The following is a 56,218-nucleotide window of genomic DNA, read 5'->3' as shown; positions in this document are numbered from 1 at the left end:
CAAGGCGCTGATCGCCGGCACGCAGAAGCTGACGGACGAGCCGTGGGTCGAGCCGTTCCGCGTGCTGGCCAAGTGGAAGGACTATCTCGGCGACGGCTTCGAGGCGCAGACCTATCCGGACAGCCAGAACCTCTTCACGCTCGGCAGGGCCGCGATCTACCCGGCCGGCTCGTGGGAGATCGGCCTCTTCAACACGCAGGCGCAGTTCAAGATGGGCGCCTTCCCGCCGCCGGTGAAGAATGCCGGCGACACCTGCTACATCTCGGACCACAACGACATCGGCATCGGCCTCAACGCCAAGAGCGCCAACGCCGAAGCCGCCAGGAAATTCCTGAGCTTCGTCGCTTCGCCGGAATTCGCCGACATCTACGCCAACTCGCTGCCGGGCTTCTTCAGCCTGAACTCGACGGCCGTGAAGATGAACGATCCGCTGGCGCAGGAATTCGTCTCCTGGCGCGAGAAGTGCCAGCCGACGATCCGCTCGACCTACCAGATCCTGTCGCGCGGCACGCCGAACCTCGAAAACGAGACCTGGACGGAATCGGCCAACGTCATCAACGGCACCGACACGCCGGAAGTCGCCGCCGAGAAGCTCCAGAAGGGCCTCGACAGCTGGTACAAGCCGGCGAAGTAAGCCTTTCTTCCGGCTGCTGAACTCTGCTTGAGGGACGGCTCCGGCCGTCCCGGTCCTCTCCCCGCCTGCGCGGGGAGGGGTTTCCGGCGGCGCGGCTCGAAACGACAGGCGCCGGCCGTTTCCTCTCGTCCCGGTGGACAGAGGATGCCGAAGGGCAAATTCGGGGCGCGGCCCCGCCGCTAATGTGTATGCTGAAATCGTCATGTGCGGCAGGCTTGCCGCGCACGGCATCCGCACATGCGGACTATTGGGACAACAACCGGACGGGGCAGGCTGGGCCATGAGCGACACACCTTCCATCCACGATGAAGCGCCGCCGATCAAGCGGCCGACGCGCTGGCATATCGGCGTCTTCCTGCTGCCGGCCTTCGTCGTCTACTCGGCGGTGATGATCCTGCCGCTCATCGAGACGCTGCGCCTGTCGCTGTTCAACACGGTGGACGGCCAGTCGGCCTTCGTGGGCCTGAACAACTTCAAGGTGCTGTTCGGCGACCAGCGCTGGGCGGCGGATTTCTGGAACGCGCTGAAGAACAACTTCATCTTCTTCGCCATCCACATGCTGGTGCAGAACCCGATCGGGGTGGCGCTCGCCGCCATGCTGTCGCTGCCGAAGCTGCGCTTCGCGGCCTTCTACCGCACGGCGATCTTCCTGCCGACGCTGCTCTCCTTCGTGATCGTCGGCTTCATCTGGAAGCTGATCCTCTCGCCGATCTGGGGCGTCTCGCCCTACCTGATGGACCTCGTCGGCCTGAAATGGATGTTCTCGCCCTGGCTGGGCAAGCCGGATACCGCGCTCATCGCCGTATCGCTGATCTCCGTCTGGCAATATGTCGGCATTCCGATGATGCTGATCTATGCGGCGCTGCTCAACATCCCGGACGAGGTGATCGAGGCGGCCGAATGCGACGGCGTGACGGGTTGGAGCCAGTTCTGGAAGATCAAGCTGCCGCTGATCCTTCCCGCCATCGGCATCATCTCGATCCTCACCTTCGTCGGCAACTTCAACGCCTTCGACCTCGTCTACACCGTGCAGGGCGCGCTCGCGGGACCCGACAAGTCCACCGACATCCTCGGCACGCTGCTCTACCGCACCTTTTTCGGTTTCCAGCTCCAGCTCGGCGACCGCTCGATGGGCGCGACGATCGCGACGGTCATGTTCCTCATCATCCTCGCCGGCGTCTCGCTCTATCTCTTCGTCATCCAGCGGCGCATGCGCCGCTACCAGTTCTGACCGGGAGGGCCTGACATGTCCAAGGCACGCACGTCTCTCACCCGCGCCTCGCTCGTCCACCTCGCGCTGATCGCCTATACGCTGGTGTCGGTCTTCCCGGTGTTCCTGACGCTCATCAACTCGATGAAGAGCCGCAATGCGATCTTCCGCAACCCGATGCAGCTTCCCACGCCCGAGACCTTCGACCTGGTCGGTTATTACACCGTGCTGGGGCACGGCGACTTTGCGTCCTACTTCCAGAACAGCTTCATCGTCACGGTCGCCTCCATCGCGCTGGTGCTGCTCTTCGGCGCCATGGCCGCCTTCGCGCTCTCGGAATACCGCTTCCGCGGCAATGCGCTGATGGGGCTCTATCTCGCGCTCGGCATCATGATCCCGATCCGGCTGGGCACGGTGGCGATCCTCCAGGGCATGGTGGCGACGGGGCTCGTCAACACGCTGACGGCGCTGATCCTCGTCTATACCGCGCAAGGAATCCCGCTCGCCGTCTTCATCCTGTCGGAATTCATGCGCACCGTCTCCGACGACCTCAAGAATGCCGGCCGCATCGACGGGCTCTCGGAATACGCGATCTTCTTCCGCCTCGTGCTGCCGCTCGTGCGCCCGGCGATGGCGACGGTCGCGGTCTTCACCATGATACCGATCTGGAACGACCTGTGGTTCCCGCTGATCCTGGCGCCGAGCGAGGCGACCAAGACGGTGACGCTGGGCTCGCAGATCTTCATCGGCCAGTTCGTCACCAACTGGAACGCGGTGCTTGCGGCGCTGTCGCTGGCGATCTTCCCGGTCCTCGTCCTCTACCTCGTCTTCTCGCGGCAATTGATCCGCGGCATCACCTCGGGAGCAGTCAAGTGAGTCCAGCCATGACCCCCATCCGCGTCCTTTCCGCCGGCCTCGGCAACATGGGCAGGAGCCATGCGCTCGCCTATCACCGGAATCCGGGCTTTGCGATCGTCGGGCTCGTCAACCGCTCGAAGGTCCCGGTCCCGGAAGGCCTGGAAGGCTACGAGATCCTTCCGTCCTTCCCGGAGGCGCTGAAGGAACTGAAGCCGGAGCTGTGCTCGATCAACACCTATTCGGACAGCCATGCCGACTATGCGGTCGCGGCGATGGAGGCGGGCGCCCACGTCTTCGTGGAAAAGCCGCTGGCGACCACGGTGGCGGACGCCGAGCGGGTGGTCGCCTGCGCCAGGGCGAACGGCCGCAAGCTCGTCGTCGGCTATATCCTGCGCCACCATCCCTCGTGGATGCGGCTCATCGAGGAGGCGCGCAAGCTCGGCGGGCCGTATGTCTTCCGCATGAACCTGAACCAGCAGTCGAGCGGGCCGACCTGGGCGACGCACAAGGCGCTGATGCAGACGACGCCGCCGATCGTCGATTGCGGCGTGCACTATGTCGACGTGATGTGCCAGATCACCGACGCCAAGCCCGTCGAGGTGCGCGGCATGGGCCTGCGCCTGTCCGGCGAGATCGCGCCGGACATGTACAACTACGGCCATCTCCAGGTGCTCTTCGACGACGGTTCGCTCGGCTGGTACGAGGCCGGCTGGGGGCCGATGATCTCGGAAACGGCCTTCTTCGTGAAGGACGTCATGTCGCCGAACGGGTCGGTCTCGATCGTCATGGACCCGAACGCCCGGTCGGACGACATCGACACCCACACCAAGACGGCGGTCATCCGCCTGCACAGCGCGGCCACCGGCCCCGACGGCGCGTTCCTGACGCCCGACGAGGACCTGAAGATGGCGGGCGAGCCCGGCCATCAGGAGCTCTGCGAGCGCGAGCAGGCCTTCGTGCTGAAGGCGATCCGTGAGGACATCGATCTTTCACGGCACATGGACGACGCGGTGCAGTCGCTGAAGATCTGCCTTGCGGCCGATGAAAGTGTCAGAACCGGCCAGCCGGTCAAGCTTTAAAGGGGATACCGTTGGGCTCTCTTCAACTCAAATCCGTACGCAAGTCCTTCGGCACCGTCGATGTGATCAAGGGCATCGATCTCGACGTGAAGGACGGCGAGTTCGTCATCTTCGTCGGGCCCTCGGGCTGCGGCAAGTCCACGCTGCTGCGCATCATCGCCGGCCTCGAGGACGCCACGTCCGGCTCGATCAGCATCGACGGGGCGGAAGTGGCGACGGTGCCGCCGGCCAAGCGGGGCATCGCCATGGTGTTCCAGTCCTACGCGCTCTATCCGCACCTGTCGGTCAAGGACAATATGGGCCTCGGCCTCAAGCAGGCGGGCGCGCCCAAGGCGGAGATCGAAAAGCGCGTCGCCAAGGCTTCGGCCATGCTGTCGCTGGAAAAGTACCTCGCCCGGCGCCCGGCGGAGCTTTCCGGCGGCCAGCGCCAGCGCGTCGCCATAGGCCGCGCCATCGTGCGCGAGCCGAAGCTGTTCCTCTTCGACGAACCGCTCTCCAACCTCGATGCGGCGCTGCGCGTCAATACCCGCCTGGAGATCGCCCGGCTGCACCGCCAGCTGAAGGCGACCATGATCTACGTCACGCACGACCAGGTCGAGGCGATGACGCTGGCGGACAAGATCGTGGTGCTCGACGGCGGCGTCATCCAGCAGGTCGGCTCGCCGATGGAGCTCTACAACCGGCCGGCCAACCTCTTCGTCGCCGGCTTCATCGGCTCGCCGGCCATGAACTTCATCGATGCGGCCCGTGTCGGCGTTGGCGGTGCGAAGACCCTCGGCGTGCGTCCGGAGCACATCACGCTGTCGCGCGACGGCGGCGAATGGCAGGGCAAGGTCGTGCATGTCGAACATCTCGGCGCCGACACGATCGTCTATCTCGAATCGGACAAGGTGGGTACGATCACCGTGCGCCTGTTCGGCGAGCATCACTATGCGCCCGACGACGTGGTCTTCGCGACGCCCGCGGCCGGCCAGACCCATCGTTTCGATGCGGACGGACAAGCGATACGTTGAGGCCCCTCATCACAATTCCGTGAAGGGGGCCGATTGCGGTCCCCGTCGCGGCGATAGGCGATTGTCAAAAGCCAGGAATTAACATACAGCCTTGTTTGTATGTTGCGATGCGGTGGTCTTCCGATCACCGCATCGACTCGTTTTCAGCACCCTGCCGCCCCTTAGCCGGCATCGCTTATGGAAGAACCCATGCGTTTCACGAGACCGATTTCGATTGCGACCTTTGGCGCCCTCATGATCCTCGCCGGCTGTCAGGATGAACAGGCGCAGCAGGGCGGCTTTGCCTTTCCGCCGCCGCAGGTGGCCGTCATCACGGTGAAGGCCGAGGATGTGCCGATCACCAACGACCTGCCGGGCCGCATCGCCGCGACCCGCATCGCGGAGGTTCGTCCGCGCGCTTCCGGCATCGTCATCGAACGGGTTTTCGAGCAGGGCTCGCAGGTCAAGGAAGGCGATGTGCTTTACCGCATCGATCCGGCGTCCTTCCAGGTGCAGGTCGACAGCGCCGAGGCGACGCTGCGCCGCGCCAAGGCCGTGCAGGCCCAGGCGAGGGTGGAGACCGAGCGCCAGGAGCAGCTCCGCAAGTCCAACGTTTCTTCCGCGCAGGCCTATGACGATGCCGTCGCCAAGCTGGCGCAGGCCGATGCCGATGTGGCGATCGCCGAAGCGGGCCTCGCGACGGCCAAGCTCAACCTCGAATACACCGAGGTCAAGGCGCCGATCAGCGGACGCATCGGCCGCGCGCTCATCACCGAGGGCGCGCTGGTCTCGGCCAACGGCACGGAAAACCTCGCGACGATCCAGCAGCTCGACCCGGTCTATGCCGACTTCACCCAGTCGGCGACCGACCTCATCCGCCTGCGCAAGGCGCTCGAGGACGGCGACCTGATGGCCGACAACAATTCGGCCGACGTCAAGCTGGTGCTCGACGACGGCTCGCCCTATCCGCATCCGGGCAAGCTGCTCTTCTCCGAAGCGGCCGTCGACGAATCGACCGGCCAGGTGACGCTGCGCGGCGAGTTCCCGAACCCGGACGGCGACCTCCTGCCGGGCATGTATGTGCGCGTGCAGATCGAGCAGGGCATCGAGAAGGGCGCGGTTCTCGTGCCGCAGCAGGCCGTGCAGCGCGACGCGTCGGGCAGCGCGCTCGTCTATGTCGTCAGCGCCGACAACAAGGCCGGCACCCGTCCCGTCCGCGTCGGCCGCGCCGCCGGCACGCGCTGGGTCATCACGGACGGCCTGAAGGACGGCGAGAAGATCATCGTCGAAGGCTTCCAGAAGGTGCAGCCGGGCGGCGAGGTCGTTCCTTCCGAATGGGACCCCAATGCGGCGGCGAAGGCCCAGACTCCGGCCGCCGAAGGCGGTGAAGCGGCTGCCGAGGGCGGCAAGGCCGAAGGCGGGGAGGGCGCGGCCCAGACCGGCGAGGGCGGCAAGACCGAGGGCGGCGAGGATGCCGCCAAGACCGAGCAGGCAAAGTAAGGATCCGGACGATGCCCAGTTTCTTCATCGACAGGCCGATTTTCGCCTGGGTCGTCGCGATCTTCATCATGATCGCCGGCGCCATCTCCATCCCGCTTCTGCCGATCGCGCAATATCCGGACGTGGCTCCGCCGCAGATTTCGGTATCGACGTCCTATGCCGGCGCGTCCTCGCAGGACACCTACCAGAGCGTCACCAAGCTCATCGAGGACGAGCTGAACGGCGTCGAGGGCATGCTCTATTTCGAGTCGACCTCCAGCGCCTCCGGTTCCGCCGACATCAACATCACCTTCGCGCCGGGTACGGATCCGAGCCAGGCCTCGGTGGACGTGCAGAACCGCATCAGCCGCGTCGAGCCGCGCCTTCCCGATTCCGTGCGCCGCCAGGGCGTGCAGGTGGAGGAGGCAGGCTCCGGCTTCCTGTTGATCGTCTCGCTGACCTCGACCGACGGCTCGATGGACGCCATCAGCCTCGGCGACTACCTCAACCGCAACATCCTCTCGGAGATCCAGCGCGTGCCCGGCGTCGGCCGCGCGCAGCTCTTCGCGACGCAGCGCTCCATGCGCATCTGGCTCGATCCGGCCAAGATGCTCGGCCTCAACCTCACGGCCGCGGACGTCACCGCCGCCGTGCAGGCGCAGAACGCGCAGATCGCGGCCGGCAGCATCGGCGCCCAGCCGAACCCGATCACCCAGCAGATCGCCGCGCCCGTCAACATCAAGGGCCAGCTGACGACGCCGGAAGAGTTCGGCGCCATCGTGCTGCGCGCCAATGCGGACGGCTCGGCCGTGCGCCTGCGCGACGTCGCGCATGTCGAGGTTGGCGGCGAGACCTACGCGTTCTCGACCCGCCTCAACGGCCAGCCGTCGGCGGCCATCGGCGTGCAGCTTTCGCCCACCGGCAACGCCATGGCGACGTCGGAAGCGATCAAGGCGCGTATGGACGAACTGGCAAAGTTCTTCCCGCCGGGCCTCGAATACTCGATCCCCTACGACACCTCGCCCTTCGTGAAGGTGTCGATCGAAAAGGTTCTGCATACGCTGCTCGAAGCCGTCGGCCTCGTGTTCCTGGTGATGTTCCTGTTCCTGCAGAACATCCGCTACACGATCATCCCGACGCTCGTCGTGCCCGTCGCGCTGCTCGGCACCTGCGCCGTGATGCTCGCCATGGGCTTCTCGATCAACGTGCTCACCATGTTCGCCATGGTGCTCGCCATCGGCATCCTGGTGGACGACGCGATCATCGTCGTCGAGAACGTCGAGCGCATCATGTCGGAGGAGGGGCTGCCGCCGAAGGAGGCGACCCGCAAGGCGATGAAGCAGATCACCGGCGCCGTCATCGGCATCACGCTGGTGCTCGCCTCGGTGTTCATCCCGATGGGCTTCTTCCCCGGCGCGGTCGGCGTCATCTACCAGCAGTTCTCGCTGACGATGGTGGTCTCGATCCTGTTCTCGGCCTTCCTCGCGCTGTCGCTGACGCCGGCGCTCGCCGGCAGCTTCCTCAAGCAGGTTCCCAAGGGGCACCATCACGCCAAGCGCGGCTTCTTCGGCTGGTTCAACCGCAACTTCGACCGGACGTCGAGGAAATACAGCGGAAGCGTCAGCTGGCTGATCCGCCGCACCGGCCGTGTCATGGTGATCTACCTCGCGATCCTGGCGGGCCTCGGCTACATGTTCATGAAGCTGCCGTCCTCGTTCCTGCCGGACGAGGACCAGGGCTTCGTCATCGTCATGATGCAGCTGCCTTCGGAGGCGACGGGCCACCGGACGGACGAGGTGCTCGCGCAGACCGAGAAGATCTTCGGCCAGGAGCCGGCGGTCGACACCATCGTCGGCATCAACGGCTTCTCCTTCTTCGGTGCCGGCCAGAACGCCGGCCTTGCCTTCGTGACGCTGAAGGACTGGTCCGAGCGCGGACCGGAAAACGCCGCCCAGGCGATCGCCGGGCGCGCCACCATGGCCATGAGCCAGATCAAGGATGCGATCAGCTTCGCGCTGTCGCCGCCGCCGATCCAGGGCCTCGGCACGACGGGCGGCTTCTCGTTCCGCCTGCAGGACCGCGCCGGCCTCGGCGCCGAGGCGCTTGCCGCCGCGCGCGACCAGCTTCTCGGCCTTGCCGCCCAGAGCAATGTCGTCACCGGCGTGCGCTTCGACGGCATGCCGGATGCGGCCCAGGTCAACATCGTGATCGACCGCGAGAAGGCGAACACCTTCGGGGTGACCTTCGCCGACATCAATTCGACGATCTCGACGAACCTCGGCTCGACCTACGTCAACGACTTCCCGAATTCCGGGCGCATGCAGCGCGTGACGGTGCAGGCCGATCAGAGCGAGCGCATGCAGGTGGCGGACCTGCTCAACCTGAACGTCCGCAATTCCAAGGGCGGCATGGTGCCGATCTCGGCTTTCGCGACCGCGGAATGGGTCAAGGCGCCGACGCAGACGGTGGGCTACAACGGCTATCCCTCCATCCGCCTCAGCGGCGATACGAAGCCGGGCTTCTCGACGGGTGATGCCATTACGGAGATGGAGCGGCTTGCCGCCCAGCTGCCGCCGGGCTTCGGCTACGAGTGGACCGGCCAGTCGCTGCAGGAAATCCAGTCCGGCTCGCAGGCGCCGATCCTCATCGGCCTCTCCTGCCTTCTGGTGTTCCTCTGCCTCGCGGCGCTCTACGAGAGCTGGTCGATCCCCTTCGCGGTCATCCTCGTCGTGCCGCTCGGCGTCATCGGCGCGGTCATCGCCGTGACGCTCCGCGACATGTCGAACGACGTGTACTTCAAGGTGGGCCTGATCGCGATCATCGGCCTTTCGGCGAAGAACGCGATCCTGATCATCGAGTTCGCCAAGGAGCTGATGGCGGACGGCAAGTCGCTGATCGACGCGACCATCGAGGCCTGCCACCTGCGCTTCCGGCCGATCCTGATGACCTCGCTCGCCTTCACGCTCGGCGTCCTGCCGCTCGCGATCGCGACGGGCGCAAGCTCCGGCTCCCAGCGCGCCATCGGTACCGGCGTCATGGGCGGCATGATCACCGCCACCGTGCTCGCGATCTTCTTCGTGCCGGTCTTCTTCGTCTTCGTGATGAAGCTGTTCGGCTACGGCAGAAAGAAGGAGGAGCCGGCTCCGGCGGCAAGCCCGGCGGAGTAGGCCGCCATGCGCCGGACCAAGGCAGAGGCCAAGGAAACCCGCCAGCAGATCCTGCTGGCGGCCGAGCGGGTCTTCTACGAGAAGGGTGTCGCCCATGCCTCGATGGAGGATGTGGCGCGGGCCGCGGGGGTAACCCGCGGCGCCATCTACTGGCACTTCGCCAACCGGGCGGATCTGGTGCTGGAGCTCTACAACTCGCTTCCCCTGCCGCAGGAGGACCTGATCGCCCGCGAGCTGGAAGCGGAAAACGCCGATGTGCTCGGCGTGCTCGAAAGGGTCGGCAAGGAATGGATCGAGCTGCTCGCCGAGGACGAGCATCGCCAGCGTATCCTCTCGATCCTGCTGCGCTGCGACACCACCGGCGAATTCGCCCGCATCTCGGAGCGCCAGAACGATATAGACGACGAGCACATGCAGGCGCTGGAGGCGGCTTTCGCCAAGGCGTGCAACCAGGGCAAGCTCTGCGCCTGCTGGACGCCGCGCTCGGCGGCCTCCATGCTGCGCTGGGTCATCAAGGGGCTCTGCTCGGAATGGCTGCTGTTCGGCCGCAGGTTCGACCTCGCCAGCGAGGGCAAGGAGGCCTTGCGCCGCCTTTTCCGCAGCTTCGCGACGCAGTAAGGCACGGCAAACCCCGGCCGCAGGACGGCCGGGGCAGGGTGCTTCTCGGCGAAAACATGGTGCGGGCAGAGCCTAGCGGCAGACCTTCACGCGCTTGACGACGAGATGGCCCCACTTGTTGTAGCGCTTGATCTTCTTCCAGAAGCAGTGGCGGTGGTGGCCGTAATAGTGGCTGACATAGCCGTGGTGATGGCCGCCCCAGCCGTGGCCGATGCCGAAATAAAAGCCGCCGGCCTGCGAGGGGGCTGCGAAGGATACCGCCGCGACGGTCGCGACAACGGCAGACATGATGAACTTGCGCATTTCAGGTCTCCTCTTCCAGTGAATGGATGAACCATTTCATCCAGTAGGATCACTGTCGCAGGAGGGACCGGGCAGCGCTGTTTCTGGGGGAACAGGCCGCTATTTGTCGAGTTCGGGGTAGTAGCGTTCCATGTAGCTCGGCCTCAGCTTCTCGCCGATCATGCAGTCGACCGCCTCGCCGGCGGTGCGGACCACGCGGGCGGGAGGCTCGGCGCCGCTGACCTCGAGGATCAGCTTGCGGCGGATGGCGATGGAAAAATCCTCCGGCTCCTGCACGGGCAGCACGAAGGCGCCCGGGCCGCCGATCACGCAGTTGGAATAGTAGTCGTCGAGCGAGCCGAAGGCCGCGGACGGCCGGATCATGATGGCAAGGCCGTTGATGATGATGCCGAGCGACGTCGCCGCGTCGCGTGCCGGCGTCACGGGCGCGCCGAAATTGTTCGGGCCGTCGCCGGAGATGTCGATGACGCGCCGCATGCCCGAATAGCCGTTGGCGTCGAAGAGCTTTGCGCCGTAGGCGATGGCGCCGGAGATCGACGTGCCGCGCCGGGTGGAGATCGGGCGGGCCTCGAGCAGCGCGGCAAAGGCGTTGGCATCCTCCGGCCCGGAAATGACCTGCCACGGGATGTGGGAGCTGTCGCGGATCGTGCCGGCCCATTCGAAATAGCTGATGGCGATGCGGCCGGTCAGCCCGTCGCGCACGGCATTGATGAAATCGGGATGGCGCAGCGCATCCACATAGCCGGCGCGCTGGACCTCGGCCTCCTCGAGATCCATGGAGCCGGAGACGTCGACCGCGAGCACCAGCTCCACGTCGACCTCCTGGTCGGAGGCGGCGATCTCGGCGCCGGCCGCCGTCAGGCTCATCAGCAAGGCAAGCGTCGTCAGCATGGCCGTCACCCATCCGTGCACATCGCGTTGGAAAATGTACCACGGCAGGCGGAGGGAAAGGGGATGCGGTCTTCAAAAATCGGTGATGAGGGGCGGCAGCCCGCTACGGCGCCGTCAGCTCGCGGATCGCCATCCGCTTGTAGGCCTCCACCAGCGCGTCGCCCTCTGCCCGCCCCACCGAGACGGCGAGCCGCATGGTCGCCTCCCCGAGATGCATGACGAGGAGCGCCGCCGCGTCGATGCCCGCGGCGTCCGCGTCCGGCCGAAGCGCTTTCAGCCGCGCGGCGAGCAGGTCGCCGTTGCGGCGGCTTTCCTCCACTTCCATGGCGCGCAGCGCGCCGTCGGCCTGCACCGCCGACCAGATGTCGCGGATCACCGGCTCGGCGCGGAAGATCGCGTAATAGGTGTCGACCAGCGCGCCGAAGGCGTTGCCGAGATCGTCCATGGCGTCGACGGCGGACAGGCCTTCGGCGATGCAGGCGCGGCTCGCCTCGTTGCAGCGCTCGGCGAGCGCATGCACGATCGCGCTCTTGTCGGGAAAATACTGGTAGAGCGAGCCGATCGAAATGCCCGTGCGCTGGGCAAGCTCGCTCATGCGCAGGGCATCGCTGCCCGCTTCGGCAATCATTTCCGCCGCCTTGGAAAGGATCGCGTCCACCCGTTCGCGGCTGCGTTTCTGGGTCGGCGCGCGGCGCATCTGCGTGTCGTTCATCGCGTTCTATCCTGGATACGCTTGACAAATACGAGCATTCCTCACATTTTGCAAATATGAGGAATACTCATTTTTTGGAGGTAAGGCCATGACGGATGAACGCATCATGCCCGACGGGCGGAACGGGACGCGCGGCAACGATCTCGAACGTCTTCTTGTCCAGCCGCCGCGCGAAACCGGCTTCTGGAGGGCCTGACCATGGCGAGCGTGTTTCCGGTCCTCGCCTTCCTCGCCGTCCTTGCGACGGCGCTCAACGCGGGCCTCTTCTTCATCTTCTCGGTCTGCATCATGGCCGCCTTCGCGCGCCTTCCGCCCGCCGAGGGCGCGGCGGCGATGAACGCCATCAATGCCGTCATCCAGAATCCCTGGTTCTTTTCGGCCTTCTTCGGCGGTGCGTTGCTGTCCCTGGCGCTTGCCGTCATCGGTTTCATGCAGGGCGGCTCCGGCGGGATGTCGGCGGCGGCGGGCGGCATCGTCTTCCTCGCCGCCGTCATCGGCGTGACGATCGTCGTCAATGTCCCGCTCAACGATGCGCTCGCTGCCGCGCCTGTTGGAAGCCCGGAGCAGGCCGCGCTCTGGCAGCGTTACCTTGCCGTCTGGACGATGTGGAACCATGTGCGCACGTTCGGTTCGCTCGCCGCTACCGGCCTCTTCGCGCTCACCTTCCGCCAGGGCGTCCCGTTCGGCTGAGGCCGGGCTGGCGCTTGCCGGCCCGGCCTGCTAGCTCTTGCATCAGACGATTGCCGGAGCCGCCCTTGCAGGACATAACCGATCTTTCCGCCCTTGCCCTTTCCGCCGCCATCTCCGGGCGCCGGCTCGACTGCAGGAGCGTCATGGCGGCCTATCTTTCGCGGATCGAGGCGGTCAACCCGCGCATCAACGCCATCGTCAGCCTCCGCCCCGCCGAAGACCTCCTTGCCGAAGCGGAGGCGGCCGACCGGGCTCTTGCGGCGGGAGAGCATCGCGGCTGGCTGCACGGGATGCCTTTTGCGGTGAAGGACCTTTCCGAGGCAAGGGGCATCCCTTGCACCTTCGGCTCGGCCAACTATGCGGATTTCGTGCCGGACTACGACGACATCCATGTCGAGCGCATCCGCGCGGCCGGCGCCATCATCATCGGCAAGACCAATGCGCCGGAAATGGGCCTCGGCTCGCACAGCTACAACCCCGTCTTCGGCGTGACGCGCAATCCCTACGATACGGACAAGAGCGCCGGCGGCTCCTCCGGCGGCGCGGCGGCGGCGCTGGCGGCGCGGCTGCTGCCGGTCGCCGACGGCAGCGACATGATGGGCTCGCTGCGCAATCCCGCCGGCTTCAACAATGTGGTCGGCTTCCGCCCGTCCTTCGGCCGGGTGCCCTCGCTCGGCAACGAGCTCTTCCTCGGCCAGCTCGCCGTCAACGGCCCGATGGGGCGCACCGTCGCCGATGTCGCCGCGCTTCTTGCGACGCAGGCGGGCCACGATCCGCGTGATCCGTTGTCGCTTGCCGACGAGGACCTTTCGGTGGACATGGACCGGGACCTTTCCGGTGCCCGCATCGGCTGGCTCGGCGATTTCGGCGGCCACCTCCCCTTCGAGCCGGGCGTGCTGGAGCTTTGCCGCACGTCGCTCGAGGTCTTCCGGCGGCTCGGACGCGCCGTGGAGGATGTGGCTCCGGGCTTCGACATGGCGCGGCTCTGGCAGACCTGGCGCACCCTCCGCCATTTCCTCGTCGCGAATGCGCAGGCGGCGGATTACGACGATCCGGCCCGGCGGGCGCGCATGAAGCCGGAGATGATCTGGGAGATCGAGAACGGCCGCGGCCTGTCGGCGGCGGAGGTCCATGCCGCCTCGCTCGGGCGGAGCGACTGGTACCGCCATGTCGCGGGCCTGTTCGAGCGCTACGATTTCCTGATCCTGCCCTCCGCCCAGGTCTTCCCCTTCGATGCCGCGCTCGACTGGCCGAAGGAAATCGCCGGGCGGGCGATGGATACCTATCACCGCTGGATGGAGGTGGTGATCGGGCCGACGCTCGCGGGCCTTCCCGTCGCCGCCGTGCCGGCCGGTTTCGGCGCGAACGGATTGCCCGCCGGCATCCAGATCATCGGCCGCCCGCGGGCCGACCGCGACGTGCTCGCGGCGGCGGCAGCCTATGAAAAGGCCACCGGCTGGCTCGACCGGCATCCCCAATTCTAGTGAGGCCCGCCTTTCGGACACGCGAGCGCCGCATTCTTCTGACAGGCACACCTTTGCCGGGTGTCGAGGACCGCCCGGCGGACTCCTTCAAAAACACGAGGCGCCGTAAAGGAATTGCTTACCATATTTCGTCATTCTTTGCTCGTTCGGCAGAGGCTCGGGACGCATGGTTCCGCCCGCCGTCAGCACAACGGCTTTCGGAGCGTCTCTTCCGCGGCCGCGTCGAGTAACGAGTATCGGGTAACGAGTATCATGGCGTCTGCATACGAGTGCGCGCGTTCCGCGTCGAAATCCCGCCGGGGCCGTTCCGGGGGTGTCCTTCTCAGCGCATTGCTTGCCTGCGGCGTCATCGCCGGGTCCGCCTGGGCGGTCGTCTCCACGCTCGGCGCGATGCAGGAGGCCGCCGCCTCGCTGTCCGAAGGCAGGAAGAGCATTGCCGCTTCCCTCAGCCTCAATCCCGTCGCGGGGGAAAAGCACCGTGCCGAGCGCATGGTGAAGGTCGCGAAGTTCTCGCGCCTCTCCAAGCCCTCGCAAAGCGAGATCCGCCAGAGGCAGCTGACGGCCGACGCGATCCAGGCCGCCCACCAGCGCAAGATTTCCGTCCAGCTCGCCTCCGCCGTCAGGCGCGAGAAGGCCAAGGCCCTGATGATCGAGGCCGCCTTCGCCCGCGCCGAGCGCGCCGTCGAGAAGGAAAAGGCGATCACCGGCCAGCCGGCCATGGTGACCGCGCTGGTCGAGGACGTTTCCGCCCGCAAGGACGTCCAGCCCTTCGGCCTCGTCATGAAGAAGCCGGAGGCGGAAGAGGACAACATCCTCAGCCAGATTCCGCTGCCCGAGGCCAAGCCGGCGCTCGAGACCGTCGCCATCGAGCGCAAGCCGGCGGAAGAGGAAAAGCCGGTCGCCCGCACCCGGCGCGAAAAGAAGGACGACAGGGAAGACGTCGCCTTCGCCAAGCCCGACCGTTCGCTCTTCGGCGACCTGTTCAAGGGCAAGGGCGGCACCGGCTGGCCGGGCAGGGGCACGAAGGTCGCGATCTACGACGTCTCCAACGCGACGGTCTACATGCCCGACGGCACGAAGCTGCGCGCCCATTCCGGCATCGGCCACATGCGCGACAATCCGCGCTACGAGCATGTCAAGATGAAGGGCCCGACGCCGGCCGGCATCTATCGCCTGAAGATGCGCGAACGCCGCTTCCACGGCGTCGAGGCGATCCGCATGCTCTCGGTCGACGGACGCGACCCGAAGAACCGCACCGGCCTGCTCACGCACACCAACCTCCTGCGTGGCCAGAAGGGCTCGCACGGCTGCGTCGCCTTCCAGAACTACGAGCCGTTCCTGAAGGCCTTCAAGCGCGGCCATATCACCATGATGATCGTGGTGCCGGAAATGCCGTCCTCGCGCACGCGGATCGCCGCGCTCTACCGCAAGGCCGGCGCCTGATAGGGCGCGGGGCCGCCGTTTCGTCAGGAAACCCGCTCGACGAAGCCGTCCAGCACGCGCTTCTGGCCGGCGCGGTCGAAATCGATCGTCAGCTTGTTGCCCTCGATCGCCGCCACGTTGCCGTTGCCGAATTTCAGGTGGAAGACCCGGTCGCCGATCGAGAACTTCGACGGCTCGCTCATCGTCGACTTGGCGACGAGCTCTCCTTCGATCGTGCGGGCGCGCGGGCCGCTCTCGCCGTAGCCGATGCGCTCGACGGCGTGGCCGGAGCGTGAGCCCCAGTTGTCGCGCGTGGCCTCGGTGCGGTTCGCCTGGGCGCGGCGCCAGCCGGGCGTCGAATAGGCGTTCTGGAACGGCTCCTGCTTGTCGAAGCGCGACTGGCCGTAGCCGCCGCGGCCGTAACCGCCGTAGGACTGCTCCACCTCCGCCACTTCCACATGGCTTTCCGGCAGTTCGTCGAGGAAGCGGGAGGGCAGCGTCGACTGCCACAGGCCGTGGATGCGGCGGTTCGAGACGAACCAGATGTGGCAGCGGCGTTTTGCCCGCGTGATGCCGACATAGGCGAGGCGGCGTTCCTCCTCCAGGCCGGCGCGGCCTCCCTCGTCGAGGGAGCGCTGATGCGGTAAAAGCCCTTCCTCCCAGCCGGGCAGGAAGACGGTCTCGAATTCGAGCCCCTTGGCCGAATGCAGCGTCATGATCGAGACGGCATCGAGGTTCTCGTTCTGCTCGGTGTCCATGACGAGCGAGACGTGCTCCAGGAAGCCGCGCATCGATTCGAAGGCCTCCATCGAGCGGATGAGCTCCTTCAGGTTTTCGAGCCGCCCCGGCGCTTCGGCCGACTTGTCGGCCTGCCACATCGCGGTGTAGCCGCTCTCGTCGAGGATCTGCTCGGCAAGCTCGGTGTGCGGCGTCGTCTCCAGGAGCGATTGCCAGCGGCGGAAATCGGTGACGACGTCGAAGAGCGCCTTGCGCGCCTTGGGCTTCAGCTCGTCCGTCTCGATGATGTCCGCCGCCGCCGCGAGCATGGGGATGTCGCGGGCGCGGGCATAATCGTGCAGCGCGCGGATCGTGGTGTCGCCGAGGCCGCGCTTCGGCGTGTTGACGATGCGCTCGAAGGCGAGGTCGTCGGCCGGCTGGCTGACGAGGCGGAAATAGGCGAGGGCATCGCGGATCTCGAGCCGTTCGTAGAAGCGCGGGCCGCCGATGACGCGGTAGTTGAGGCCGAGCGTGACGAAGCGGTCTTCGAATTCGCGCATCTGGAAGGAGGCGCGCACGAGGATCGCCATGTCGTTCAGCCTGTGCGTCTTGCGCTGGAGCTGCTCGATCTCCTCGCCGATGGCGCGGGCCTCTTCCTCCGAGTCCCAGGCGGCGTGCACCACCACCTTGTCGTCGTCGGGATCGAGCCGGTCGGTGAAGAGCGTCTTTCCCAGCCGGTCCTCGTTGTGCGCGATCAGGTGGCCGGCGGCGCCGAGGATATGGGCCGTCGAGCGATAGTTGCGCTCCAGTTTGATGACCTTCGCGCCGGGAAAATCCTTCTCGAAACGCAGGATGTTGTCCACCTCCGCGCCGCGCCAGCCGTAGATCGACTGGTCGTCGTCGCCGACGCAGCAGACGTTCTGCGGCGTGCCCTTCGGGCGCTGGGCGAGCAGGCGCAGCCACATGTACTGCGCCGTGTTGGTGTCCTGATACTCGTCGACGAGAATATAGCGGAAGCGCTGGTGATACTCGGCGAGCACGTCCGGATTGGCGCGGAACATGCGGATCGGGTGCAGCAGGAGGTCGCCGAAATCGCAGGCGTTCAGCGTCTTCAGGCGGTTCTGGTAGGCGACGTAGAGCTCGCGGCCCTTGCCGTTGGCAAAGGCCCGCGCGTCGCCCTCCGGGATCTGCGCCGGGTCTAGGCCCTTGTTCTTCCAGGTGTCGATCATGCCGGCGAACTGCTTTGCCGGCCAGCGCTTGTCGTCGATGCCTTCGGCCTGGAGGATCTGCTTGATCAGGCGCACGACATCGTCGGTGTCGAGGATCGAGAAGTCGGACCTCAGGCCGACGAGCTCGGCGTGGCGGCGCAGGAGCTTCACGCCGATCGAGTGGAAGGTGCCGAGCCAGGGCATGCCCTCGACCGCGCCGCCGACGAGGAGCCCGATGCGTTCCTTCATCTCGCGCGCGGCCTTGTTGGTGAAGGTCACGGCGAGGATCTGGCTCGGGAAGGCCCGGCCGGTCGCAAGGATATGGGCGATGCGGGTGGTCAGGACGCGCGTCTTGCCGGTGCCGGCGCCGGCGAGCACGAGGACGGGGCCGTCGAGCGTTTCGACGGCCTCGCGCTGCTCGGGGTTGAGGCCGGCGAGGTAGTCCGGCGCGCGGTGGGCGTCGCGGGCCGCCATGGCGCGTGCGGCGATGCCGCCGCCCGCCGGCTTGGCGGGCTTGCCGGAAAGCTGCGGATCCTCATCGAAGAAGGGAATGTCGTCGTAACCGCTGATCATGCGGCTCAATGTAGTGATTCGGGACCGAAAGGCCAGTTTTCCGTTCTGCTTTTATTCCATAGGGGAGAACATCGGCCTGAAGATTCCGGGAAGTCCCGCCCGTTCAGGCCTTCGCGCGATCCGCATCGAAGGCGTCGTCCACGGGCAGTTGCAGGGCGGTGGCAAGCTGGTTGGTCTTGCCGGCGAGCGAGACGATGGCGAGCAGTTCGGCATATTGCGCATCCGTCATGCCCCTGGCCCTCGCCGCGGCGGTGTGGGAATGGACGCAATAGCTGCACGCGTTCGTCACCGAAACGGCGATGTAGAGCATTTCCTTGACGAGCGGATCGAGCGTCGAGGGCGTCGCCATCACCGCCTTGACCTCGCTCCAGGTGCGTTCCAGCAAGGCCGGGTCGAAGGCGAGGTAGCGCCACATGTTGTTGACGAAATCCGACTTGCGGGTGGCGCGGATGTCGTCGAACACCGCCTTGACGCGCGGATCGGTTTCGAGGTCGTCGGCGGGCCTGACGGTGCTCATGGTTTTCTCCTCGGGAACGGGCCGGCGGTTCGCCGCCGGCCGGCATGGTTCAGACCAGCGCGAAGACGCGGGAGGGGCCACCCGTGCCGCCGCGCACCTTGGGCGCGCCGACGATGAGCGTTGCGCCCTTCGCCGGAAGCTGGTCCAGATTGGCCGCGCCTTCAAGCCCCCAATGGCCGGAGGAGAGCCAGGCGTGATGCGTGGCGAAATCCGGCGAGATCCCGTGGTCGAGGGAAAGCGTATCGACGGCGATGCCGACGGCGCTGGAATTCTCCGCGAGGTACTGCACGGCTTCGACATGGAAGCCAGGGAAATGCAGCTTGCCCTCGCTGTCGGCATTGCGGAACTTCTCGGTGCCGAGATGCCGGGCCCAGCCGGAATTCAGCGCCACGCAGGCCTTTTCCGGCAGGTCGCCATTGGCCGCGATCCAGGCCTTGATGTCGTCCGGTGTGAGCTGCGCGTCCGGATTTTCCGCGGCCTTCCCGCGGATGTCGACGACGGCAAGCGGCACGATGAGGTCGGCGACCGGGATTTCGGCGACCGTTCTGCCGTCCTCGGAGAAATGCAGCGGCGCATCGATATGCGTGCCCGTATGCTCGTTCACGCGCAGCTCGAAGAGGTTGAACGTGTGTTCCTTGTAGTTGAACTTCTGCTCGCGGAAGAACTGCTGCTCGCCGAAGAAGGTCGGGAATTCCTCGTAGAGTTCGTGGGTGAGGTCCGTCACCTTCGAGGGCGCCTGGGCGAGGGCCGGGCTGAGGGCGCCGGTGCTTGCGGCGGCTACCGTCGCGGCGCCCGCGGCGGCGGCCCGGAAAAAGCTCCTTCTCGAAAGCATGCCGTTCTTGACGGATTCGATAACGCAGGCGTCACACATGGTTTTTCCCCCTGTCGGTCAATGCGTTTATGAAAGAATTCCGAAACGATGCGCCGGTCTCCCGACCGTCTGAAACGCTATCACAAGCGGGGAGAGGGTCGAGTGCGCCTATGCTCGCGCGGGCGGCGAGGAGGAAAGATTTCTCCACCTTTTCTTACATTTCGGTAACAGAGCCGCCCGCCAATCTTACATTTCCGTAATGATCGAATTCTTTCATTGCCGGTTCATTTCCAAAGCGGGATACTTGCTCTATGTCGCGTCGCAACCGGCGACGGTTCGCTTCCATCGGAGAAAGAGTGCATGCGGGTTTGGAAACAGCTCCTCATAAGCCTTGGCGTCATTTCGGCCGGGGTTTTGCTCTGGGGCCGCTTCGTGCCTGGGGCGAACGACATGCTGGAGGCCGCGGGCCTGCCGAGCACGCTCGTCGCCGCCATCGCGCCGGCCGGTGAAGGCGGAGCGGACGGCGGCCGCGAAGGCGGGCGCGGCGGCGGCTTCGGCGGCGGGCCGGCCCTCGTCGCCACGAAGCCGGTCGCCATGGCGGTCGTCAACGACCGGCTGAACGCCATCGGCGACGGCGAGGCGATCCGCTCGGTGACGGTTACGCCCTATGCGACGGGCAACCTCACGGAGGTTCTCGTCGAATCGGGCGACCGGGTGGAGCAGGGGCAGGTGATCGCCCGCCTCGACAGCGACGAGCAGCGGATCGCCGCCGACCAGGCGCGCGTTGCCCGCGACAGCGCGGCGCAGAAGCTGGCGCGCCTGCAAGCCCTGCGGTCCTCGACCAGCATCGCGGAGCTGCAGGACGCCGAAACCGCGCTGAAAGCGGCGGAGCTGGCGCTGCGGAATGCCGAGCTGGCGCTGCGCCGCCGCGACATCACCGCGCCCTATGGCGGTGTGGTCGGCATCATCTCCGTCAATCCGGGCGACTACGTCACGACCTCCTCGGCGATCGCCCGCATCGACGACCGTTCGGAGATCCTGGTCGATTTCTGGGTGCCGGAGCGCTTTGCGACCAGCGTGCGCGTCGGCGGCGACGTGACGGCGACGGCCGTCGCGCGGCCGGGCGAGACCTTCACCGGCAAGGTTCAGGCGATCGACAACCGCATCGACCAGGAAAGCCGGACGCTGCGCGTGCGCGCCCGCATCGCCAATCCCGAGGACCTGCTGCGCGCCGGCATGTCCTTCCAGGTCACCATGCGCTTTGCCGGCGATTTCTATCCGAGCGTCGATCCGCTCTCCGTCCAGTGGAGCGCGGACGGTTCCTACATCTGGCGGGTGAAGGGCGAGACGGTCGAGCGCGTGCCGATCCATATCGTGCAGCGCAACCCGGACAAGGTGCTCGTCAGGGCGGAGCTTGCCGAAGGCGACCAGGTCGTCACGGAAGGGCTCCAGACGCTTCGGCCGGGCGGGGCGGTTCGCACCGTGGCGCAGCAGGAGCAGCAGACGCCCACCGTGACGGAGGGCTCGTGATGTCGGGGGAGACGACCGGTCTCAACGATTCCGGCAAGGCGGGGTTCACCGCGCTTTTCATCCGCCGGCCGATCTTCGCCTTCGTCTTGAACACGCTGATCGTCGTCGCCGGCCTTGCCGCCTTCACCGGCGTCGAAATCCGCGAGCTTCCCTCCGTCGACCAGCCGGTCATCAGCGTCACGACCGATTTCGACGGGGCCTCGCCCGAGACGGTCGACCGCGAGCTGACCGACGTGATCGAAGGCGCCGTCTCGCGTGTCCAGGGTATCAAGGACATCTCCTCCCAGTCCTCCTTCGGCCGCAGCCGGGTCACCCTGCAATTCTCCGATACGACGGACGTCAACCAGGCCGCGAACGACGTGCGCGACGCGCTCGGGCGCGTGGCGAACCAGATTCCCGACGGCGCCGAGGAGCCGCGTGTCGTCAAGGCCGATGCGGACAGCCAGCCGATCATGCGGCTTGCGCTCACGTCCGACACCCAGTCGCTCGAAGACCTGACGCTGCTTGCCGAGAACGAGATCACCGACCGCCTTGCCTCGGTGGAGGGCGTCGCGGACGTCGCCGTCTACGGCGACCAGGAGAAGATCTTCCGCGTCGACGTCGACCAGTCGAAGCTCGCCGCGCGCGGCCTGACGGTCGCGGACCTGCGCAACACGCTGGCGACCGCCGCCTTCGACGTGCCGGCCGGTTCGCTGAAGAGCCAGAGCCAGGACATTACGGTCCGTGCGACCGCGGACCTCGTGACGCCCGCCGATTTCGAGAACCTCATCCTCAAGAACCGCGTGCGCCTCGGCGACGTCGCCATGGTGACGATGGGACCGGACGAGGGCTCGACGGCGCTGCGCTCCAACGGCCGGCAGGGCATCGGCCTCGGCGTCATCCGCCAGGCGCAGTCCAACACGCTCGACATTTCCGAGGGCGTCAAGGAGACCGTCGCGCGGCTTGCCAGCGTGCTGCCGGAAGGTACCGAGCTCAAGATCACCAGCGACGATGCGGTCTTCATCGACGGCGCCATCCACGAGGTGGAAATCGCGCTGGCCGTCGCCGTTTTCATCGTGACGCTCGTCATCTACCTCTTCCTGCTCGACTGGCGGGCGACGCTGATTCCGACGATCAGCATGCCGATCGCGCTGATCGGCACCATCGCGGCCATCTACATGGCCGGTTTCTCGATCAACATCCTCACGCTGCTCGCCATCGTGCTGGCGACGGGTCTTGTGGTGGACGACGCCATCGTGGTGCTGGAAAACATCGTGCGCCGGCGTGCCGAGGGCCTGAAGCCGCGCGCCGCCGCGATCCTCGGCACGCTGGAAGTGTTCTTCGCCGTCATCGCGACGACCGCGACGCTCGCTGCCGTCTTCGTGCCGCTCTCCTTCCTGCCGGGCCAGGCCGGGCGGCTGTTCCGCGAGTTCGGCTTCGTTCTCGCCTTCGCCGTGTTGCTCTCCTCCTTCGTGGCGCTGACGCTCTGCCCTATGCTCGCCTCGCGCATGCTGACGAAGGACATGAAGCACGGGCATACCGGCATCCTCGCCCGCATCGGCGGCGCGGCCTCCCGCTTCTACCGCTCCAGCCTGCATGCCTGCCTCGGCGCGCCCTTCATCGTCTTCGTCGTGGCGCTGCTCTTCACCGCGGCCGGCGCGATCTCCTTCTTCACCATCAAGTCGGAGCTGACGCCGAGCGAGGACCGCTCCATGGTGATGCTGCGCGTGAACGCGCCGCAGGGCGTGTCGCTGGAATATGCCCAGGACCAGATGAAGCTTATCGAGAACAAGCTTCGCCCGCTCTACGACGGCGGAGAGATCGTCAACATCTTCTCGATCTCGGGGCAGGGCGGCTCGACGAACAGCGGCTTCATGGTGCTGACGCTCGCGCCCTGGAGCGAGCGCGAGCGCACGCAGCAGCAGATCGTCGAGGACATCAATACGGCGGTCGCCACCGTGCCCTCGGTGCGCGCCTTCGCCATCCAGCCGAACAGCCTCGGTATCCGCGGCGCCGGCAACGGCCTCCAGGTCGCGCTCGTCGGCAACGACTACACGAAGCTCGGCAACGCGGCGGCCGAACTCGTGCGCCAGATCGAGGACAGCGGCCGCTTCCAGAACGTGCGCCTCAACTACGAGGCCAACCAGGCGCAGCTTTCCGTGACCGTGAACCGCGAGCGCGCCGCCGATCTCGGCATCGACATCACGGGCCTTTCGACCGCCCTGCAAGCGATGCTGGAGGGCACCAGCGTCGTCGACGTCTATGTCGAGGGGCAGGCCTATCCGGTCAAGCTGTCCTCAACCACGACGCCGATCAACGACCCTATGGACCTGGAGAACATCTTCCTCAAGACCGGCGACGGCAAGATCGTGCCGATGTCCTCCATCGCCACGCTGGAGGAAAGGGCGGTCGCGCCGCAGCTTTCCCGCGAGCAGCAGCTTCGCGCCGTCTCGCTCTCCGCCGGCCTCAAGGACGGCCTTGCGCTCGGCGATGCGCTCGCCATGGTGCAGGAGATGGCCGAACCCCTGCTGCCGGAAGGTTCGCGCCTGCTGCCGATGGCGGAAGCGGCGACGCTCCAGGAAAATTCGAGCGGCCTCCTCATCACCTTCGGCTTCGCCATCGCGATCATCTTCCTCGTGCTGGCGGCGCAGTTCGAAAGCTTCGTCAGCGCGGTCATCATCATGGTGACGGTGCCGCTCGGCCTCGCCTGCGCCGTGTTCGCGATGATCCTGACGGGAACGACGCTCAACATCTACAGCCAGATCGGCCTCGTGCTGCTCGTCGGCATCATGGCGAAGAACGGCATCCTCATCGTCGAATTCGCCAACCAGCTGCGCGACCGCGGGCAGGATATCCGCAGCGCCATCGAGAACGCCTCGAACATCCGCCTGCGCCCGGTCCTGATGACGATGATCGCCACCGTCGTCGGCGCCGTGCCTCTGGTCCTGGCGAGCGGGGCGGGCGCGGAGGCGCGCATCTCGCTCGGCTGGGTGCTCGTCGGCGGCCTCGGCCTGGCGACGGTCGTCACGCTCTACCTCACGCCCGTCGCCTATCTGGTGATCGCCCGCTTCACCAGCCCGCATGCGGACGAGGAAAAGCGGCTTGCCGCCGAGCTGCACCATGCCGAGACCCTTGCCAGGGGCGGCGGCGCCCTGCCGCAGGCAGCGGAGTGACAGCCTTGCCGACGGCCCGCAAATGGTGACGACGATCCGATATTTGCGGCTGGACAGCCGTGCGCCAATTTGCTGAGTAGGCCCTCACAGGCAGGAGGGTCCGAAAATGGCATTGGCGGATATCAGGGGCGGCGCGCGCAACGAGAAGGGCATCGCCGAGGCGCTGCCGCGCCTTGCCGAGCGCTTCGGCCGGCGTTTCCAGACCGGCGAGGCGATCCGCATCCAGCATGCGCACACCACCACCTATATCCCCCCTCAGCTTCCGGACGGCGTCGTCTTCGTGGAGAACGCCGAGGAGGTGAAGGCGGTCGTCGGGCTGTGCGCGGCGCTGAAGGTGCCGGTCGTCCCCTTCGGCACGGGCTCCTCGCTGGAGGGCCAGGTCAATGCGCCGCACGGCGGCATCTCCATCGATTTCAGCAACATGAAGCGCGTGCTGGAGGTGAATGCCGAGGACCTCGACTGCACCGTCGAGCCGGGGATCACCCGCGAGGAGCTGAACACCTACCTGCGGGACACGGGCCTCTTCTTCCCGATCGATCCCGGCGCCAACGCCTCGATCGGCGGCATGGCCTCGACGCGCGCGTCGGGCACGAACGCGGTGCGCTACGGCACGATGAAGGACAATGTGCTGGCGGTGACCGCCGTGACGGCGACCGGCGAGGAGATCCGCACCGCCCGCCGCGCGCGCAAATCCTCCGCCGGCTACGACCTGACGCGGCTCTTCGTGGGAGCCGAGGGCACGCTCGGCGTCCTGACCTCGGTCACGCTGCGCCTCCAGGGCATTCCCGCCGTCATCGCCGGCGGCATCTGCGGCTTCCCGACGCTGAAGGACGCCTGCAACGCCGTCATCATGACGATCCAGCTCGGCATCCCGGTCGCCCGCATCGAGCTTGTCAACACGCTCCAGATCAAGGCGTGCAACGCCTATTCCGGCCTCACGCTGCCGGAACAGCCGACGCTCTTCGTGGAGTTCCACGGCAACGCGGAGAGCGTGCGCCTGCAATCGGAGGAGTTCGGCGCGATCGCCGCCGAATGCGGCGGCGGCGAATTCCAATGGACGGCCGATGCCGGGCAGCGGGCGAAGCTCTGGAAGGCGCGGCACGACGTGTATTGGGCGGCCAAGGCGCTGCGGCCCGGCCATGCGGTCATCGCGACGGACGTCTGCGTGCCGATCTCGCGGCTTGCCGATTGCGTGGCGGAAACGGAGATCGACATCGAGCAGCACGGCCTGCTGGCGCCCATCGTCGGCCATGCCGGCGACGGCAACTTCCATGTCAGCCTCGTCTTCGACGACAAGGATCCCGCCCATGTCGAGCAGGTGGAGGCCTTCGTCGGCCGCCTGAACGCCCGGGCGCTCGCCATGGACGGCACCTGCACGGGCGAGCACGGCATCGGGCAGGGCAAGCAGTCCTTCCTGCCGGGCGAGCTCGGCGGCTCCGTCGCGCTCATGCGGCAGATCAAGCAGGCACTCGACCCGGACAACATTCTGAACCCCGGCAAGATTTTTTCGACCCTCTCGGAGAATTAAACGTTATCCTTGAGGCGGTGAACGGAATTCGAGGCATGCGGCGTGCTTTCTAGGATCATGCTCTTCGTCGGTGGCGTGGTGGTCGTGGCGCTCTTTTCGGCGCTGCTCGCCCCGCTCTTCATCGACTGGACCAGCTTCCGGCAGAATTTCGAGCGCGAGGCGAGCCGCATCATGGGGCGCACCGTCATCGTGCACGGCAGCGTCGACGCCCGGCTGATCCCGTTCCCCTCCGTGACGCTCAACGACGTGCGTGTCGGCTCTCCCGAGGACGGCGCGCCGCTGGTCGAGGTGGCGCGTTTCTCCATGGATGCGGAACTGGCGCCCTTCCTCTCCGGCGAAGCGCTGATCTTCGACATGCGCATCGAGGAGCCGAAGGCGCGCATAAAGCTCTTCCAGGACGGCACGCTGGACTGGGCGCGAGGCCGCAAATCCGACATTCCCGCCCGCACCGTCATCCTCGAGAACGTCTCCATCACGGGCGGCGAGATCGAATTCGTCGACGAGCAGACCGGCCGCACGCGCCGCGTCACCGGCCTTGACGCGCAGCTCGCGGCAAAGTCGCTTGGCGGGCCTTGGCGCATCGACGGGCGCGCGGCGCTCGACGGCGAGAGCGGTGCCTTCCAGCTATCGAGCGGACAGGTGGAGAACGGCGCGCTTTCCATGCGCGCCCGCATCGTGCCCGACCGGCTGTCCTTCACCGCCGACCTCGACGGGAACTTGAAGGTCGTGGATTTCCGCCCGCAGTATCAGGGCGGCTTCACCCTCTCGGAAAAACCGCGCCCGAAGGGCGAGGGGGCCGGCGATCCCATCCGCGTTGCCGGAAAGTTCGAGCTTTCCAACGAGCGCATCCGCGTTCCGGAATACCGGCTCGAGGCCGGCCCGCCCGACGATCCCTATGTGGTGACCGGCGAAGCGACGCTCGATACCGGCCGCGCGCCGGAATTCCTGCTGATCGCCGACGGCCAGCAGATCGACGTCAGCCGCATCGGCAACAACGGGGAGACCGGCAAGACCGGCCGCAACCCGCAGGTTTCCGCCCGCCAGAGGCTTCAGGCGCTGCTGGCGATCGCGGCCGACATCCCCATACCGCAGGTGCCGGGGCGGGCAAGCCTTTTCCTGCCGGCCGTGGTCGTGGGCGATACCACCGTGCGCGAAATCCGGCTCGACGTGAAGCCGGACGGCGACGGATGGCGCATCGACCGGGCCGATGCGCTGCTGCCCGGCCGCACCAAGCTGGAGGCGAAGGGGCGGCTGACGCTGCGCGAAAACCGCGGCTTCGTCGGCGACCTGCTCGTCGCCTCCAACCAGCCCTCGGGGTTCGCGGCCTGGCTGGCAGGCTCCGTCGATCCGGAAATCCGCAAGCTGAAGACGGCGGGCTTTTCCGCCGAGGTGAATCTCACGGACGAGTTGCAGCGCTTCGAGAATCTCGAAATCGCCATCGGCGGCGCCTCGCTGACCGGCCGGCTGGAGCGCGAATCCCGTTCGGATGCCGCTCCCACGCTCTCGCTGCAGCTGCGCGGCAACGAGGTGGCGCTGGAATCGCTTCAGGCCCTTGCCGGGCTCGTCGCGGGCGATGCCTCGCTCTCCACCGTGCTTTCCCATTCCATCGCGCTCGACATCAAGGCGGACCGCCTTCTCGCCTTCGGCGAAAGCGCCGACGGCGTCAGCGCCGCGCTTTCGGTGAAGGACGGGCTCCTGACCCTGAACCGCGTGGACGTCGCCTCGCTGGAGGGCGCCGCGCTGTCGGCGAGCGGCAGCCTCGGCGGCTCGCTTCTCGAGCCGGACGCCGGCCTGGGCATGACGGTGAAGGTGGCGGAGATGCGGCCGGTGGCCGAAATGCTGGCACGGCACCTGCCGGCCCATCCGCTGCTTTCCCGCTTCGTCGCCAATGCCGGCTATTACGACAATGCCGATCTTACCCTGCGGGCTGCGCTCTCGGGGGAAGAAGGAGAGCCGGCGACCTTCACCGTGAGCGGCCCCGTCAACGACGGGCGGGTCGACTTGAAGCTGTCGGCGGCAACGCCCGCCGATCTCGTGCGCGGGCGCAATTTCGAGCTGGAAGGCAGCATCTCCAATCCGCAGTCCGTGGTGCTCGCCGGGCAGGTGGGGCTCGATCCGCTGCCCTTCGATGCCGATCCGGACGGCAGCGTCACCTTCCGCGTGCGGCAGGGGGAAGACGGGCCGGCCGAGGTCTCGGCGGCGTTCAACGCCGGCAGCACGTCCATTTCCGCCGAGGGCACGGCGGTGCTCGCCGCCGAACGCTTCCTGACCGGCTCCCTTGCGCTTTCGGCAAGGAGCGACGACATCGAGCCGTACCTGATGATGAACGGCATCGCCCTGCCGCAGGCCGGCACCGGCCTGCCGCTTGCCCTGGAGGCGTCGGTCGCGACGAGCGCCGAGGCGATCGCGGTCACGGGGATTTCCGGCGAGGCGGATCGCAATGCCTTCTCCGGCAACCTGACATTCGACCGCGCGGCACCGACGCTCAAGGGCACCGGCGCGCTGCGTTTCGACACGGTGGATTTCGCTTTCCTTGCGGAGGCGGTCGGCGGGCCGGTGACGGACGTCGTGGACGGCGGGCTGAACACCGCACCCCTCGTGCAGCCGCTTCAGGACGCTGCCGACGTCTCGGTGGCGCTTGAGGCCGGATCGTTCTGGCCGGGTCTCTACGGAGCGGTGGAGGGCTTCAAGGCCGATCTCGCCTGGAAGGGCGGCGAACTGGCATTGACCGACATGACGGGCGACTGGCTGGGCGGCAGGCTTTCCGGACGCCTCAAGGTCGCCAATGCGGACGAGAACGGGCTGTTCGAGGCACGCGCCGAGCTTTCGGGCGTCGATCTGTCGAGGATCGTCTGGTCCGGCCCGCAAGGTGCGGTCGCCGGCGGCAGGGCGGATGTGACGCTTGCCGTCGACGCCTCGGGCAGGAGCGTGCGGGCCATGGTCGAGGGGGCCAGCGGCTCGGGTGAAGCCCGGGTGTCGGACTTCGTGGTGCGCGGGCTGGATACCGGAGCGCTGCCTTTGCTGCTGGCGGCGGCGGACGGCATCGAAGGCGACATCACGCCGGAGCGCGTCGCCGGCTTCGCGTCGGATGCCATCCTGAAAGGGCAGGCCGCGCTCGGCGCCGTGCGTATTCCCTTCGCGCTGGCCGGCGGCAGGCTGCGGGTGCAGAGCGTGACGGCGGAAGACGGCAAGGCCGCGCTTTCCGGCGATGCGGACATCGACCTTGCCGAGGGCACGATGGCAGGACGGCTTTCCGTCACCTACAAGGCGGGCGAGGACGCGCTGGCCGGCGCCGAGCCGGAAGCGGCGCTTTCCTATCGCGGCCTCGTGGCGGCGCCGGGCGTCGAGCTCGACGTGCAGCCGCTTGCCAACTACCTGTCGCTGCGCCGTTTCGAGACGGAGCGGCGGCGCGTGGAGACGCTGCAGGCGAACGTATTGGAAAAGCAGCGCCTGCGGCGCGAAGCGGCCCTCTACCGTTCGCGCGCGGAGGCCCGGGCGGCGCTTGCCGAGGCCATGCGCCTTCAGATGGAAGAGGAGGAGCGGCGGCGCGCGGCGGCCCGCGAGCGTGCCGAGAAGGAGCGTTCCGCGCGGGCGGCTGCGGAAGAGGCCGAGCGCGCAAGGCGCAAGGCGGCGGACGACGCCCGCCGGCTGCTGGAGGCGCAGGAGGAGGCTCGCCGGCTGTCCGAACAGCGCGCTGCGGAAGAGGCGCGCAAGGCGGAAGAGGAGGCGAGGCGCCGCCGCCTGCCGGTTTCCCCCGAAGAGGGCGTCGAGCGCGGCGAGGAACTGCCGCCCGTCGACAGCGGGCAGAACCTGAACTTCGACACGCTGCCGGGCGTCAATTAGGGTCGTCTAGGGTCGTCTAGGGTCGTCGCCGCCGGCCTTGCGTTTCAGCCATTCCAGCACGAAGAGACGCAGCGCCGAGGAAAGGTTGCCGTCGATGCCGCGGGCGTCGTCGATTTCGCGCAGGAGGGCGGCGAGCGGCATGCCCCGCTCGTCGGCGATGGCCTTCAACGCGTCATGGAAGGCGGGTTCGAGCGAGAAGCTCGTACGATGGCCGTGCAGCGTGGTGGAGTATTTGCGGATCATGCCCCATCCTTGCCATCGCGATTGAGGTGATTGGCAGATCGATTCCGGGTTTGCCGGCAGGCGATTGAAACCGCGGGGGAAATGTCAGTCGGCCGCATCGTCGGGCCGCTCCAGGCGGCCCTGGTCGAGCGTCTTCCGCGCCTTCTCGTTGAGCGCGCGCGTCAGCGCCTTCTCCGCCTTCGTGCGGCCGAAGGCGATCCGGTTCTCGCCGGCCTGCTTCTCCTTTTCGGAGCGCGCCTTCTGCTTGCGGAACTGGCGGAGGTTGACGACGTCGCCGCTCATCGCAGGCACTCAGTTCTTCTTGCGGAAGGAATCGAGCGAGACGACGGAACCGCCCTTGCCGTTGTCGTCGCCACCGGTCGGCGGCGTCGGCTCCTCCGCGGGCTCCTCGGCCTTCTCGGCAACGGCGGGATAGGCCGTGACCTCGGCGGAGTGGTCGTCTTCCTCCACCGCCGGCACGTCGAACTCCAGCTCGAAGCTGACGGACGGGTCGTAGAAGCCGCGGATGGCGTTGAAGGGGATGACGAGCTTTTCCGGCGTGTCGGAGAAGGAGAGGCCGATCTCGAACTGGCTCTCGCTGACCTTCAGGTCCCAGAACTGGTGCTGGATGACGATGGTCATCTGCTCGGAATATTTCGCCTTCAGATGCTGCGAGATGCGCACGCCGGGGGCATTGGTCAGGAAGGTGATGAAGAAATGGTGCTCGCCGGGCAAATGGCCCGTGACCGCAACTTCGGACAGAACCTTGCGAATGACGCTGCGCAGCGCGTCCTGGGCGAGAATGTCGTAGCGAATGTGGTCTTGCGCCATCCGTTCCTGTCTTTCTTCCTGCCTTTGTAATTCAGGCATTGCATGTCGTCTCACGCCTTGCGGCACGAGTCATCTGGCACAGCTATAGACCATTTCAAGGGTTTGGAGAAGGTGAAGGCTTCTGTTGCCAGGTGCCTTCGGACCCCGCCTGCCGGTGCGACCCGTCAGGACTTTGAGTGAAGTGTCACACCGCCATTAGGCAGCGAGACGAGCTTCCGCATAGTTGTCGTTTGCAACTATAAGTTTAGCCCGATAACGGTGGTACAATGCCGGGCAAAAAGTCGATCTTTACACCCTTGTCGATCCTATTTCGCCCCCATCAAAAGCCGGTCCGTCGCGATCGACCGGTTTTTGGTGGAGGCGCCGGGTACCGCCCCCGGGTCCAATGGGTTTATTACACCGCCCGTTTATTGCCATAGCTGCCGAAGCAGCACCCCACATATAGGTGCTCTTCCGGCCCAAGAAAAGGGCTTTGTGACAGCAATTCGGGCATTGGCCGTCCCGGGACGGCGCATTCGTGCTTGACTTGCCGCTTGCGCGCGAAAACGATGACGCCGCGCCAGGCGCCATGGCGGCGGCAACGGAGTGCGCGCAGAGGAGACACCATGACCGACTATCTCGCAGATGTCCGCAAGTACGACAGCGGTGCCGACGAGGCCATCGTCAAGAAGATCGTGAGCCATCTCGGCATCGCGTTGCGCAACCGCGACTCCTCGCTGGTCTCCTGCTCCGATCCGGAAGAACTGGACCGCGTGAAGGAAAAGTGGTGCGGCAAGAAGCTGGGCGTCAGCGGCGAGGCAGCCGACAGGGCCGTCGAGGCGGTCTGCAAGGCCATGGCCGACGACCGCACCAAATCGCGCGTCACCTTCTACTATCTTGCCGCCAAGGAACTCGGGAAACTCGGCGCGCTCGCCTGAGGAAAGCCGGGAAAATCCCATTTCACCCTTTGGCCGCCGCCGCTCCCGCTCTAGTATCCCATGCTGGACAACGAATCGGCGGCGACCATGCAGCAGTATCTCGATCTTCTCGCCCATGTGATGGAAAACGGCACCGACCGCGGGGACCGGACGGGCACCGGCACGCGCGGCGTCTTCGGCTACCAGATGCGCTTCGACCTGTCCGAAGGGTTTCCGGTGCTGACCACCAAGAAGCTGCACCTGCGCTCCATCATCCATGAGCTGCTGTGGTTCCTGAAGGGCGACACCAACATCGCCTACCTCCACGAGAACGGCGTCACCATCTGGGACGAATGGGCCGACGAGAACGGCGAGCTGGGGCCCGTCTACGGCTATCAGTGGCGCTCCTGGCCGACCCACGACGGACGGCATCTCGACCAGATCGTCGCCGTCCTCGACAGCATCAGGCGCAATCCGAATTCGCGCCGCCATATCGTTTCGGCATGGAATCCGGCGCTCGTCGACGAGATGGCGCTGCCGCCGTGCCACTGCCTGTTCCAGTTCCATGTGGCGGACGGAAAACTCTCCTGCCAGCTCTACCAGCGCTCCGCCGACATCTTCCTCGGCGTGCCCTTCAACATCGCCTCCTATGCGCTGCTGACGATGATGGTGGCGCAGGTGACGGATCTCCAGCCGGGCGATTTCGTGCACACGCTGGGCGATGCGCATATCTATGCCAACCATTTCGACCAGGTGCGCACGCAGCTGACGCGCCGGCCCAAGCCCTTGCCCTTCATGAAGCTCAATCCGGAGGTGAAGGATCTTTTCTCCTTCAAGTTCGAGGACTTCACCCTGATCGGCTACGAAGCCGATTCAAGCATCAAGGCGCCGATCGCCGTCTGATTACCCGGAAAGCCGACCCGCATGAGCCAAGTCAAGATCGTCCTCGTCGTGGCCGTCGCGAAGAACGGCGTCATCGGCCGCGACGGCGACCTGCCGTGGCGCCTGCCTTCGGACCTCAAACGCTTCAAGCAGCTGACGCTCGGCAAGCCCGTGCTGATGGGGCGCAAGACCTGGGATTCGATCGGCCGGCCGCTGCCCGGCCGGCCGAACATCGTCGTCACCCGCGATGCCGCCTTTTCCGCCCCCGGTGCCGAGGTCGTGTCCTCGCTCGATGCGGGGTTGGCCGCGGCCCGGCGCGAGGCGGAAAGGCTCGGGGTCGACGAGGTCTGCGTCATCGGCGGCGGGCAGATCTATGCCCAGGTCTTCGACCGTGCGGACATTCTGCATGTCACGCACGTGGAGGCGGACGTGGACGGCGACACGCGTTTTCCGGCAATCGATCCGGCCCGCTTCGAGAAGGTTGTCGAGGAGCCCATTCCCCGGGGCGAGAAGGACAGCCATGCCATGCGCTTCGTCACCTGGCGCCGGAAAGCGGCCGGATAAACCATAAATCGCGCCGATCACGAACTATTTTGCCGCACGGGGGCGCAAGGCCTTGAGGATTTGTTGAAAGGTGCCGGAGGGATACCTATAACGGGTTCACTTCGTATGTCGCGGCAAAACAATGCGCGAAATGCGGCCGGAGCAGTTTCAGCAAAGGCGCGAAGCGGTTTTGCTTCCGGAACTGCGCGGAAACGAACAGATGAAGCCTGTCCCGCTTTTCGGAACGTGGATTGGCTTCAAGGGGATTTGAAAGAAAGAGGTATTGATGCCCTGGAGCAATCAGAACGGCGGCGGCGGCCCTTGGGGCGGCGGCGGCGGAAACAATCAGGGGCCATGGGGGCAGGGATCGAACCGCCCCCGCGGCGGCGGGGGAAGCGGCAGCGGCGGCCCGCCGGACCTTGAGGAGATCATCCGGCGCGGCCAGGACCAGCTGAAGAACGTCATGCCCGGCGGCCTCAACGGCGGCGTGGTGGTCATCGCGCTGCTCCTCATCGGCGTCTTCTGGCTGATGAACTCGATCTACACGGTCCAGCCGGACGAGCGCGGCGTCGAATTGCGCTTCGGCAAGCCGAAGCAGGAAATCTCCATGCCGGGCCTGCATTTCCACCTGTGGCCGCTCGAGACCGTGGAGCTCGTCAAGATCACCGAGCAGCAGCAGAACATCGGCCGCCGCACGGCGGCGTCGACGTCCGACAGCTCCGGCCTGATGCTGACGGGCGACCAGAACATCGTCAACGTGCAGTTCTCGGTGCTCTATTCGGTCACCGATCCGCAGTCCTACCTCTTCAACCTCGAATATCCGGCCGAGACGCTGCAGCAGGTCGCCGAAAGCGCCATGCGCGAGGTGGTCGGCCGCCGCCCGGCCCAGGACATCTTCCGCGACAACCGCCAGGCGATCGCCGAGGGCGTGAAGACGACGATCCAGGCGACCATGGATGCCTATGGCGCCGGCATCTCGATCAATACGGTCGCCATCGAGGACGCGGCTCCCCCGCGCGAGGTGGCCGACGCCTTCGACGAGGTGCAGCGCGCCGAGCAGGACGAAGACCGCTTCGTCGAGGAAGCCAACCAGTATGCCAACCAGAAGCTCGGTCTTGCCCGCGGCCAGGCCGCGCAGATCCGCGAAGAGGCGGCCGCCTACAAGGACCGCGTCGTCAAGGAGGCTGAAGGTGAGGCGGCGCGCTTCCTGTCCATCTACGAGCAGTACAAGGCGGCTCCGGACGTGACCCGCAAGCGCCTCTTCCTCGAAACCATGGAAGGCGTGATGAAGAATTCCAAGAAGGTCATCATCGACGAAAAGCAGGGCGGGCAGGGCGTCGTTCCCTTCCTTCCCCTCAACGAACTCGGCCGGGCCACCGGCCCGCAGCAGGCGGGAGGCACGCAGTAATGGGCAACCGTCTACCAGCCGTCCTGATCGCCGTCGGCGTTCTCCTCTTCATCGCCTACTCGTCGGTGTTCGTCGTCAACGAGCGCCAGCAGGCAATCGTCATCCGCTTCGGCCAGATCCAGGACGTCAAGGCCGAACCCGGCCTCTACTTCAAGCTGCCCTTCGGCTTCATGGATGCCGACAGCGTCCAGTACATCCAGGACCAGGCGCTTCGCTTCGACCTCGACGACATCCGCGTCCAGGTCTCGGGCGGCAAGTTCTACGAGGTCGACGCCTTCGTGGTCTACAAGATCACGGATGCGCGCCGCTTCCGTGAAACCGTCTCGGGCGACCGGGAATCGGCCGAATCGCGCCTGCGCACCCGTCTCGACGCGGCGCTGCGCCGGGTCTACGGTCTGCGCGGCTTCGAATCCGCCCTGTCGGAAGAGCGCGCCTCGATGATGCGCGAGGTCCGCGGCGAACTGACGAACGACGCGTCGAACCTCGGCCTGACGATCTCCGACGTGCGGATCCGCCGCACCGACCTGACGCAGGAGGTCTCGCAGCAGACCTACGACCGCATGAAGGCCGAGCGTCTCGCCGAAGCCGAGCTCATCCGTGCCCGCGGCAACGAGGAAGGCCAGCGCCGCCGCGCCATCGCCGACCGTCAGGTCGTCGAGTTCATCGCGGCCGCGCAGCGCGACTCGGAAATCCTCAGGGGTGAGGGTGACGGCGAGCGCAACCGCGTCTTCGGCGAGGCCTTCTCGCAGGATCCGGACTTCTTCGACTTCTACCGGTCGATGAGCGCTTACCGCGATGCGATGGGTTCGTCCGACACCACGCTGGTATTGTCGCCGCAGTCGGAATTCTTCCGGTACTTCGAGGATGCCGCCGGCGCGAAGCCTGCGGCCTCCGGTGCCGGGACCGGCACGACGAACGGCACCGCGACGACGCCGTCGACGGAAAACTGAGAACGCTTCCGTGTCCGATTTCCTGACGGGGATCGCGTTCTTCCTGATCATCGAGGGGCTGGTGTACGCACTGGCCCCTTCGGTTTTGAAGCGCATGGCGGAAATGCTGCCGCAGATTCCGGAAAGCCAGCTGCGCGCCTCGGGGCTCGTTGCCGTCGCCCTCGGCGTGCTGATGGTGTGGTTCATCCGCGGCGCGTGAGCCCGGCTCTTGCGGCCGGCCGCGAAGACGGGCAAGACTTCACGTCAATTTGGACGTGGCTGACTGATTTTTGCCGTATCCGGGGCAAACACTCGCCACGACAGCCAGGATAAAGAGGATGCCGAACATGGCTTTGAAGATGAGGTCCAGCGTAGCCCGTGCGGCGCTTTCGGTCGCGGTGGGTTTTCCGCTGATCGCGGGGGGACCGCTCGCCGTTCCGGCGGCAGCCCAGGTGAAGCCGGCCGGTCCGGAATCGGTCGCAGACCTTGCCGAGGGCCTGCTCGACGCGGTGGTGAACATCTCCACCTCGCAGAACGTGAAGAGCGACGACAAGGCGCCCATTCCGCAGGTGCCGGAGGGCTCGCCCTTCCAGGATTTCTTCGACGAGTTCTTCAAGGGCGAGGGCGGCGAAGGCTCGAACCAGCCGCAGACCGTCAACTCGCTCGGTTCCGGCTTCGTCATCGATCCCTCGGGGTTCATCGCCACGAACAACCATGTCATCGAGGGCGCGGACGACATCGAGGTGAACTTCGCCAACGGCTCGAAGCTGAAGGCGAAGCTGGTCGGCACCGACCCGAAGACGGACCTCGCGCTCCTGAAGGTGGAGCCGAAGGCGCCACTGAAGGCCGTGCCCTTCGGCGATTCCCGCACGATGCGCATCGGCGACTGGGTGATGGCGATCGGCAATCCGTTCGGCCTCGGCGGGTCGGTGACGGTGGGCATCATCTCGGCACGCGGCCGCAACATCAATGCCGGCCCCTACGATAATTTCATCCAGACGGACGCCGCCATCAACCGCGGCAATTCCGGCGGCCCGCTCTTCAACATGAAGGGGGAGGTCATCGGCATCAACACGGCGATCATCTCGCCTTCCGGCGGTTCGATCGGCATCGGCTTTTCCGTGCCGACGGAGCTGGCGCAGAACATCTTCCTGCAGCTGCGCGATTTCGGCGAGACGCGCCGCGGCTGGCTCGGCGTGCGCATCCAGCCGGTCACCGACGACATCGCCGAAAGCCTCGGCATGAGCGAGGCCAAGGGCGCGCTCGTCGCCGGCATCATCAAGGGCGGGCCGGTCGACAACGGCTCGATCATGACGGGCGACGTCATCACCCGCTTCGACGGCAAGGATGTCGACGAGATGCGCGACCTGCCGCGCGTCGTCGCCGAAAGCCCGGTGGGCAAGGCGGTCGACGTCGTGCTGCTGCGCGGCGGCAAGGAGATGACCGTCAAGGTCACGCTCGGCCGCCTCGAGGACGGCGAGAAGCAGGCGGAGGCCGAAGAGGAGGTGACGCAGGACGAGGGCACCACCGGGGAGGGCGCCACGCCCGAGACCGGCGCCCAGCCCGAGCAGACCAAGGCGGACATGGTCCTCGGCATGGCGATCAGCGACCTTGACGAGGAAGCGCGGAGGACCTTCGAGATCGCCGAAAGCGTCAAGGGCGTGGTCATCACCGAGGTCGCGCCGGAAACGGCCGCGGCCGAACGCGGTGTCGTGCCGGGCGACGTGATCGTCGAGATCGGCCAGGAGGCGGTGACGACGGCGGACGAAGTGAAGAGCCGCATCGACAAGCTGAAATCGGAGGATCGCCGCAACGCGCTCATGATGATCGCCAACCGCACCGGGGCGCTACGCTACATCACCGTGCGCATCGACTGACGGAAAGCCGAGTCCCGTCAGGCGCTTGGCGGCGGCAATCGAGAAAAAGATTCAGGCCGCTGGGGTTTCGCTTCAACCGCGTTATGCCAGCTCGGTGGCCCCTCGTGCGTCTTCCGGTCTTTCCCCCTGGCCGGAGGGCCCGATGAGGGCTCGTCGTTCAAGCCGGGATCACGAAGTCGGACTTGCGGTAGCCCTGCAGGTAGAGCAGGGCGGTGAGGTCGCCGTGGTCGATGCGGATCTTGGCTTCCGCCGCGACGGCGGGCTTGGCGTGCAGCGCGACGCCCGCTCCGGAAAGGTGCAGCATGCCGAGGTCGTTCGCGCCGTCGCCGACCGCCATGGCGTCCTGCGGCGAAATGCCGAGGCGCTCGGAAATGTCGATGAGGGCATCCACCTTGGCCTGCTTGCCGAGGATCGGCTCGGCCACCTCGCCGGTGAGCTTGCCGTCGGCGTCGAGAAGGATGTTGGCGCGGTTCTCGTCAAAGCCGAGCGTGGCGGCGATGCGGCTGGTGAAGACGGTGAAGCCGCCGGAGACGAGCGCGGTGTAGTAGCCCTTCGCCTTCATCGTGGCGATCAGCTCCCTGCCGCCGGGCGTCACCGTGATGCGCTTTTCGATGACCTCGTCGATGACGGAGACCGGCAGCCCCTTCAAGAGCGCGACCCGCTCGCGAAGGGCCGGCTCGAAGGCGATCTCGCCGTTCATGGCGCGGGCGGTAATAGCCGCGACCTTGTCCTTGAGGCCGACCTCGGCGGCAAGCTCGTCGATGCATTCCTGCCCGATCATGGTGGAATCCATGTCGGCGATCAGCAGCTTCTTGCGCCGTGTCTCGGCCTCCTGCACGGCAAGGTCGATCGGCTGGCCGCCGATGACGGCGAGGATCGTGTCGCGTGCCGCGTGGATGTCGCTGCCGTCGCGCAGCGCGATGTCGCAGGCGATGCCGTCGGCCAGCCAGTAGAGGCCGGAGGCCCTGACGGCTTCTGCCGCTTTCTCCGCGATGGCGGGCGTCAGGACGGGATTTGACGGATTGGCGACAAGCGTGGCAACGAAAGCCATGATGAGAAACCTTGATCGAAAGCGGGACGCGATCCTGATAACGGGCCCGACGGCGAGCGGCAAGTCCGCGCTCGCGGTGCGGCTGGCGGCCGCGCACGGCGGCGTGGTGGTCAATGCCGACAGCATGCAGGTCTACGACACGCTGAACGTCCTGACCGCCCGGCCGCAGCCTGAGGACATGGGCGGCATCGAGCACCGCCTCTATGGCCATGTGCCGGCGGCTTCCGCCTATTCCACCGGCGATTGGCTGCGCGAGGCGGCGGATGTGGTGGCGGAGCTGCGCTGGCGTAAGAAGCTGCCCGTCTTCGTCGGCGGCACGGGCCTTTATTTTCGCGCGCTGACGGGGGGGCTTTCGGACATGCCCGCGATTCCCGACGATGTCCGGGAGCGGATGCGCGCCCGGCTTGCCGCCGAGGGCGCCGAGGCCCTGCACCGGGAGCTTGCCGGGCGGGATCCGGATGTGGCGGCACGCCTGATGCCGGGCGACGGCCAGCGCATCGTGCGCGCGCTCGAGGTGCTGGAAACGACGGGGCGGTCCATTTCCGCCTTCCAGGCGACGGCAGGGCAGGCGCTGATCGATCCCGGACGGGCGGAAAAGATCGTCGTCTTGCCGGACCGCGCCGTGCTTGCCGCCCGGATCGATCGGCGCTTCGCGGAGATGCTGGAGTCCGGGGCCGTGGAGGAGGTAAGGGCGCTTCTGGCCCTCGACCTCTCTCCCGCCATGCCCGCGATGAAGGCGATCGGCGTGCCGCAGATCGCGGCCATGCTTGCCGGCGGGATGAGCAAGGCGGAGGTCGTCGAGCGCGGCGCGGCCGCGACGCGGCAATATGCAAAGCGCCAGATGACCTGGTTCCGCAACCAGCTCGACGAGAGCTGGCGGCGGGTCGATCCGCTCGCTTCCGGAGGAAATCCGGCGAGGTCCGGCTCACCGGAATTTTTCTAGGTGCCTGTGCTCATCATCATCGCCGGATCAGGCTGCTGAGCGGCTTCTTGAGAAGCTGGTCGCGGATCGAGCCCTCGCGGCGCGGCTCCTGCTGCTCGCCGAAGGCCGCGGCGGGGCGCATGGGCTGGCGGTAGGGATCGGCCGCGGGACGCTGCTGCTCGGCGGTGAGCTCGCGGCGGATGGCCTCGAAGCGCTCCTGCGCCGACTGTTCGTACATGCCGCCCGCGCCGGGCAGCATGTCGGGCCGGTAGGGCTCGGGCACCGGCGGAGCGGCCGGGCGGGCAGGGGGCTCGTTCCGGAGCGTATCGATATAGTCTTCCTCGTCCTCGTAGGGCGCGTCCTCGTAGCCGGTCGGAAGCGGGGCGCTCTGGCCCTGCGCGGCGAGGTAGGAATTCTGGAAGCCGGAAATGTCCGGCCCGGAGACCGCGCGCATGCGCGCGACGATGGAGCGCAGATCGACGCTTTGCGGGGTGTTGTCGCTGGCCCTGATGCCCGTGCCGTTCGCCTTCGGCAGGCGGTTCGCCTCGACGCGGGAGAAGCGCATGCGCATCGGCACCGCCACGGCCTCGCCAAAGGCGATGGCCTCGCCATTGCCGATCGACGAGATGAAACTCGTCGTGGACGTCGAGGAGTTCGGGATCGCCGAGCGGATGATCTCCTGGTCGTGCTCGTTGGCAAGGCGCATGGCGAAGATCGTCGAGCACTGCGACAGGATCGTCGGATCGAGCTCGCCCGGCCGCTGCGTGATGATGCCGAGCGAGACGCCGTACTTGCGGCCTTCCTTGGCGATGCGGGCGATGGCCTGGCGCGTCGGCATGAAGCCGAGCTTGGGGTCGGCCGGCACATAGCGGTGCGCCTCCTCGCAGACGACCAGCATGTGCACGCCGCCGTTGCTCCACAGGCCGATTTCGAAGGCCATGCGGCAGAGCACGGAGGCGACGGAGTTCACCACTTCCGAGGGAATGCCGGCAAGCTGGAAGGTGGTCACGGGCCTGCCTTCCCCCGGAATGCGGAAGATGCGGGCGATCGTGTCGAGGATCGTGTCGGTGATCGTGTTCGAGGAGAACATGAAGTGGTAGCGCGGGTCGTTGATCGCCGACATGATCTTGACCTTGAGCGAGCGCAGGTGCGGCTTTTCCGCCCGGCCTTCAAGGCGCCCTATGCGCTCGTCCACGAGCGCCAGAAGGTCGGCGATGCGGAAGGGAACGGGCGTATCGGCCGTGACCGAGCTCTTTTCGCTCGTGCGCCGCATCAGGCCACTTTCGCTCGATCCGCGGAAGGCGCGCTTGGCTTCCGGGATGAGGTCGCGCAGGATGTCCATTTCCTCCGGGACCGGCGGACGGCCGCGGAAGACGACTTCCGCGAATTCCTCCAGCCTGAACAGCCAGAAGGGCAGTTCGAGCGTATCGGTGTCGATGACGACCGCAAGATCGCCGAAGGCGGAGGCGAATTCGTTATGCGGGTCGAGGATCAGCACGCGCAGGCTGGGATCGGACTGGATCGCCTTGTGCAGGAGCAGCGTCACGGAGGTGGATTTGCCGACGCCCGTGGTGCCGACGATGGCAAAATGCTTCTCCAGCATGGACGGGACGTGGATGGTCGCGTCGAGGCTTTCGTCCTGCGCCAGCTTGCCGATGACGCAGACGTCGTTCTTGCCGGTATCGTAGACCTTTGCAAGGTCGGAGGCGCGGATGCGGTGGGCGATGGCACCCAGATAGGGATAGTCGGTGATGCCGGCGGAAAACTCCTCGCGGCCGTCCGCGCCGACACGCACCTCGCCCAACAGCTCGACCTCGATACGGAAGACCGTGTCCCCGTTCTCCGCCCAGTTGTGCTGGTCGGTCGACATGGAATAGACGAGCGCGACGATGCGGTTGCGGCCGACGGAGATTGAGATGAGGCGGCCGACGGCCCACAGCTCGGTGAGCGCCGTCTGGCCGCCTTCGGCGACGGCGCTGATGGTGGCGCGCGAACCGTTGCATGCGACGACACGGCCGAGCAGCCGGTTCCCGGCCGCCATCCCGTCCCGGCGATCCTGCTCGCCGGCCGCTATCGGGCTCTGGAAATCATTGTTCAGCAATCACGGCACTCCTTGCCATCAACCGCGACCTTAGCGATTGCCGCTTAATAAGACGTTTCGGGTTGAGGCGGCCGCAAGGCGCCCCCCGGCCGCGTTCTTGGAGAGCCGTGCCGTTCCGGAACATCCGGAAAGGCGTTGACGTGCGTATGCTTTGGAGCTAACAATCCGCCCCATGAAAAATCTGACGGCTATCATTCTTGTGGTGGGAAGGCGCATGGGCAGGGTGGTGTAACCACCCGGCGAAAGCACCCATGCGCGGTAAGCAGGCTCCTCCAGGGGCCTTTTTTTATGCCCTGGAATTCGATAATCACCCCCGAAATACGAAAGAGACGGACGGAAACATCCGATGAGCGGAACAGAAAACCAGATGACGGGCGCCGAAATTGTCATTCAGGCCCTGAAGGACAACGGCGTGAAACATATCTTCGGCTATCCGGGCGGTGCCGTCCTGCCGATCTATGACGAGATCTTCCAGCAGGACGACATCGAGCACATCCTCGTGCGCCACGAGCAGGGCGCCGGCCACATGGCCGAAGGCTATGCCCGCTCCACCGGCAAGGTCGGCGTCATGCTGGTGACCTCCGGCCCGGGCGCGACGAACGCCGTCACGCCGCTGCAGGACGCCCTGATGGATTCCATTCCGCTCGTCTGCCTCACCGGCCAGGTCCCGACCACGCTCATCGGATCGGATGCCTTCCAGGAGTGCGACACGGTCGGCATCACGCGGCCCTGCACCAAGCACAACTGGCTGGTCAAGGACGTCAACGACCTCGCCCGCATCATCCACGAAGCCTTCCGCATCGCGCAGTCCGGCCGTCCGGGCCCGGTCGTCGTCGACATTCCGAAGGACGTCCAGTTCGCGACCGGCACCTATACGCCGCCGTCCGCAGCGCCGATCCAGAAGAGCTACCAGCCGAAGCTGCAAGGCGACGCCAATCAGATCGCGGCCGCCGTCAGCTTGATGAAGTCGGCCCGCCGCCCGATCATCTATTCCGGCGGCGGCGTCGTGAACTCCGGCCCGGAGGCCTCGCGCCTGCTGCGCGAGCTGGTCGAGATCACCGGCTTCCCCATCACCTCGACGCTGATGGGGCTCGGCGCCTACCCGGCCTCCGGCAAGAACTGGCTGGGCATGCTTGGCATGCACGGTTCCTACGAGGCGAACATGGCGATGCACGACTGCGACGTCATGATCTGCGTCGGCGCGCGCTTCGACGACCGCATCACCGGCCGCCTCAATGCCTTCTCGCCGAACTCGAAGAAGATCCACATCGACATCGACCCGTCCTCGATCAACAAGAACGTCCGCGTCGACGTTCCGATCCTCGGCGACGTCGGCAACGTGCTGGAGGACATGGTCCGCCTGTGGCGGGCCGGCGCGAAGGACTACGACAAGGCTGTCCATGCCGAATGGTGGGCCTCCATCGCCAGGTGGCGCGCGCGCAACTCCTTCGCCTACAAGGCGAGCGACGACGTGATCATGCCGCAATATGCGATCCAGCGCCTCTACGAGCTGACCAAGGACCGCGACACCTATATCACGACGGAAGTCGGCCAGCACCAGATGTGGGCCGCGCAGTTCTACGGCTTCGAGCAGCCGAACCGCTGGATGACCTCGGGCGGCCTCGGCACCATGGGCTACGGCTTCCCGGCGGCGATCGGCGTGCAGGTCGCGCACCGCGACAGCCTCGTCATCGACATCGCCGGCGACGCCTCGATCCAGATGTGCATCCAGGAGATGAGCTGCGCCGTGCAGTATAACCTGCCGGTCAAGATCTTCATCCTGAACAACCAGTACATGGGCATGGTGCGCCAGTGGCAGCAGCTCCTGCACGGCAACCGGCTGTCGAATTCCTACACGGAAGCGATGCCGGACTTCGTGAAGCTCGCGGAAGCCTATGGCGGCGTCGGCATCGCCTGCGACAAGCCTTCGGACCTCGATGCGGCCATCCAGGAGATGATCGGCGTCAAGCGCCCGGTCATCTTCGATTGCCGCGTCGCCAACCTTGCGAACTGCTTCCCGATGATCCCGTCCGGCAAGGCGCATAACGAAATGCTGCTGCCCGACGAGGCCACGGACGAAGCGGTCGCCAACGCGATCGACGCCAAGGGCCGCCAGCTCGTTTGAATTGCGTAAGGAAAGAGAACGATAATGAACGCACACCTTCAGCCCACGGGCTCCGCCTATTTCATCGCCAAGGAAACCCAGGTCGCGGAGAGCCATACGCTCTCCGTGCTCGTCGACAACGAGCCCGGCGTCCTTGCCCGCGTCATCGGCCTCTTCTCCGGCCGCGGCTACAACATCGAAAGCCTCACGGTCTCGGAGACCGAGCACGAGGCGCACCTTTCGCGCATCACCATCGTCACGCGCGGCACGCCGGGGGTCCTGGAGCAGATCAAGTCGCAGCTCGAGCGCATCGTGCCGGTCCACCGGGTCGTCGACCTCACCGTGCGCGCCAAGGTCATGGGACAGGAGCGTCCGATCGAGCGCGAGGTGGCGCTGGTGAAGATCGCGGGTTCCGGCGAGATGCGCGCGGAAACGCTGCGCCTTGCGGACGCCTTCCACGCCAAGGTCGTCGATGCGACCACCGATCACTTCATCTTCGAGATCACCGGAAAGTCCTCCAAGGTCGACCAGTTCGTCGCGATCATGAAGCCGCTCGGCCTCATCGAGGTGTGTCGTACGGGCATAGCCGCGATGAACCGCGGCCCGCAGGGAATGTGAGGGGCAGCAGCTCCTCTTTTTCCAGGGGATGAAGGCGGTGGGGAATCAGCCTTTTCCCCATTCTTAAATCATCTCCAGCGGCCGCTTGCGGGTCGGCGGCGGGAAGGCCTCGTCGAGCAGACGGAGGTCTTCCGAGGTCAGGCGGATTTCGGAGGCGCGGACATTTTCGCGCACGCGTTCCGGCGAACCGGATTTCGGGATGGCGATGACGCCTGCCTTGGTGAGCAGGAAGGCCAGCGCGACCTGCGCGCTGCTCGCATTGTGGATGCGGCCGATCTCCTCCAGCGCCGGATGGCCGATCAGGCGGCCCTCGTCGAGCGGCGAATAGGCCATGATCGGGATGCCCTGCACCTGGCTCCAGCGCAGCAGATCGAACTCTATGCCGCGCCGGGCGAGGTTGTAGAGGACCTGGTTGGCGGCGGGGCGCGCCGGCTCGGCGACGCCGAGCAGTTCCTTCATGTCGGCTTCGTCGAAATTGGAAACGCCCCAGGCGCCGATCTTGCCCTCGGCCTTCAGCGCCTCGAAAGCCTCGACGGTCTCGGCGAGCGGATGGCGGCCTCGCCAGTGCAGGAGGTAAAGTTCGATATGGTCGGTGCGAAGGCGCTTCAGGCTCGCCTCGCAGGCGGCGATCGTGCCGGCGCGGCTGGCATTGTGGGGAAGCACCTTGCTGACGAGGAACACCTCGTCGCGGCGCCCTTCGATCGCTTCGCCGACCACCGTTTCCGCGCCGCCGTCGGCATACATTTCCGCCGTGTCGATCACCGTCATGCCGAGATCGAGCCCGGCGCGGAGGCTTGCGACTTCCCCGGCCGTCCTCGCCCGGCTTTCGCCCATGTGCCAGGTGCCGAGGCCCAGGGCCGGCACCTGCCGTCCGCCGGGAAGGGTGACTGCCGGTAGCTCCGCTTTCATGCTGCACTCCATCGCAACGCCATGCATTCCCGACCGGAATTGTCTGCATGACAAGAATTGGCTGGTCGTTGCAAAGAGATGGATTATCAATCGGAAAAAACAATCCGGATCCATGAAGAGTCTGCCATGCAGATCGAAATCTTTCTGGCGTTGCTCGTCTTCGCCTTCACGACCTCCATCACCCCCGGCCCGAACAACATGATGCTCTTCGCCTCGGGCGTGAACTTCGGTTTCGTGCGCACCATTCCGCATATGTGCGGCATCGGCGTCGGCTTTCTCGTGCTGCTGCTCGCCGTCGGCTTCGGGCTCGGCGCGCTGCTGGAGACCGTGCCGCTGCTCTATACGGCGCTGAAGTTCGCGGGCGGCGCCTATCTCCTGTGGATCGCCTGGAAGATCGGCACCTCGCGCAGCCTCGGCGAAGGCAGGGCCGGCGCGCGGCCGATGAGCTTCCTTGAAGCGGCTGCCTTCCAGTGGGTGAACCCGAAGGCCTGGGTCATGGCCGTCTCGGCCATGGCGACCTATACCAATGCGCAGAACTACACGCTGAGCGTGCTGATCGTCGGCATCGCCTTCGCGATCGTCAACTTCCCCAGCGTCTCGACCTGGGCCGGCTTCGGCTCGGCGCTGCGCCAGTGGCTTTCCGATCCGGTGCGGCTGAAATGGTTCAACATCACGATGGCGCTGCTGCTGGTCGCAAGCCTCTGGCCGATGCTGCGCTGAAAAGCCGGAGGAAGCGCCCTGCTTCGCAAGCGGACGCCGCGCCGGATCAGGCGCGATCGGCGACGAAGCGGGCGAGCCAGGGGCCGATGAGGGTGACGAGGATAAGCCGCGCCGTTTGCAGCGTCATGACGAAGGCGATGTCGACGTTGCTGGTGGCGGCGATGACGGCGATGGAATCGAGGCCGCCCGGGCTGGTCGACAGATAGGCGGTCAGCGGATCGACGCCGAGGACGAGGATCAGCAGGCCGGCGAGCAAGCCCGAAAAGCTGATCAGCGCGATGATCGACACGACGGTCGGCAGCAGGGCGCGGCGCGCATGCAGGAGGATGGCGCGGGTGAAGCCGAGGCCGATGTTCCAGCCGAGCAGGGCGAAGGCGATGACGAGCAGCCACTGCGGCAGCTCGACAGTGACCGCGCCGGACGAATTCAGCACCGAGGCGATGGCGAAGGGGACGAGGAAGGCGCCGGCCGGGATGCGCAGCTTCTGACCGATGACGCCGGCGAGGATGCCGACTGCCAGCATGGCGGCGAGCGGCAACGGCGGCACGGGCTCGAACCAGGCATGGGGCGGAACCGCCGCGCCGTCATGGCCGCCGAAATGGGCGACGAGCGTCGCGAAGCTGGCGACGAAGACGACCCGCAGGTATTGCATGAAGGCGACGAGGCGGGCGTCCGCGCCATAGGCCTCCGCCATCAGCATCATGGTCGAGGCCGCCCCTGCCGACGAGCCCCAGATCGCCGTCGTGCCGGGCAGGATGCCGGTGCGGGCGATCATCCAGCCGGAAAGCGTGCTGACGCCGATGACGGAGAGCACGACGAGGAGCATCAGCGGCCAGTTCCTGAAGAAGGTGGCGACGAAATCCTGCGACACCATGGTCGCGATCATCAGCGCCAGCACGACCTGCACGACGAAGAAGAAGACGCGCGGCAGGCGAATCGAGCCGCCGCCGAGCGCCACCACGATGCCGGCGAGCATCGGCCCCATGAGGAGAGCGGCCGGAAACCCCGCGACCTCGAGCGGCACGGTGGCGATGACCGACAGGCAGCCGACAAGGCACCATTGCAGCCAGGCCGGCAATCTGCCGGCGCCGGTCGGTGTGTTCGGGCTGCCGTTCGGGCGAGGGGAGGCGGGGGACAAATCAACGCTCCGGAAGGTTAAGCCCTGCATACAGCGACAAGGCGCCGTGGAACAGGGCCAAATCAGGGGGTAGGCGATTCCTTCGCGGTCTTGTGAACTCGGCGCTCCGCCCCTTGCCTCGCGGCTGCGAATCCTGCCAAGTCCAAGCATGGAATTCGCACCCCAACAGGACGAAGCGCTGAAGGCCGTCTCGCGGTGGCTGAAGGATGGGCACCAACCGCTGTTCCGGCTGTTCGGCTATGCCGGCACCGGCAAGACGACGCTCGCGCGCCATTTCGCCGAGCATGTCGACGGCGAGGTGCTGTTCGCCGCCTTCACGGGCAAGGCGGCGCAGGTGCTGCGCTCGAAGGGGGCGACCAACGCAAGGACGATCCATTCGCTGATCTATCGCCCGCGCGGCGAGGAGGAGGTGGCGGACGAGGAAACCGGAAAGACCTCGATCTCGCCGATGTTCTCCATCAACCGCCAGAGCCCGGTCGCAAAGGCCGCGCTCGTCGTCGTCGACGAATGCTCGATGGTCGATGAGGCGCTGGGCAGGGACCTGATGAGCTTCGGCACGCCGATCCTCGTGCTCGGCGATCCGGGCCAGCTGCCGCCCGTTTCCGGCGGTGGCTACTTCACCAACCAGGAGCCGGACTACCTGCTGACGGAAATCCACCGCCAGGCGCGCGACAATCCGATCATCCAGCTCGCCATGCAGGTGCGCGAAGGCGGCGACATCGCCTATGGCGACTACGGGGCCGCCCGCGTCATCGGCCGCAGCGAGGTCGACCAGACGCTCGTGCTCGATGCCGACCAGGTGCTCGTCGGCACTAACCGCACGCGCCGGCGCTACAACCAGCGGCTCCGCGAGCTGAAGGGGTTCACCACGGACTACCCGCAGTCCGGCGACAAGCTGGTGTGCCTGCGCAACGACCCGGCCAAGGGCCTGCTCAACGGCTCGCTCTGGCAGGTGATGAGCTCGTCCAAGGAAACCGTGAAGCCCGGCATCAACCTGATGATCCGGCCGGAGGACGACGACATGGATCGCGGCGCAGCCAAGATCAAGCTGCTCAAGGCCGCCTTCGAGAACCTGGAAGAGGAAATCCCCTGGTCGACGCGCAAGCGCTACGACGAGTTCGACTTCGGCTATGCGCTGACCGTGCACAAGGCGCAGGGTTCGCAGTGGAACAATGTGGTGCTGTTCGATGAAAGTTTCGCTTTCCGTGACACGCGCGAACGCTGGCTCTACACCGCCATCACACGCGCCGCGGAAACGCTGACCGTCGTGCGGTAGCCTGGAGCATACGCCAGGCCACGGCACGCTCTTGCCGGAAGCACGGCCATCATGCCGGCCGCTTGATCGCCCTCAGTGACCGACGATCCCGAGCATGACCGCCTTGGCGACGGCCTGGAAACGGTTGTTGCTGTTGAACTTGGCGATGATGTTCTTCTCCATCACCTGCACCTCGCCGGGCTCGACCTCGAGCGCGCGGGCGATGCGGCTCGTCGGGTAGCCTTCCGCCATCAGCGCGAGGCAGCGCAGTTCCAGCGGCGTCAGGTGGGCCTGCGGCGTGTTGTCGTTCGTCTCGATCTCGTGCGCGGCGGTGAAGTCCAGCAGCTCGTTGATCTGCTGCATCTGCCGGCGGATCGTCGATTGCTGGGCGGCGAGCTCCCTTTTCCGCGCGGTCATGGCCATGCGGAAGACGGCATCGGCCTCTTCCTGGCTTTCGGCGGCGGAAAGCTGTTCCAGCAGCTCCTGGATCACGGCGACGGGCATGCCCGTCTCGCGGCAGGTGTTGACCACGGCCATCTGCTGGATTTCCGCCGGCCCGTAGACGCGCATCGGGCCGACGCGGGCCGCGGTCAGCAGGCCCTTCTCCTCGTAGAAATGCAGCGTGCGGTGCGTCACGCCGAAGGCGTTCGCCATGTCCGCGATGGCAAGGCGTCCTTCGGGCAGGTTTTCCGGCAGCGGCGCCACGGGCAGGAAGCGGATGGATTTGCGTGCGGCCGCGCGGCCCTCGGCCTTCTTCGACTCATTGGTCATCATGAAAGCGGTCTGCGAAAAGAAAGAACGGTCATGTGTTTACCCCCGGTCGCCGGCACGAGACCATCCCTGTATAAGGCTGGATGTCCAGACGGCGCATAGTGCCCCTTCATCGCATATGTCCTTCCGGCCCGTGCAATGCCGGCGAGACGCATGCGACGATGCCGCAGCCATTCGATACTCGTGCGTGGTGATCGTATCGGTTTGCGGCCCGAGCGGTAAACATTACCAGTCCGCCCATTCTCCCAAGATAAGCTTTCGGCATGGATATGCATATCGCGACATCTAGGGATGTATTTTCTCCGGCCGGTTGTACGGCGTCGCCGCCGCCTTACCGTAGCAGCGGCGTGCCCGCTTGGTCCGATCCCGCGGCCTCGGCGAGCGCCGCCGGTGCTTGCGCGGGGCAGGCGGCCTTCCGTGCCGGATCGGGCAGGCCGCGAGACGACACCTGCTCCTCCCGCGCAAGGCATTCCATGATGCCGCTGGCGGCGCCCGTGCGTATCGCATGGCGGTAGAGCGGTCCGTTTGCCGCAAGGGTGCGCGCGGCAAAGCTCACGGCCTCGTAGGCGACGCCGGCTTGGCTGCGCAGCTGCTCGCGGGAGAAGTGGCGGGTGTAGATCGTCGTGCCGGACTGCTCGTGGATCAGCCGGGCATAGACGCCGCCGCCGTCCCGGCGGTTTTCGACGCGGATCGCATAGGCGAGCGGATGCGGCACGCCCGTCTCGCGCGCGCCGGTGAGGCGCACGGTCTTGTGGTAGCCGGCAGAATCCGTGATGGCACGGGCAAGCGCGTTGCAATCGCCCCCGGCCGGCCAGCATTGCAGGATATAAAGGTGCGGCAGGGCCTGCATCCGGCCCGACAGCTTGTCCTCGACGGAAAGCATGAACTGCGCCTTGGCCACGGCCGCATCGGTCGGTTCCGGATAGACGGAAGGGGTGAGGAAGAACAGCGGCAGCAGCGAGAAGAGCGCAAGAGGCGAAGAAACCGGAGCGGGAAGCCAGGGCCGGCGCGGCTTCGGCTTGTGCCGGGCGGCACGCTGAGACGCGGCCGGAGCGGCGCCCTCAGCGGTTTCCGGCGCCTTGCCGACGAGGCTGTATTCCGGGACGTAACTGCCGAGGGGCACGCGGATGCGCAGCCGGTCCGAAGCGCCTTCCGTCTCGTAGTACTGCTCCAGCAGCTTGCGCAGCTTGCCGGCCTGGACGCGCACCAGCGGATCGTTGCCGGCGTCGAAGCCGGGCGGCCGGCCGAAGACGTCGATGCCGATGCTGTAGCCCTTCAGATGGGCCGCCTTGCCGGAAAGTTCGTTCTCGACGATGTAGGAAAGGAACGAGCGCAGCCGCTCGGAACGGGCAAAGGTGTCGCTGGCGATCACGGCATCGAGGGCACGCCGCACGAGCTCGCACGCCGGTCTGTCGGTCCTGCTCATGGTGCCGCCATAGAGGAGACCATCGTCGCTGCCTGATGTCCTTCCGTTCCCATGCCGAGGCGCGGCGAAGCGCGCCATCCCCAAACCAGAGGGGAGTTTATCGATGATTCTTGATTATCGGCAAGGGTCAAGCCGGCCATGGCCGGCAATTCTCCCGCAAGGCCGGCCGGCGCGGCTTTCGCGGCGATTGCCCTTGTGGAAACAACAGGCTAGACGTTGATCCCGCAACTAGGAGTCCGCGACGTCATGCCTGCGAAGCTGTCGGTCAATCTCAACGCCATCGCCATGCTGCGCAACCGCCGCGACCTGCCCTGGCCGAGCGTCGTCGGCCTCGGCCGGATCGCGCTCCAGGCGGGCGCCGGCGGGCTCACCGTGCATCCCCGGCCGGACCAGCGCCATGTGCGCTTCAGCGACCTCGCGCCGATCCGCGCGCTCATCGACGGCGAGTTCGCCGGCTCGGAATTCAACATCGAGGGCTTTCCGGAAGAGAGTTTCATGCGCCTCGTCGAGGAGCACCGCCCCGAGCAGGTGACGCTGGTGCCGGACGATCCCTCGCAGGCGACGTCCGACCACGGCTGGGACTTCCGCAAGAACCATAACCTGCTCGGCAATATCGTCGGCCGGCTGAAGAAGCTGGGCCTGCGCGTCTCGCTCTTTGCCGACGGCGATCCGGACCGCGAGGCGCTGACGATCGCAAGGGAGGTCGGCGCGGACCGGATCGAGCTTTATACCGGACCCTACGGCGGCTGCCACGACGATCCGGCCGAGGCCGCGCGCATCGTCGAACTGCTCGGACAGACGGCGGACATCGCGCTCGATCTCGGCCTCGACGTCAATGCCGGCCACGACCTGACGGTCGCCAACCTGCCGGCGCTGGTCGCCCGTATTCCGCGCCTTGCGGAAGTGTCGATCGGCCACGGCCTGACGGCGGATGCATTGGAATACGGCATGGCGGAAACCGTCCGCCGCTTCTGCCGCGCCTGCGGCCAGGATGTCTGACGGTCGTGCGGCGCCCCATGGGAGCGCCGCATCGCATTTCCATCAGCCGAGGAGCGCCGCCTTGTTGGCGGCGACGAAATCCTCGAGGGAGGTCGGCCTGCGGCCCGACAGCGTTTCGGCGTCGCCTGTGACCATCGCGACCTTGCCTTCGCGCGTGTTGGCGTCGAAGGAGACGATGGTCGGGATGAAGGCTTCCGGCAGGCCGGCGGCCTTCAGGCCTTCGGCGAGCTGGGCGTCCGACACATGCACCACCTTGAGCGGCCTGCCGGTCGCGGCGGAGACGACGGCGGCGATTTCCTCGGCCGTGCGGCTCTCCGGGCCGGTCAGCGTATAGGTCCTGCTCTCGTCGCCGGCCTTCAGCGCGGCGCCGGCGACGGCCGCCGCGGTATCGGCGCGGGTGATGTGCGCGACCTTGCCGTCACCGGCGGAGGTGTACCAGGAGCCGGTCTCAAGCGCGTGCGGCAGCGACATGAAGAGGTTTTCCGCATACCAGCCGTCGCGCAGGATGGTGTAGGGGATGCCGGTCGCCTTGATGGCTTCCTCCGTGCCGAGATGATCGGGCGCGAAGGTGACGAGCGAATCGTCCGGCTGCGGCATGGAGGTGTAGAGGATGTGCTTCGCGCCGGCCTTGCCGGCGGCGGCGACGGCGGCCTTGTGCTGGGCGAGGCGCCTGCCCGGCTCGTCGAGCGCGTCGGTGGAGATGATCAGGACCTTGGCGGCGCCGGCAAAGGCGGCGTCGAGCGAGGCCGGATCGTCGAAGTCCGCGGTGCGCACGACGACGCCCTTGGCGGCATAGTCGGCGAGCTTGGACGTGTCGCGGGTGGTGGCGATGATGCTGGCCGGTGCCTTGCCGGCGGCGAGGAGGGCATCGAGCACGAGGCGGCCGAGCTGGCCGGAGGCGCCGGTGACGAGAAGCGTGTCGGTCATGTCTTTCCCTTTCTGGCAGGCGGGCGGAGGCGCCGATCCTGCTGCAACCTGGTCTCTTATGGAGACTTGCTCTTATCTGGTAATCTGCTAGAGCCTGTAAAGGAGGCAGGTTTTCCTGCGGTGGTTACCTGGAGGGAACCGGCTATGAACAGGATCGTGGAGCGCGCCCAGGGGGAACGCGTCATCCTCATCGACGGCGTGCCCATGTCGATGGACGATTGCCCGGTGCGCGACGTGCTGGACAGCGTCGGCGGCAAGTGGACGTCGCTGATGATACTCGGCCTTGCCGACGGGCCGCGGCGCTTCTCGCAGCTCCGCCGGTTCATCCCGGACATTTCGCAGCGCATGCTGACCCAGACCTTGCGGGACCTGCAGCGCGACGGCTATCTCACCCGTACCGTCTATCCCACCCAGCCGCCGAGCGTCGAATACGAACTGACGCCGCTCGGCCGGTCCTTTCTTGCGCTTCTCAGATCCCTCGTGCAGTGGTCTAAGGAGAACCACGTCGCGATAAGGGCCGCCCGCGCGGCCTATGACGCGGAACAGGACTGACGCTCGAAATATCGACCGGGCCGCATCGGGGAAGGGGTATGAAGCCACTGGATATCGGCATTGCCGGCGCAGGGCCCGCGGGGCTTGCAACGGCGCTTTTTCTTGCGCGCGCCGGCCATCGGGTCGAACTCATCGAGCGCTTCGAGCGCCCGTCGCCGGTCGGTTCCGGATTGCTGATGCAGCCGACCGGGCTCACCGTGCTCGACGCCCTCGGCCTTTCCTGCGCCATCCATGCGCTCGGCAATCGCATCGACCGGCTGCACGGCGCCGATGCCGGCAGCGGCCGGACCGTGCTCGATGTCCGCTACGACGCGCTGGCCGGCGGGCGCTACGGGCTGGCCGTGCACCGCGCGGCGCTCTTCTCGACGCTGCACGATGCGGTGGCGGCGGAGAAAATTCCGATCCGCACCGGCATCACGCTCGCCAAGGCGGAGACCCGGCAGTCCCGCACGGCCCTGCACGACCCGGACGGCGGGATCGTGGGCGACTACGACCTGGTGGTCGACGCGACGGGCGCGCGCTCGCAGCTCGCCGCTGCCTCCGTCGTCGCGCCGAAGGTGAGGGAATTGCCGTGGGGGGCCTTCTGGGCGACGCTCGATTGCGACGGCATCGACCACGACCCGCGGGCGCTCACCCAACGGTATGATGCCGCGAAAGTCATGATCGGCATATTGCCGGTCGGTCGGGCGCATCCGGGCGAGGGGCGCAAGGCCGCCTTCTTCTGGAGCCTCAAGACGGCGGATGCGGAGGCGGTGAAGCGGGAAGGGCTTGCGCGCTGGAAGGCCGGCATCGTCGGTTATTGGCCGCAGACGGCGCCGTTCCTCGAGCAGATCACGGACTGGGAGCAACTGACGCTCGCGCGCTACGCTCACCGCACCGCGCTGCCGCCCTATGCGGACGGCATCGTCTTCGTCGGCGACAGCGCCCATTCCACCAGTCCGCAGCTCGGGCAGGGAGCGAACATGGCGCTGCTCGATGCCGCGGCGCTGGCGCATGCCCTTTCATCGGCAAGTTCGGTGGAGGAGGCTTTGGCCGCCTACGCGGCCGCACGGCGCAGCCATGTCAGGCTGTTCCAGCTGCTCTCGTACGTCTTCACGCCGTTCTACCAGTCGGATTCGCGGTCGATCGCCTGGCTGCGCGACAGGCTCGTCGCCACCGTCGCGAAAATTCCGCCCGCCCCGCAGGTCCTTGCCGCCATCGTCTCCGGCACGCTCGCCGACCCGTTCACGCGGGCCGGCCTCAGGGAATGCCGCTGGCTGGATGCGGCGCTGAAGGAGGCCTGACGAAGGTCAGGCGGCCTTGCTCGCGACGGTCCGGCCGAGCGCGAAGTCGACCGCGGCCCTGGCGTGGATGGCGGTGGAGTCGAAGCCCGGCAGCGGCAGGGCGTCGGGATCGAGCAGCAGGCAGATCTCCGTGCAGCCGAGGATGACGCAGTCGGCGCCCTGCGCGCGGGCCGCCTCGATCATGGCGAGCACGCGCTCGCGCGAACCGTCGAGCACCTTGCCCTGGCAGAGCTCGTTGAAGATGACGTCGTGGATCAGCATGCGGCCGGCCTCGTCCGGCACCGTCACGTCGAGGCCGGCCTGCTTCATGCGTGCTGCGTAGAAGCCGTGCTCCATCGTGTAGCGGGTGGCGAGCAGCAACGGGCGGCGCCTGCCGGCTGCGAGAATTTCGCGCGCGGTCTCGTCGATGATGTTGAGAAGCGGCGCCTTGACGGCGGCCTGTACCGCATCGGCGACGAGGTGCATCGTGTTGGTGCAGATCAGCACGCATTCGGCGCCGGCTCGTTCGAGCCCTGCGGCGACCGCGCCGAGCCGTTCGCCGGCGGCATCCCAGCGGCCCGCCTTCTGAAGCTCGACGATCGACTGGAAATCGACCGAATGGACGAGCACGTCCGCCGAATGCAGCCCGCCCCGCCGCGCGCGCACCGCCTCGTTGATCATCCGGTAGTAGACCGCCGTGCTCTCGAAGCTCATGCCGCCGATAAGGCCGATCGTCTTCATGGTCGTCTCCCCGCTGGTGGTTTGGATAGGAGGAAGGATGCAGCGGGCACGGCGGCGATTGTTCGCAAAGTTTCGGCCGGGATGGGAATTGTATGGCGTTTTTTCTTGCGGTTTTTAGATTTTGCGCGCTGAATTCGCGCAACTGAGAAAGCTTATGGAGAATCCGAGCGTGCTGGATGAAAGAGACAGGAAGTTGCTGGCGCTGTTGCAGGAGGATGCGGGCGCGCCCGTCTCGGCCCTGGCGGAGAAGGTGAACCTATCGCTTTCGGCCTGCGCCCGCCGCATCCAGAGGCTGGAGGAGAGCGGGCACATCGCGGGAAGGGTGGCGCTGCTCGACCGGGAGAAGATGGGGGTGCCGACGACGGTCTTCGCGCTCATCAAGACCGCGCACCACAGCGACGATTGGATCGGGCTGTTCTCGCGAGCCATCGCCGATATTCCGGAGGTCGTCGAGGCGCACCGCCTGACGGGCAATTACGACTATATCCTGAAGATCGTGCTGCCGCGGGTCGAGCATTATGACGTCGTCTACAAGCGCATCGTGCGCCGGGTCGAACTTTTCGACGTGTCCGCCTCGATCTCCATGGAGGTGCTGAAGAGCGGATCGCGGCTGCCGGTCGAGCACGCCGAATAGCGGGCATGAAAAAGGCCGGTCGAAACCGGCCTTTCAGGTCTTGCGCCGTGTGCGGGCGTCTTACGCAGCGGAGAGCTGGTCGGCCGACATCTTGCCGGACTTGCGGTCACGGACCAGCTCGAAGCTGACCTTCTGACCTTCGTTGAGACCGGCGAGGCCGGCGCGCTGCACGGCGGAGACGTGGACGAAAACGTCCGGTTCACCGCTGTCCTGCTGAATGAAGCCGTAGCCCTTGGTCGTGTTGAACCACTTTACGGTACCAGTTGCCATGACGAAACCTTTCCTGAGCCGTCAAATCAATCGTCGGCCGCTTTCGGGCGGCCATGGGTGTTCGAATTTGAAGGGGAAGTTCGTGGAGCTGCAGGCTGGAACCCGCAAACGCAGAAGACAACGTTCAAATCTCGATGCGGCAGAAATAAGTGCTTCGCCGCGACGGGTCAAGAGACAGGTTCGCGAAGGCTCGCACGCCGCCGGCGGCCTTGCCGTGGAAGGGGCGATAGCGGAGGAGCCCGGCATGCCGGGCTCCCCGAAAGCGCCGGACCGTCAATCGATGTCGATGTGGTTACGGTCGTCGCAGTGGCGGACCCTGGTGCGCCGCCCGTTCTCGTCGAACAGCACGAGCCAGTTGGTCGAGCAGTAGGCGCCGCCCTTGGCCTGGATGAGTTGGTACCGCTTCGCTCTGACATGGGTGACCGGCTTGTGCTCGATTCCCTGATACTCGCCGCGGCCGCCGCTGCCGCTGCTGCTTTGGCCGCGCGAGGCCTGCTGGGCGAGCGTCGGGGTGGCAAGCGAGCCGGCCACGGTGACGGCGGCCAGGGAAAGAAGGATCATTTTACGCATGGTTTCTCCTGTGTTGGCAGAGCGTTCCTTCGCTCCTGCCAGGATAGTCCCACGGTTCCGCGGGCCGCGTTGTCACGCCGGTAACACAAGCCTTCCGCACGAAAAAGGCCCCGGAAACGGGGCCTTCAGGCAGCTGGCAAACATCGCCCCAGCCGCGCCGTCATCCTCGGGCTTGTGTGGAAGAAGTGTGGTTTACTGGATGCACCGGCCGGGATGCGCATCCCGGCCGGTGCAGGCAGGCG

The 56,218-nt window shown here is 66.4% G+C and carries 50 protein-coding genes and 1 other RNA gene (1 of these 51 cut by a window edge); 31 read left to right on the top strand and 20 right to left on the bottom strand.

Annotated features, from left to right (window positions below; genetic code table 11):
- The 8 genes from ACIIOY_RS00255 to ACIIOY_RS00220 all read left to right on the top strand — a co-directional run.
- Positions 1 to 634, top strand: the 3' portion of a protein-coding gene (locus ACIIOY_RS00255; protein WP_411032599.1) for an ABC transporter substrate-binding protein. It extends 626 nt beyond the left edge of the window; only the last 634 of its 1,260 coding nucleotides appear in the window; the start codon falls outside the window, past its left edge; the stop codon is at positions 632 to 634.
- Between the two features lie 280 nt (positions 635 to 914).
- Positions 915 to 1,865, top strand: coding sequence for a carbohydrate ABC transporter permease (locus tag ACIIOY_RS00250; protein WP_411032598.1), 951 nt, complete (start codon positions 915 to 917; stop codon positions 1,863 to 1,865).
- 15 nt (positions 1,866 to 1,880) lie between these two features.
- Complete coding sequence (locus ACIIOY_RS00245) at positions 1,881 to 2,720, top strand: carbohydrate ABC transporter permease (RefSeq protein ID WP_411032597.1); 840 nt, start codon at positions 1,881 to 1,883, stop codon at positions 2,718 to 2,720.
- 8 nt (positions 2,721 to 2,728) lie between these two features.
- The gene (locus ACIIOY_RS00240) at positions 2,729 to 3,781 is read left to right on the top strand and encodes a Gfo/Idh/MocA family protein (RefSeq protein WP_411032596.1); all 1,053 of its coding nucleotides are present in this window, start codon (positions 2,729 to 2,731) and stop codon (positions 3,779 to 3,781) included.
- Between the two features lie 11 nt (positions 3,782 to 3,792).
- A complete protein-coding gene (locus ACIIOY_RS00235) occupies positions 3,793 to 4,794 on the top strand; it encodes an ABC transporter ATP-binding protein (protein ID WP_411032595.1) in 1,002 nt (333 codons plus the stop codon).
- Positions 4,795 to 4,983: 189 nt separating this feature from the next.
- Positions 4,984 to 6,273, top strand: coding sequence for an efflux RND transporter periplasmic adaptor subunit (locus ACIIOY_RS00230; protein WP_502226601.1), 1,290 nt, complete (start codon positions 4,984 to 4,986; stop codon positions 6,271 to 6,273).
- A gap of 11 nt (positions 6,274 to 6,284) precedes the next feature.
- A complete protein-coding gene (locus ACIIOY_RS00225) occupies positions 6,285 to 9,419 on the top strand; it encodes a multidrug efflux RND transporter permease subunit (protein ID WP_411032593.1) in 3,135 nt (1,044 codons plus the stop codon).
- Positions 9,420 to 9,425: 6 nt separating this feature from the next.
- Positions 9,426 to 10,037 (top strand): TetR family transcriptional regulator, encoded by a 612-nt coding sequence (locus ACIIOY_RS00220; protein ID WP_411032592.1) that lies wholly within the window; start codon positions 9,426 to 9,428, stop codon positions 10,035 to 10,037.
- Positions 10,038 to 10,109: 72 nt separating this feature from the next.
- Here the strand turns inward: ACIIOY_RS00220 and ACIIOY_RS00215 are convergent, their stop codons facing one another.
- The 3 genes from ACIIOY_RS00215 to ACIIOY_RS00205 form a co-directional block, all read right to left on the bottom strand.
- Positions 10,110 to 10,340, bottom strand: a complete 231-nt coding sequence (locus ACIIOY_RS00215; RefSeq protein ID WP_411032591.1) for a hypothetical protein — start codon at positions 10,338 to 10,340, stop codon at positions 10,110 to 10,112.
- Between the two features lie 99 nt (positions 10,341 to 10,439).
- Positions 10,440 to 11,231, bottom strand: coding sequence for a DUF1194 domain-containing protein (locus ACIIOY_RS00210; RefSeq protein WP_411032590.1), 792 nt, complete (start codon positions 11,229 to 11,231; stop codon positions 10,440 to 10,442).
- A gap of 103 nt (positions 11,232 to 11,334) precedes the next feature.
- On the bottom strand, positions 11,335 to 11,943 hold the full coding sequence (locus ACIIOY_RS00205; RefSeq protein ID WP_411032589.1) for a TetR/AcrR family transcriptional regulator: 609 nt from the start codon (positions 11,941 to 11,943) through the stop codon (positions 11,335 to 11,337).
- A gap of 198 nt (positions 11,944 to 12,141) precedes the next feature.
- Here ACIIOY_RS00205 and ACIIOY_RS00200 point away from each other — a divergent pair, with 198 nt between their 5' ends.
- The 3 genes from ACIIOY_RS00200 to ACIIOY_RS00190 all read left to right on the top strand — a co-directional run bounded on the left by ACIIOY_RS00200 (position 12,142) and on the right by ACIIOY_RS00190 (position 15,560).
- Complete coding sequence (locus ACIIOY_RS00200; RefSeq protein WP_411032588.1) at positions 12,142 to 12,633, top strand: anthrone oxygenase family protein; 492 nt, start codon at positions 12,142 to 12,144, stop codon at positions 12,631 to 12,633.
- A 65-nt stretch (positions 12,634 to 12,698) separates the two neighbouring features.
- Positions 12,699 to 14,117, top strand: a complete 1,419-nt coding sequence (locus tag ACIIOY_RS00195; protein ID WP_411032587.1) for an amidase — start codon at positions 12,699 to 12,701, stop codon at positions 14,115 to 14,117.
- 252 nt (positions 14,118 to 14,369) lie between these two features.
- Entirely contained in the window at positions 14,370 to 15,560 is a 1,191-nt protein-coding gene (locus ACIIOY_RS00190; RefSeq protein WP_411032586.1) for a DUF2778 domain-containing protein, read from the top strand.
- Positions 15,561 to 15,583: 23 nt separating this feature from the next.
- Here ACIIOY_RS00190 and ACIIOY_RS00185 read toward each other — a convergent pair whose 3' ends face one another.
- From ACIIOY_RS00185 to ACIIOY_RS00175, 3 genes are all read right to left on the bottom strand, one after another.
- Positions 15,584 to 18,037 carry an ATP-dependent helicase gene (locus ACIIOY_RS00185; RefSeq protein WP_411033034.1) on the bottom strand — a complete coding sequence of 818 codons (2,454 nt, stop codon included), beginning with the start codon at positions 18,035 to 18,037 and terminating at the stop codon, positions 15,584 to 15,586.
- A gap of 103 nt (positions 18,038 to 18,140) precedes the next feature.
- The gene (locus ACIIOY_RS00180) at positions 18,141 to 18,554 is read right to left on the bottom strand and encodes a carboxymuconolactone decarboxylase family protein (RefSeq protein WP_411032585.1); all 414 of its coding nucleotides are present in this window, start codon (positions 18,552 to 18,554) and stop codon (positions 18,141 to 18,143) included.
- 49 nt (positions 18,555 to 18,603) lie between these two features.
- Positions 18,604 to 19,425: a cyclase family protein gene (locus ACIIOY_RS00175; protein ID WP_411032584.1), complete on the bottom strand. Its 822-nt coding sequence runs from the start codon at positions 19,423 to 19,425 to the stop codon at positions 18,604 to 18,606.
- 300 nt (positions 19,426 to 19,725) lie between these two features.
- Here ACIIOY_RS00175 and ACIIOY_RS00170 point away from each other — a divergent pair, with 300 nt between their 5' ends.
- From ACIIOY_RS00170 to ACIIOY_RS00155, 4 genes are all read left to right on the top strand, one after another.
- Entirely contained in the window at positions 19,726 to 20,895 is a 1,170-nt protein-coding gene (locus ACIIOY_RS00170; RefSeq protein WP_411032583.1) for an efflux RND transporter periplasmic adaptor subunit, read from the top strand.
- Positions 20,895 to 24,047: an efflux RND transporter permease subunit gene (locus ACIIOY_RS00165; RefSeq protein WP_411032582.1), complete on the top strand. Its 3,153-nt coding sequence runs from the start codon at positions 20,895 to 20,897 to the stop codon at positions 24,045 to 24,047. The genes ACIIOY_RS00170 and ACIIOY_RS00165 overlap by 1 nt, the downstream gene beginning before the upstream one ends.
- A gap of 106 nt (positions 24,048 to 24,153) precedes the next feature.
- Positions 24,154 to 25,575, top strand: a complete 1,422-nt coding sequence (locus ACIIOY_RS00160) for an FAD-binding oxidoreductase (protein ID WP_411032581.1) — start codon at positions 24,154 to 24,156, stop codon at positions 25,573 to 25,575.
- 42 nt (positions 25,576 to 25,617) lie between these two features.
- Positions 25,618 to 29,418: an AsmA family protein gene (locus ACIIOY_RS00155; RefSeq protein WP_411032580.1), complete on the top strand. Its 3,801-nt coding sequence runs from the start codon at positions 25,618 to 25,620 to the stop codon at positions 29,416 to 29,418.
- A 6-nt stretch (positions 29,419 to 29,424) separates the two neighbouring features.
- Here ACIIOY_RS00155 and ACIIOY_RS00150 read toward each other — a convergent pair whose 3' ends face one another.
- The 4 genes from ACIIOY_RS00150 to ssrA all read right to left on the bottom strand — a co-directional run bounded on the left by ACIIOY_RS00150 (position 29,425) and on the right by ssrA (position 30,942).
- Entirely contained in the window at positions 29,425 to 29,661 is a 237-nt protein-coding gene (locus ACIIOY_RS00150) for a ribbon-helix-helix domain-containing protein (protein WP_411032579.1), read from the bottom strand.
- A gap of 84 nt (positions 29,662 to 29,745) precedes the next feature.
- Positions 29,746 to 29,943, bottom strand: a complete 198-nt coding sequence (locus ACIIOY_RS00145) for a DUF4169 family protein (RefSeq protein ID WP_411033033.1) — start codon at positions 29,941 to 29,943, stop codon at positions 29,746 to 29,748.
- Between the two features lie 9 nt (positions 29,944 to 29,952).
- A complete protein-coding gene (locus ACIIOY_RS00140; protein ID WP_411032578.1) occupies positions 29,953 to 30,471 on the bottom strand; it encodes an SspB family protein in 519 nt (172 codons plus the stop codon).
- 110 nt (positions 30,472 to 30,581) lie between these two features.
- Positions 30,582 to 30,942: a transfer-messenger RNA gene (ssrA, locus tag ACIIOY_RS00135) on the bottom strand.
- Positions 30,943 to 31,076: 134 nt separating this feature from the next.
- Here ssrA and ACIIOY_RS00130 point away from each other — a divergent pair.
- The 7 genes from ACIIOY_RS00130 (at position 31,077) to ACIIOY_RS00100 (ending at position 37,006) form a co-directional block, all read left to right on the top strand.
- A complete protein-coding gene (locus tag ACIIOY_RS00130; protein ID WP_411032577.1) occupies positions 31,077 to 31,388 on the top strand; it encodes a DUF2853 family protein in 312 nt (103 codons plus the stop codon).
- Positions 31,389 to 31,475: 87 nt separating this feature from the next.
- Positions 31,476 to 32,270 carry a thymidylate synthase gene (locus ACIIOY_RS00125; protein WP_411033032.1) on the top strand — a complete coding sequence of 265 codons (795 nt, stop codon included), beginning with the start codon at positions 31,476 to 31,478 and terminating at the stop codon, positions 32,268 to 32,270.
- A 21-nt stretch (positions 32,271 to 32,291) separates the two neighbouring features.
- Entirely contained in the window at positions 32,292 to 32,813 is a 522-nt protein-coding gene (locus ACIIOY_RS00120) for a dihydrofolate reductase (protein ID WP_411032576.1), read from the top strand.
- Positions 32,814 to 33,078: 265 nt separating this feature from the next.
- Entirely contained in the window at positions 33,079 to 34,200 is a 1,122-nt protein-coding gene (gene hflK, locus ACIIOY_RS00115) for an FtsH protease activity modulator HflK (protein WP_411032575.1), read from the top strand.
- Complete coding sequence (gene hflC / locus ACIIOY_RS00110; RefSeq protein ID WP_411032574.1) at positions 34,200 to 35,150, top strand: protease modulator HflC; 951 nt, start codon at positions 34,200 to 34,202, stop codon at positions 35,148 to 35,150. The genes hflK and hflC overlap by 1 nt, the downstream gene beginning before the upstream one ends.
- Positions 35,151 to 35,160: 10 nt before the next feature.
- Positions 35,161 to 35,349 (top strand): DUF2065 domain-containing protein, encoded by a 189-nt coding sequence (locus ACIIOY_RS00105; protein ID WP_411032573.1) that lies wholly within the window; start codon positions 35,161 to 35,163, stop codon positions 35,347 to 35,349.
- A 127-nt stretch (positions 35,350 to 35,476) separates the two neighbouring features.
- Positions 35,477 to 37,006 (top strand): DegQ family serine endoprotease, encoded by a 1,530-nt coding sequence (locus tag ACIIOY_RS00100; RefSeq protein ID WP_411032572.1) that lies wholly within the window; start codon positions 35,477 to 35,479, stop codon positions 37,004 to 37,006.
- 157 nt (positions 37,007 to 37,163) lie between these two features.
- Here the strand turns inward: ACIIOY_RS00100 and serB are convergent, their stop codons facing one another.
- Positions 37,164 to 38,057, bottom strand: a complete 894-nt coding sequence (serB, locus tag ACIIOY_RS00095; protein ID WP_411032571.1) for a phosphoserine phosphatase SerB — start codon at positions 38,055 to 38,057, stop codon at positions 37,164 to 37,166.
- Between serB and miaA the strand changes: the two genes are divergently transcribed.
- Positions 38,056 to 39,000, top strand: a complete 945-nt coding sequence (gene miaA, locus ACIIOY_RS00090) for a tRNA (adenosine(37)-N6)-dimethylallyltransferase MiaA (RefSeq protein WP_411032570.1) — start codon at positions 38,056 to 38,058, stop codon at positions 38,998 to 39,000. The two genes, serB and miaA, sit on opposite strands and share 2 nt — an antisense overlap.
- 16 nt (positions 39,001 to 39,016) lie before the next feature.
- On the opposite strand, the gene ACIIOY_RS00085 is transcribed toward miaA, so the two are convergent.
- The gene (locus tag ACIIOY_RS00085) at positions 39,017 to 41,020 is read right to left on the bottom strand and encodes an ATP-binding protein (protein ID WP_411033031.1); all 2,004 of its coding nucleotides are present in this window, start codon (positions 41,018 to 41,020) and stop codon (positions 39,017 to 39,019) included.
- Between the two features lie 406 nt (positions 41,021 to 41,426).
- Between ACIIOY_RS00085 and ACIIOY_RS00080 the strand changes: the two genes are divergently transcribed.
- Together ACIIOY_RS00080 and ilvN are read left to right on the top strand one after the other, a co-directional pair.
- Entirely contained in the window at positions 41,427 to 43,205 is a 1,779-nt protein-coding gene (locus tag ACIIOY_RS00080) for an acetolactate synthase 3 large subunit (RefSeq protein WP_411032569.1), read from the top strand.
- Positions 43,206 to 43,229: 24 nt separating this feature from the next.
- Positions 43,230 to 43,802 (top strand): acetolactate synthase small subunit, encoded by a 573-nt coding sequence (gene ilvN, locus ACIIOY_RS00075; RefSeq protein WP_411032568.1) that lies wholly within the window; start codon positions 43,230 to 43,232, stop codon positions 43,800 to 43,802.
- Positions 43,803 to 43,865: 63 nt separating this feature from the next.
- Here ilvN and ACIIOY_RS00070 read toward each other — a convergent pair whose 3' ends face one another.
- Positions 43,866 to 44,711 carry an aldo/keto reductase gene (locus ACIIOY_RS00070; RefSeq protein ID WP_411032567.1) on the bottom strand — a complete coding sequence of 282 codons (846 nt, stop codon included), beginning with the start codon at positions 44,709 to 44,711 and terminating at the stop codon, positions 43,866 to 43,868.
- Between the two features lie 126 nt (positions 44,712 to 44,837).
- On the opposite strand from ACIIOY_RS00070, the gene ACIIOY_RS00065 reads away from it, so the two are divergent.
- Entirely contained in the window at positions 44,838 to 45,431 is a 594-nt protein-coding gene (locus tag ACIIOY_RS00065; RefSeq protein ID WP_411032566.1) for a LysE family translocator, read from the top strand.
- 46 nt (positions 45,432 to 45,477) lie between these two features.
- On the opposite strand, the gene ACIIOY_RS00060 is transcribed toward ACIIOY_RS00065, so the two are convergent.
- Entirely contained in the window at positions 45,478 to 46,569 is a 1,092-nt protein-coding gene (locus ACIIOY_RS00060) for an AbrB family transcriptional regulator (protein WP_411032565.1), read from the bottom strand.
- A gap of 148 nt (positions 46,570 to 46,717) precedes the next feature.
- On the opposite strand from ACIIOY_RS00060, the gene ACIIOY_RS00055 reads away from it, so the two are divergent.
- Positions 46,718 to 47,845, top strand: coding sequence for an ATP-dependent DNA helicase (locus ACIIOY_RS00055; RefSeq protein ID WP_411032564.1), 1,128 nt, complete (start codon positions 46,718 to 46,720; stop codon positions 47,843 to 47,845).
- 72 nt (positions 47,846 to 47,917) lie between these two features.
- On the opposite strand, the gene ACIIOY_RS00050 is transcribed toward ACIIOY_RS00055, so the two are convergent.
- Positions 47,918 to 48,595: a MerR family transcriptional regulator gene (locus ACIIOY_RS00050; RefSeq protein WP_411033030.1), complete on the bottom strand. Its 678-nt coding sequence runs from the start codon at positions 48,593 to 48,595 to the stop codon at positions 47,918 to 47,920.
- Positions 48,596 to 48,926: 331 nt separating this feature from the next.
- Entirely contained in the window at positions 48,927 to 50,021 is a 1,095-nt protein-coding gene (locus ACIIOY_RS00045; protein WP_411032563.1) for a hypothetical protein, read from the bottom strand.
- A 246-nt stretch (positions 50,022 to 50,267) separates the two neighbouring features.
- Here ACIIOY_RS00045 and ACIIOY_RS00040 point away from each other — a divergent pair, with 246 nt between their 5' ends.
- Entirely contained in the window at positions 50,268 to 51,020 is a 753-nt protein-coding gene (locus ACIIOY_RS00040; RefSeq protein ID WP_411032562.1) for a pyridoxine 5'-phosphate synthase, read from the top strand.
- A gap of 42 nt (positions 51,021 to 51,062) precedes the next feature.
- On the opposite strand, the gene ACIIOY_RS00035 is transcribed toward ACIIOY_RS00040, so the two are convergent.
- A complete protein-coding gene (locus tag ACIIOY_RS00035) occupies positions 51,063 to 51,947 on the bottom strand; it encodes an SDR family oxidoreductase (protein WP_411032561.1) in 885 nt (294 codons plus the stop codon).
- 144 nt (positions 51,948 to 52,091) lie between these two features.
- Here ACIIOY_RS00035 and ACIIOY_RS00030 point away from each other — a divergent pair, with 144 nt between their 5' ends.
- On the top strand, positions 52,092 to 52,499 hold the full coding sequence (locus ACIIOY_RS00030; protein ID WP_411032560.1) for a winged helix-turn-helix transcriptional regulator: 408 nt from the start codon (positions 52,092 to 52,094) through the stop codon (positions 52,497 to 52,499).
- A gap of 38 nt (positions 52,500 to 52,537) precedes the next feature.
- Positions 52,538 to 53,782, top strand: a complete 1,245-nt coding sequence (locus ACIIOY_RS00025; RefSeq protein ID WP_411032559.1) for an FAD-dependent oxidoreductase — start codon at positions 52,538 to 52,540, stop codon at positions 53,780 to 53,782.
- Between the two features lie 6 nt (positions 53,783 to 53,788).
- On the opposite strand, the gene ACIIOY_RS00020 is transcribed toward ACIIOY_RS00025, so the two are convergent.
- On the bottom strand, positions 53,789 to 54,502 hold the full coding sequence (locus ACIIOY_RS00020) for an aspartate/glutamate racemase family protein (protein WP_411032558.1): 714 nt from the start codon (positions 54,500 to 54,502) through the stop codon (positions 53,789 to 53,791).
- A gap of 169 nt (positions 54,503 to 54,671) precedes the next feature.
- On the opposite strand from ACIIOY_RS00020, the gene ACIIOY_RS00015 reads away from it, so the two are divergent.
- Entirely contained in the window at positions 54,672 to 55,136 is a 465-nt protein-coding gene (locus ACIIOY_RS00015; RefSeq protein WP_411032557.1) for an Lrp/AsnC family transcriptional regulator, read from the top strand.
- Between the two features lie 60 nt (positions 55,137 to 55,196).
- Here the strand turns inward: ACIIOY_RS00015 and ACIIOY_RS00010 are convergent, their stop codons facing one another.
- Together ACIIOY_RS00010 and ACIIOY_RS00005 are read right to left on the bottom strand one after the other, a co-directional pair.
- Positions 55,197 to 55,406, bottom strand: a complete 210-nt coding sequence (locus ACIIOY_RS00010) for a cold-shock protein (RefSeq protein ID WP_411032556.1) — start codon at positions 55,404 to 55,406, stop codon at positions 55,197 to 55,199.
- 273 nt (positions 55,407 to 55,679) lie between these two features.
- Entirely contained in the window at positions 55,680 to 55,976 is a 297-nt protein-coding gene (locus ACIIOY_RS00005; RefSeq protein ID WP_411032555.1) for a hypothetical protein, read from the bottom strand.
- Positions 55,977 to 56,218: the final 242 nt, after the last annotated feature.

This window comes from Shinella agrisoli, assembly GCF_046557955.1.
Taxonomy (GTDB): domain Bacteria; phylum Pseudomonadota; class Alphaproteobacteria; order Rhizobiales; family Rhizobiaceae; genus Shinella.
Note: the sequence above shows the minus strand (reverse complement) of the source record. Positions and strands in the feature narration are given on the sequence as shown.

Excerpts from the sequence above, each read along its gene's own strand:
- ACIIOY_RS00130 (WP_411032577.1), top strand. The coding sequence starts at position 31,077 with ATGACCGACTATCTCGCAGATGTCCGCAAGTACGACAGCGGTGCCGAC.
- ACIIOY_RS00150 (WP_411032579.1), bottom strand. The coding sequence starts at position 29,661 with ATGATCCGCAAATACTCCACCACGCTGCACGGCCATCGTACGAGCTTC.
- ACIIOY_RS00040 (WP_411032562.1), top strand. The coding sequence starts at position 50,268 with ATGCCTGCGAAGCTGTCGGTCAATCTCAACGCCATCGCCATGCTGCGC.
- ACIIOY_RS00205 (WP_411032589.1), bottom strand. The coding sequence starts at position 11,943 with ATGAACGACACGCAGATGCGCCGCGCGCCGACCCAGAAACGCAGCCGC.
- ACIIOY_RS00140 (WP_411032578.1), bottom strand. The coding sequence starts at position 30,471 with ATGGCGCAAGACCACATTCGCTACGACATTCTCGCCCAGGACGCGCTG.
- ACIIOY_RS00080 (WP_411032569.1), top strand. The coding sequence starts at position 41,427 with ATGAGCGGAACAGAAAACCAGATGACGGGCGCCGAAATTGTCATTCAG.
- ACIIOY_RS00170 (WP_411032583.1), top strand. The coding sequence starts at position 19,726 with ATGCGGGTTTGGAAACAGCTCCTCATAAGCCTTGGCGTCATTTCGGCC.
- hflK (WP_411032575.1), top strand. The coding sequence starts at position 33,079 with ATGCCCTGGAGCAATCAGAACGGCGGCGGCGGCCCTTGGGGCGGCGGC.
- ACIIOY_RS00160 (WP_411032581.1), top strand. The coding sequence starts at position 24,154 with ATGGCATTGGCGGATATCAGGGGCGGCGCGCGCAACGAGAAGGGCATC.
- ACIIOY_RS00190 (WP_411032586.1), top strand. The coding sequence starts at position 14,370 with ATGGCGTCTGCATACGAGTGCGCGCGTTCCGCGTCGAAATCCCGCCGG.
- ACIIOY_RS00250 (WP_411032598.1), top strand. The coding sequence starts at position 915 with ATGAGCGACACACCTTCCATCCACGATGAAGCGCCGCCGATCAAGCGG.
- ACIIOY_RS00175 (WP_411032584.1), bottom strand. The coding sequence starts at position 19,425 with ATGTGTGACGCCTGCGTTATCGAATCCGTCAAGAACGGCATGCTTTCG.
- ACIIOY_RS00035 (WP_411032561.1), bottom strand. The coding sequence starts at position 51,947 with ATGACCGACACGCTTCTCGTCACCGGCGCCTCCGGCCAGCTCGGCCGC.
- ACIIOY_RS00100 (WP_411032572.1), top strand. The coding sequence starts at position 35,477 with ATGGCTTTGAAGATGAGGTCCAGCGTAGCCCGTGCGGCGCTTTCGGTC.
- ACIIOY_RS00120 (WP_411032576.1), top strand. The coding sequence starts at position 32,292 with ATGAGCCAAGTCAAGATCGTCCTCGTCGTGGCCGTCGCGAAGAACGGC.
- ACIIOY_RS00210 (WP_411032590.1), bottom strand. The coding sequence starts at position 11,231 with ATGCTGACGACGCTTGCCTTGCTGATGAGCCTGACGGCGGCCGGCGCC.
- ilvN (WP_411032568.1), top strand. The coding sequence starts at position 43,230 with ATGAACGCACACCTTCAGCCCACGGGCTCCGCCTATTTCATCGCCAAG.
- ACIIOY_RS00215 (WP_411032591.1), bottom strand. The coding sequence starts at position 10,340 with ATGCGCAAGTTCATCATGTCTGCCGTTGTCGCGACCGTCGCGGCGGTA.
- ACIIOY_RS00220 (WP_411032592.1), top strand. The coding sequence starts at position 9,426 with ATGCGCCGGACCAAGGCAGAGGCCAAGGAAACCCGCCAGCAGATCCTG.
- ACIIOY_RS00070 (WP_411032567.1), bottom strand. The coding sequence starts at position 44,711 with ATGAAAGCGGAGCTACCGGCAGTCACCCTTCCCGGCGGACGGCAGGTG.
- hflC (WP_411032574.1), top strand. The coding sequence starts at position 34,200 with ATGGGCAACCGTCTACCAGCCGTCCTGATCGCCGTCGGCGTTCTCCTC.
- serB (WP_411032571.1), bottom strand. The coding sequence starts at position 38,057 with ATGGCTTTCGTTGCCACGCTTGTCGCCAATCCGTCAAATCCCGTCCTG.
- ACIIOY_RS00240 (WP_411032596.1), top strand. The coding sequence starts at position 2,729 with ATGACCCCCATCCGCGTCCTTTCCGCCGGCCTCGGCAACATGGGCAGG.
- ACIIOY_RS00225 (WP_411032593.1), top strand. The coding sequence starts at position 6,285 with ATGCCCAGTTTCTTCATCGACAGGCCGATTTTCGCCTGGGTCGTCGCG.
- ACIIOY_RS00085 (WP_411033031.1), bottom strand. The coding sequence starts at position 41,020 with ATGGCGGCCGGGAACCGGCTGCTCGGCCGTGTCGTCGCATGCAACGGT.
- ACIIOY_RS00065 (WP_411032566.1), top strand. The coding sequence starts at position 44,838 with ATGCAGATCGAAATCTTTCTGGCGTTGCTCGTCTTCGCCTTCACGACC.
- ACIIOY_RS00005 (WP_411032555.1), bottom strand. The coding sequence starts at position 55,976 with ATGCGTAAAATGATCCTTCTTTCCCTGGCCGCCGTCACCGTGGCCGGC.
- ACIIOY_RS00050 (WP_411033030.1), bottom strand. The coding sequence starts at position 48,595 with ATGACCAATGAGTCGAAGAAGGCCGAGGGCCGCGCGGCCGCACGCAAA.
- ACIIOY_RS00185 (WP_411033034.1), bottom strand. The coding sequence starts at position 18,037 with ATGATCAGCGGTTACGACGACATTCCCTTCTTCGATGAGGATCCGCAG.
- ACIIOY_RS00025 (WP_411032559.1), top strand. The coding sequence starts at position 52,538 with ATGAAGCCACTGGATATCGGCATTGCCGGCGCAGGGCCCGCGGGGCTT.
- miaA (WP_411032570.1), top strand. The coding sequence starts at position 38,056 with ATGATGAGAAACCTTGATCGAAAGCGGGACGCGATCCTGATAACGGGC.
- ACIIOY_RS00055 (WP_411032564.1), top strand. The coding sequence starts at position 46,718 with ATGGAATTCGCACCCCAACAGGACGAAGCGCTGAAGGCCGTCTCGCGG.
- ACIIOY_RS00010 (WP_411032556.1), bottom strand. The coding sequence starts at position 55,406 with ATGGCAACTGGTACCGTAAAGTGGTTCAACACGACCAAGGGCTACGGC.
- ACIIOY_RS00180 (WP_411032585.1), bottom strand. The coding sequence starts at position 18,554 with ATGAGCACCGTCAGGCCCGCCGACGACCTCGAAACCGATCCGCGCGTC.
- ACIIOY_RS00245 (WP_411032597.1), top strand. The coding sequence starts at position 1,881 with ATGTCCAAGGCACGCACGTCTCTCACCCGCGCCTCGCTCGTCCACCTC.
- ACIIOY_RS00125 (WP_411033032.1), top strand. The coding sequence starts at position 31,476 with ATGCAGCAGTATCTCGATCTTCTCGCCCATGTGATGGAAAACGGCACC.
- ACIIOY_RS00030 (WP_411032560.1), top strand. The coding sequence starts at position 52,092 with ATGAACAGGATCGTGGAGCGCGCCCAGGGGGAACGCGTCATCCTCATC.
- ACIIOY_RS00165 (WP_411032582.1), top strand. The coding sequence starts at position 20,895 with ATGTCGGGGGAGACGACCGGTCTCAACGATTCCGGCAAGGCGGGGTTC.
- ACIIOY_RS00145 (WP_411033033.1), bottom strand. The coding sequence starts at position 29,943 with ATGAGCGGCGACGTCGTCAACCTCCGCCAGTTCCGCAAGCAGAAGGCG.
- ACIIOY_RS00200 (WP_411032588.1), top strand. The coding sequence starts at position 12,142 with ATGGCGAGCGTGTTTCCGGTCCTCGCCTTCCTCGCCGTCCTTGCGACG.
- ACIIOY_RS00230 (WP_502226601.1), top strand. The coding sequence starts at position 4,984 with ATGCGTTTCACGAGACCGATTTCGATTGCGACCTTTGGCGCCCTCATG.
- ACIIOY_RS00020 (WP_411032558.1), bottom strand. The coding sequence starts at position 54,502 with ATGAAGACGATCGGCCTTATCGGCGGCATGAGCTTCGAGAGCACGGCG.
- ACIIOY_RS00045 (WP_411032563.1), bottom strand. The coding sequence starts at position 50,021 with ATGAGCAGGACCGACAGACCGGCGTGCGAGCTCGTGCGGCGTGCCCTC.